The sequence below is a fragment of the Acuticoccus sp. I52.16.1 genome, assembly GCF_022865125.1.
Taxonomy (GTDB): Bacteria; Pseudomonadota; Alphaproteobacteria; order Rhizobiales; family Amorphaceae; genus Acuticoccus.
This window is the reverse complement of record NZ_CP094828.1, coordinates 514,856-572,526: the sequence shown is the minus strand read 5'-3', so window position 1 is coordinate 572,526 and position 57,671 is coordinate 514,856. Positions and strand designations below refer to the sequence as shown.

At 70.3% G+C, this 57,671-nt stretch carries 45 protein-coding genes and 1 tRNA gene (2 of these 46 running past the window's edge); 13 read left to right on the top strand and 33 right to left on the bottom strand.

Annotated elements, in window-relative coordinates:
* Nucleotides 1–690: the 5' portion of a DUF1688 family protein gene (locus MRB58_RS02615; RefSeq protein ID WP_244780128.1), read on the bottom strand. Its footprint begins 579 nt before the window's first position; 690 of the gene's 1,269 nt are visible here — the first part of the coding sequence; it begins with the start codon at nt 688–690; the stop codon falls past the left edge of the window.
* The gene (locus MRB58_RS02610; protein WP_244780126.1) at nt 683–1,933 is read right to left on the bottom strand and encodes a GTP cyclohydrolase II; all 1,251 of its coding nucleotides are present in this window, start codon (nt 1,931–1,933) and stop codon (nt 683–685) included. Before MRB58_RS02610 ends, MRB58_RS02615 begins: the two co-directional genes overlap by 8 nt.
* A gap of 170 nt (nt 1,934–2,103) precedes the next feature.
* Here MRB58_RS02610 and glk point away from each other — a divergent pair, with 170 nt between their 5' ends.
* The 3 genes from glk to MRB58_RS02595 all read left to right on the top strand — a co-directional run bounded on the left by glk (nt 2,104) and on the right by MRB58_RS02595 (nt 3,581).
* Nucleotides 2,104–3,150, top strand: a complete 1,047-nt coding sequence (gene glk, locus MRB58_RS02605; RefSeq protein ID WP_244780124.1) for a glucokinase — start codon at nt 2,104–2,106, stop codon at nt 3,148–3,150.
* A gap of 120 nt (nt 3,151–3,270) precedes the next feature.
* Nucleotides 3,271–3,345, top strand: a tRNA-Gly gene (locus tag MRB58_RS02600).
* Complete coding sequence (locus MRB58_RS02595) at nt 3,318–3,581, top strand: hypothetical protein (RefSeq protein WP_244780122.1); 264 nt, start codon at nt 3,318–3,320, stop codon at nt 3,579–3,581. The genes MRB58_RS02600 and MRB58_RS02595 overlap by 28 nt, the downstream gene beginning before the upstream one ends.
* Nucleotides 3,582–3,719: 138 nt before the next feature.
* On the opposite strand, the gene MRB58_RS02590 is transcribed toward MRB58_RS02595, so the two are convergent.
* The 8 genes from MRB58_RS02590 to MRB58_RS02555 all read right to left on the bottom strand — a co-directional run bounded on the left by MRB58_RS02590 (nt 3,720) and on the right by MRB58_RS02555 (nt 11,794).
* Nucleotides 3,720–4,778 (bottom strand): D-TA family PLP-dependent enzyme, encoded by a 1,059-nt coding sequence (locus MRB58_RS02590; RefSeq protein ID WP_244780120.1) that lies wholly within the window; start codon nt 4,776–4,778, stop codon nt 3,720–3,722.
* Complete coding sequence (locus MRB58_RS02585) at nt 4,775–6,148, bottom strand: aspartate aminotransferase family protein (RefSeq protein ID WP_244780119.1); 1,374 nt, start codon at nt 6,146–6,148, stop codon at nt 4,775–4,777. The genes MRB58_RS02590 and MRB58_RS02585 overlap by 4 nt, the downstream gene beginning before the upstream one ends.
* Before the next feature lie 37 nt (nt 6,149–6,185).
* Nucleotides 6,186–7,463 carry a TRAP transporter large permease gene (locus MRB58_RS02580; protein WP_244780117.1) on the bottom strand — a complete coding sequence of 426 codons (1,278 nt, stop codon included), beginning with the start codon at nt 7,461–7,463 and terminating at the stop codon, nt 6,186–6,188.
* Entirely contained in the window at nt 7,460–7,993 is a 534-nt protein-coding gene (locus MRB58_RS02575) for a TRAP transporter small permease (RefSeq protein WP_244780115.1), read from the bottom strand. The genes MRB58_RS02580 and MRB58_RS02575 overlap by 4 nt, the downstream gene beginning before the upstream one ends.
* A 179-nt stretch (nt 7,994–8,172) precedes the next feature.
* Complete coding sequence (gene dctP, locus MRB58_RS02570) at nt 8,173–9,261, bottom strand: TRAP transporter substrate-binding protein DctP (protein WP_244780114.1); 1,089 nt, start codon at nt 9,259–9,261, stop codon at nt 8,173–8,175.
* A 168-nt stretch (nt 9,262–9,429) separates the two neighbouring features.
* Entirely contained in the window at nt 9,430–10,203 is a 774-nt protein-coding gene (locus MRB58_RS02565) for a creatininase family protein (protein ID WP_244780112.1), read from the bottom strand.
* A gap of 4 nt (nt 10,204–10,207) precedes the next feature.
* Nucleotides 10,208–11,344 (bottom strand): amidohydrolase/deacetylase family metallohydrolase, encoded by a 1,137-nt coding sequence (locus MRB58_RS02560; protein WP_244780110.1) that lies wholly within the window; start codon nt 11,342–11,344, stop codon nt 10,208–10,210.
* Nucleotides 11,345–11,431: 87 nt separating this feature from the next.
* A complete protein-coding gene (locus MRB58_RS02555) occupies nt 11,432–11,794 on the bottom strand; it encodes a RidA family protein (protein WP_244780109.1) in 363 nt (120 codons plus the stop codon).
* 323 nt (nt 11,795–12,117) lie between these two features.
* Between MRB58_RS02555 and MRB58_RS02550 the strand changes: the two genes are divergently transcribed.
* On the top strand, nt 12,118–13,005 hold the full coding sequence (locus MRB58_RS02550) for a MurR/RpiR family transcriptional regulator (RefSeq protein ID WP_371747225.1): 888 nt from the start codon (nt 12,118–12,120) through the stop codon (nt 13,003–13,005).
* A gap of 82 nt (nt 13,006–13,087) precedes the next feature.
* Here the strand turns inward: MRB58_RS02550 and MRB58_RS02545 are convergent, their stop codons facing one another.
* Nucleotides 13,088–13,447, bottom strand: a complete 360-nt coding sequence (locus MRB58_RS02545; RefSeq protein WP_244780107.1) for a hypothetical protein — start codon at nt 13,445–13,447, stop codon at nt 13,088–13,090.
* A 252-nt stretch (nt 13,448–13,699) separates the two neighbouring features.
* Here MRB58_RS02545 and MRB58_RS02540 point away from each other — a divergent pair, with 252 nt between their 5' ends.
* Nucleotides 13,700–14,536: a universal stress protein gene (locus MRB58_RS02540; protein WP_244780105.1), complete on the top strand. Its 837-nt coding sequence runs from the start codon at nt 13,700–13,702 to the stop codon at nt 14,534–14,536.
* A gap of 63 nt (nt 14,537–14,599) precedes the next feature.
* Here the strand turns inward: MRB58_RS02540 and MRB58_RS02535 are convergent, their stop codons facing one another.
* The 12 genes from MRB58_RS02535 to MRB58_RS02480 form a co-directional block, all read right to left on the bottom strand.
* Nucleotides 14,600–15,211 (bottom strand): MliC family protein, encoded by a 612-nt coding sequence (locus MRB58_RS02535; RefSeq protein WP_244780104.1) that lies wholly within the window; start codon nt 15,209–15,211, stop codon nt 14,600–14,602.
* Between the two features lie 91 nt (nt 15,212–15,302).
* Nucleotides 15,303–15,725, bottom strand: coding sequence for a MarR family winged helix-turn-helix transcriptional regulator (locus MRB58_RS02530; RefSeq protein WP_244780103.1), 423 nt, complete (start codon nt 15,723–15,725; stop codon nt 15,303–15,305).
* On the bottom strand, nt 15,722–16,423 hold the full coding sequence (locus MRB58_RS02525; RefSeq protein WP_244780100.1) for an ABC transporter ATP-binding protein: 702 nt from the start codon (nt 16,421–16,423) through the stop codon (nt 15,722–15,724). Before MRB58_RS02525 ends, MRB58_RS02530 begins: the two co-directional genes overlap by 4 nt.
* A 5-nt stretch (nt 16,424–16,428) precedes the next feature.
* Nucleotides 16,429–17,037 carry a LysE family translocator gene (locus MRB58_RS02520; RefSeq protein ID WP_244780099.1) on the bottom strand — a complete coding sequence of 203 codons (609 nt, stop codon included), beginning with the start codon at nt 17,035–17,037 and terminating at the stop codon, nt 16,429–16,431.
* Nucleotides 17,038–17,047: 10 nt separating this feature from the next.
* Nucleotides 17,048–17,824 (bottom strand): ABC transporter ATP-binding protein, encoded by a 777-nt coding sequence (locus MRB58_RS02515; protein WP_244780097.1) that lies wholly within the window; start codon nt 17,822–17,824, stop codon nt 17,048–17,050.
* A complete protein-coding gene (locus MRB58_RS02510; protein ID WP_371747271.1) occupies nt 17,821–19,662 on the bottom strand; it encodes an ABC transporter permease in 1,842 nt (613 codons plus the stop codon). The genes MRB58_RS02515 and MRB58_RS02510 overlap by 4 nt, the downstream gene beginning before the upstream one ends.
* Nucleotides 19,663–19,917: 255 nt before the next feature.
* Nucleotides 19,918–21,147 carry an ABC transporter substrate-binding protein gene (locus MRB58_RS02505; protein WP_244780095.1) on the bottom strand — a complete coding sequence of 410 codons (1,230 nt, stop codon included), beginning with the start codon at nt 21,145–21,147 and terminating at the stop codon, nt 19,918–19,920.
* Nucleotides 21,148–21,281: 134 nt separating this feature from the next.
* On the bottom strand, nt 21,282–21,728 hold the full coding sequence (locus tag MRB58_RS02500) for a cupin domain-containing protein (RefSeq protein WP_244780093.1): 447 nt from the start codon (nt 21,726–21,728) through the stop codon (nt 21,282–21,284).
* Between the two features lie 5 nt (nt 21,729–21,733).
* A complete protein-coding gene (locus MRB58_RS02495; RefSeq protein WP_244780087.1) occupies nt 21,734–22,609 on the bottom strand; it encodes a UPF0280 family protein in 876 nt (291 codons plus the stop codon).
* A complete protein-coding gene (locus MRB58_RS02490) occupies nt 22,606–24,135 on the bottom strand; it encodes a 6-hydroxynicotinate reductase (RefSeq protein WP_244780085.1) in 1,530 nt (509 codons plus the stop codon). Before MRB58_RS02490 ends, MRB58_RS02495 begins: the two co-directional genes overlap by 4 nt.
* Nucleotides 24,132–26,867, bottom strand: coding sequence for a molybdopterin cofactor-binding domain-containing protein (locus tag MRB58_RS02485; protein ID WP_244780084.1), 2,736 nt, complete (start codon nt 26,865–26,867; stop codon nt 24,132–24,134). The genes MRB58_RS02490 and MRB58_RS02485 overlap by 4 nt, the downstream gene beginning before the upstream one ends.
* Nucleotides 26,864–27,721, bottom strand: coding sequence for a xanthine dehydrogenase family protein subunit M (locus tag MRB58_RS02480; RefSeq protein WP_244780083.1), 858 nt, complete (start codon nt 27,719–27,721; stop codon nt 26,864–26,866). The genes MRB58_RS02485 and MRB58_RS02480 overlap by 4 nt, the downstream gene beginning before the upstream one ends.
* A gap of 210 nt (nt 27,722–27,931) precedes the next feature.
* Here MRB58_RS02480 and MRB58_RS02475 point away from each other — a divergent pair, with 210 nt between their 5' ends.
* The gene (locus tag MRB58_RS02475; RefSeq protein WP_244780081.1) at nt 27,932–29,476 is read left to right on the top strand and encodes an acetolactate synthase large subunit; all 1,545 of its coding nucleotides are present in this window, start codon (nt 27,932–27,934) and stop codon (nt 29,474–29,476) included.
* Between the two features lie 351 nt (nt 29,477–29,827).
* On the opposite strand, the gene MRB58_RS02470 is transcribed toward MRB58_RS02475, so the two are convergent.
* The gene (locus MRB58_RS02470; protein ID WP_244780080.1) at nt 29,828–31,618 is read right to left on the bottom strand and encodes an aminopeptidase P family protein; all 1,791 of its coding nucleotides are present in this window, start codon (nt 31,616–31,618) and stop codon (nt 29,828–29,830) included.
* Nucleotides 31,619–31,824: 206 nt separating this feature from the next.
* Between MRB58_RS02470 and MRB58_RS02465 the strand changes: the two genes are divergently transcribed.
* Complete coding sequence (locus tag MRB58_RS02465; RefSeq protein ID WP_244780078.1) at nt 31,825–32,046, top strand: hypothetical protein; 222 nt, start codon at nt 31,825–31,827, stop codon at nt 32,044–32,046.
* 50 nt (nt 32,047–32,096) lie between these two features.
* Here the strand turns inward: MRB58_RS02465 and MRB58_RS02460 are convergent, their stop codons facing one another.
* From MRB58_RS02460 to MRB58_RS02420, 9 genes are all read right to left on the bottom strand, one after another.
* Nucleotides 32,097–32,963: a 50S ribosomal protein L11 methyltransferase gene (locus MRB58_RS02460; protein ID WP_244780077.1), complete on the bottom strand. Its 867-nt coding sequence runs from the start codon at nt 32,961–32,963 to the stop codon at nt 32,097–32,099.
* Between the two features lie 70 nt (nt 32,964–33,033).
* Nucleotides 33,034–33,645 (bottom strand): glutathione S-transferase family protein, encoded by a 612-nt coding sequence (locus tag MRB58_RS02455; protein WP_244780075.1) that lies wholly within the window; start codon nt 33,643–33,645, stop codon nt 33,034–33,036.
* Nucleotides 33,646–33,812: 167 nt separating this feature from the next.
* Nucleotides 33,813–34,298: an ATP F0F1 synthase subunit B gene (locus MRB58_RS02450; protein WP_244780074.1), complete on the bottom strand. Its 486-nt coding sequence runs from the start codon at nt 34,296–34,298 to the stop codon at nt 33,813–33,815.
* A complete protein-coding gene (locus MRB58_RS02445; protein WP_244780072.1) occupies nt 34,291–34,932 on the bottom strand; it encodes a F0F1 ATP synthase subunit B in 642 nt (213 codons plus the stop codon). Before MRB58_RS02445 ends, MRB58_RS02450 begins: the two co-directional genes overlap by 8 nt.
* A gap of 6 nt (nt 34,933–34,938) precedes the next feature.
* Nucleotides 34,939–35,166: a F0F1 ATP synthase subunit C gene (locus MRB58_RS02440; RefSeq protein ID WP_111348388.1), complete on the bottom strand. Its 228-nt coding sequence runs from the start codon at nt 35,164–35,166 to the stop codon at nt 34,939–34,941.
* Nucleotides 35,167–35,216: 50 nt separating this feature from the next.
* Nucleotides 35,217–35,984: a F0F1 ATP synthase subunit A gene (locus MRB58_RS02435; protein WP_244780070.1), complete on the bottom strand. Its 768-nt coding sequence runs from the start codon at nt 35,982–35,984 to the stop codon at nt 35,217–35,219.
* A gap of 60 nt (nt 35,985–36,044) precedes the next feature.
* Nucleotides 36,045–36,377, bottom strand: coding sequence for an AtpZ/AtpI family protein (locus MRB58_RS02430; protein ID WP_244780069.1), 333 nt, complete (start codon nt 36,375–36,377; stop codon nt 36,045–36,047).
* 315 nt (nt 36,378–36,692) lie between these two features.
* Nucleotides 36,693–37,751 (bottom strand): calcium-binding protein, encoded by a 1,059-nt coding sequence (locus MRB58_RS02425; RefSeq protein WP_244780067.1) that lies wholly within the window; start codon nt 37,749–37,751, stop codon nt 36,693–36,695.
* A gap of 824 nt (nt 37,752–38,575) precedes the next feature.
* Nucleotides 38,576–40,063, bottom strand: coding sequence for a glycoside hydrolase family 3 N-terminal domain-containing protein (locus tag MRB58_RS02420; RefSeq protein WP_244780066.1), 1,488 nt, complete (start codon nt 40,061–40,063; stop codon nt 38,576–38,578).
* An 806-nt stretch (nt 40,064–40,869) separates the two neighbouring features.
* Between MRB58_RS02420 and MRB58_RS02415 the strand changes: the two genes are divergently transcribed.
* The 6 genes from MRB58_RS02415 to guaB form a co-directional block, all read left to right on the top strand.
* Entirely contained in the window at nt 40,870–51,951 is an 11,082-nt protein-coding gene (locus MRB58_RS02415) for a cadherin domain-containing protein (RefSeq protein WP_244780064.1), read from the top strand.
* 170 nt (nt 51,952–52,121) lie between these two features.
* A complete protein-coding gene (locus MRB58_RS02410) occupies nt 52,122–52,526 on the top strand; it encodes a GFA family protein (RefSeq protein ID WP_244780063.1) in 405 nt (134 codons plus the stop codon).
* Nucleotides 52,527–52,656: 130 nt separating this feature from the next.
* Complete coding sequence (locus MRB58_RS02405; protein ID WP_244780061.1) at nt 52,657–54,249, top strand: hypothetical protein; 1,593 nt, start codon at nt 52,657–52,659, stop codon at nt 54,247–54,249.
* Between the two features lie 194 nt (nt 54,250–54,443).
* A complete protein-coding gene (locus tag MRB58_RS02400) occupies nt 54,444–55,445 on the top strand; it encodes a hypothetical protein (RefSeq protein WP_244780059.1) in 1,002 nt (333 codons plus the stop codon).
* Nucleotides 55,446–55,560: 115 nt separating this feature from the next.
* Nucleotides 55,561–57,093, top strand: a complete 1,533-nt coding sequence (locus MRB58_RS02395) for an ATP-dependent RecD-like DNA helicase (RefSeq protein WP_244780058.1) — start codon at nt 55,561–55,563, stop codon at nt 57,091–57,093.
* 121 nt (nt 57,094–57,214) lie between these two features.
* Nucleotides 57,215–57,671, top strand: the beginning of a protein-coding gene (guaB, locus tag MRB58_RS02390) for an IMP dehydrogenase (RefSeq protein WP_244780056.1). The gene runs 1,043 nt beyond the window's last position; only the first 457 of its 1,500 coding nucleotides appear in the window; its start codon is at nt 57,215–57,217; the stop codon falls past the right edge of the window.

Here is a 57,671-nt window from a genome sequence, read left to right as displayed (position 1 = left end):
CAGGCCGCCGGGGCGCGGGTCGTCCTCGGTGGCGAAGAGGTCCGGCGCGGCGCGGGTCGCGGCGGCAAGGCTCGCCAGCAGCGCGCGGCGGCCCTCGGCGCCCTCCAGCGGATTGTCGGCACTGATCTGGAAGCCGTCGGCGAACTCCTCTTCGCCGACGATCTCCAGCGCCGCCGCGTCCGCCCGCAGCGGGTCGGCGGGGACGGCGGAGAAGGCGCCCGAGGCGAACATCGCGAACGAGGCGAGCGCCAGCCCCTCGGAGCGACCGGCGACCTCGCCCGTCGCCGCCTCGCGGTAGCGCCAGGTGGGGCCGGCGCCGGCGTCCAGCAGCACCGAGACGATGGCGAGGTCGCCCATGGCGCGGGCGGCCTCCTGCGGCGTCGCCCACTCGCGCGCCGCGGCGAGGCTGGCGAACCGGTCCAGGCCCGGGCTCTCGAAATGGCGGAAACGGGCGTGCAGGGGGACGGCGAGGTCCGGGTAGCGCTCACGCGTCACCGCGGCGACGCGGTCGGCGATCGCCGGCAGGGCGGCCGCGTCGAAGCGGAAATGCTCCGACTTGCCGGCCTCGATGTGCGCGAAGAGGGCGGCGGAGCGCTCGCGCACCGCCTCTGCGGAGAGGAGGTGGCGCGCGGCCTCGATCTCCGGGCTGTCGGGCTCGGGCGTGTCGTCGATCTCGGGCCGCTCACTCATCGATGCCGCGGCCCTTCACCGTGCCGAGTTCGCGGTGGCCGGTCTCGGAGTAGTAGCCGGCCGCCTTCTTGGCCTCGATCTCGACCGACGCGTCGGCCGGGATCAGCTCGTCCGGGATCGACACCCGCTCGCCGATCTCGATGCCCGAGCCGACGATGGAATCGTACTTCATGTTGCTCATCGAGATGAAGCGGTGGATCTTCTTCACGCCCAGCCAGTGCAGGACGTCCGGCATCAGCTCCTGGAAGCGCGCGTCCTGCACCCCGGCGACGCACTCGGTCCGCTCGAAGTATTCGGCCGCGGTGTCGCCGCCCTCCTGGCGTTTCCTGGCGTTGTAGACCAGGAACTTCGTCACCTCGCCCAAGGCCCGGCCTTCCTTGCGGTTGTAGACCACCAGGCCGACGCCGCCCTGCTGCGCCTCGGCGACGCATTCCTCGATCCCGTGGATCAGATAGGGCCGGCAGGTGCAAATGTCCGAGCCGAACACGTCCGAGCCGTTGCACTCGTCGTGGACACGGCAGGTGAGGCGGTGCGCCGGGTCGGCGAGCTTGGCCGCGTCGCCGAAGATGTACACGCTGATCGAGCCGATCGGCGGCAGGAAGGCGAGGAGGTCCGGCCGGGTGACGAGTTCGGGATACATGCCACCGGTCTGCTCGAAGAGGACGCGGCGCAGGCGCGTCTCCTCGACGCCGAACCGCTCGGCGATGCCGGGAAGGTACCACACCGGCTCGATCGCCGCCTTGGTGACGGCGACGTCGCCGCTCTCCTTCATGATCGTGCCGTCGACCTTCAGCCGCCCCTTGGCGACCGCGTCGTTCAGCTCATGCATGGTGAGGTGCGCACGGGTGATCGCGATCGTCGGCCGGATATCGACCCCTTCGGCGATCAGCGGGCCGAACGCCTCGGCCGCGATATGGCCGAACGGGTCCAACGAGACGATGCGCTTGGCGTCGAACCAGGACGGGTGCGGGCCGATCGGCACCACCGGGGAGGTGTTGTGAAGGTCCGGCCGGCGGATCGGATTGAGCGCGCCGGACGTTACCGCCAGAGCGCGATAGAGCGAATAGGAGCCGCCGTGGGTGCCGATGGCATTGCGATCCCCCGCTTCGGTGACGGTGCCGACGATCGGCCCGCGGGCGATGGGATCCTCCGCTCCCCAATGGAGCGGGAAGCGCAAGGTGCGCCCGTTCCCAGGGTGCGACGTGAGGCGTATGTGGGTCTTGCGATTGATGGGGTCGCCCATAGCCGGTCTCCTGGGGCAATAAGATCCCGAAAATATGGTGTCTTCGGTCCCGATTGCCCGGTCCTTAACGGGAAGGAAGGGCGCCCTTTCGCACATCTTGTTCGACGGTGCCACACTTGGAATCGTCGCCACACCGTTGAAGGAGCGCCCGCGTGCCGCAAAATGGGGACATGAAAACACCCCGCAGAAGAGCCGGCGATCTTCGCCCCCTGTCGTTCCCGGTCCTCATCGCCGACATCGGCGGCACCAACGTGCGCCTGGCCGTCCTGCCCGAAGCCCATAGCCCCGTGCGCGACTTCCCCACGGTGCAGACCTCCGCCTTCCCCGACTTCGCCAGCGCGGCGGAGGCGACGGTGCTCGACGCGACCGCCATCATGCCGCGCTCCTGTCTGATCGCGGCCGCCGGCCCCATCACCGGTGCCCATGTCAAGCTCACCAACGCCGACTGGGAGATCGACCCGGTTGCGCTGTGCCGGCAGCTCAACCTCGACACCGTGATCACCTTCAACGACTTCGAGGCGCTGGCGCTCTCGCTCCCCTACCTCCACGGGGAGCAGCTGCTGCAAGTGGGTGCCGGCGAGACCGTGCCGCGCGCGCCGCGGGTGGTGATCGGGCCGGGGACGGGGCTGGGCGTCGCCGTCATGGTCTATGGCGACAAACGCTATACGCCGCTGGCCGGCGAGGGCGGGCACGTCTCGCTGGCGCCGGAGACCGACCGCGACTTCCAGATCTGGCCGCACATCGACCGGCTGCACGGGCGCATCAGCGGCGAGACGCTGCTGTCGGGCCGGGGGCTGGCGCGGATCTACCGGGCCATCGCCCGAGCCGACGGCAAGGACCCCTGGTGCACCGAGGGCTCGGAGGTGACGCACGCGCTCGGCTACGACGACGTGATCGCCGCGGAGGCGATCGACCTCTTCCTCACCTATCTGGGCCGGATGGCCGGCGATCTGGCGTTGGTGACGCTGGCCAAGGGCGGCGTCTATATCGGCGGCGGGATCGTGCCGCGCCTGGCCGATCGGATCGCCTCCAGCGGCTTTCGCGCCGCGTTCGAGGCGAAGGCCCCGCATGCGGCGATCATGCGCGACATCCCCACCTACCTCATCACCGAGCCGAAGCCGGCGGTGTCGGGCATGGCGAGCTTCGCGACCCTGCCGGAGCGGTTCGCGCTCGACCTGTCGGAGCGCAGGTTCGGGCCGAACGGGCTGGTGCCCTAGGTGTGCGCCGGGGAGAATCGGGGCCATGTGGAAAAGGTCGGAAATGAGGGCTTGCGCTCTCCCGGCTAATCGTCCATATGGCTGCCACGCAACGCGCTGACGCGGCGCCGTTGCTCGGATGCGGGTGTAGCTCAGGGGTAGAGCACAACCTTGCCAAGGTTGGGGTCGTGGGTTCGAATCCCATCGCCCGCTCCAAACAAATCACACCATCAAAAATCAGCCGCACGACATGCGGCCGCTCGGCATTCCTCGCCGCAGCGGCGCTCTCGCCGCGCTTTCATTCTGACCTCGCCTTCGATCTGACCGGGTTCTCCCTGTCTGCATCGGCCGGCGGAGTTGCGATGGCCACGGCGTCGTCGCGGCGTGCGGTCGGTCGCGCCTGGTTCATCGCCGCCGCCGGGTTGCGGGGTGCCTCGGCATGGGCGCGCTGATGAAGGCCTCGGTCGTTCGCCGTGGGATGCCCGGCCGGGCCGGAACGCGGCGCCGCCGGGCCTCTCCAGGGCGCGGCGGCGTTCGGGTCGTCGGCCGGCCGCCGCGGATGATGGGCGCCCCCGCGGCGGGTGGGGGCTTCAGCCCAGGCGGCCGCGGGCGGCCACGGGGACGACCTCTTTCACGGTGTCGCCGTCCACCAGATGCACAACCTCGAAGAGGTTCGACACGACGCAGACGTGGTTCGGGATCACCCGCACGCGCTCGCCGATCGCCGGCGCGGTGGGGCAGTCGGACACGTCCACGACCGCATGCTCCTCGCTGAGCGAGGTGACGATCGCATCCGGATATTCGACGAGGTAGCCGTGGCCCGGCACCGGCGCGGCGTCGGCCGCCAGCGCCTTGGAGCCGGCGTCGAGCACCACGCGGCCGGGGACAGGATGGCTGACGACGGTCGCGAGCACCGTCAGCGCACAGTCGCTGAGGTGGCCGAGGCCGAACGCCACCTGCATTCGGTCGGAGTAGATGTAGGTTCCGGGACGATGCTCGGTCGCGTTCGTCACCTCGGCGGCGTGGTAGAGGTCGGGCGAGCCACCGTTCGAGATGCGTCGCGGCGGCAGCCCGGCCGCCTTCAGCACACCGGCCGCCTCGCCCAGCTTGGCGTTGACATCCGCCGTCCGCCCGCGCGGCGGGTAGGTCATGATCCCCTCGAAGACCAGGCCGGGTGCCGCGTCGATCGCCCGTGCCAGCTCGACCAGATCCGGCAGGGACGAGACGCCGCAGCGCTTGGCGCCGGTGTCGATCTCGATCAGCACCGGCAGCGGGCGCGCGGGGTCGTCGAAGCGCGCCGCGTAGCCGGCCACCGTCACCGCGCTGTCGGCCGCGACGGACAAGGCGACGCGCGCGTGGAGCGCGGCGAGGCGCTCGAGCTTGGCCGCGCCCAGGATGTTGTAGGGGATGAAGATGTCGGTGATGCTGGCGTCCGCCATCACCTCCGCCTCACCGATCTTCTGGCAGGTGATGCCGGCCGCGCCCAGCGCCACCTGCCGCGCGGCCCACATCGGCAGCTTGTGCGTCTTGATGTGCGGGCGCAGCGTCAGGCCGTGCGTGTCGGCGTAGGCCTGCGCGCGGGCGAGGTTGGCCTCGGCGCGCGCGGTGTCGACGAGGATCGCCGGGGTGTCGACGTCGGCGATCTTCACAGGTCCGGCTCGTCTTTGAGGCGCTGCAGGGCCGCCTCGAAGGCGGTCATCGTCAAAGCCATGTCGGCATCGGTGTGGGCGGCGCTGACGAGGCCGCCCGGCCAGCCGCTGAGATCGACCCCGTTCAGCATCATCGCCATGCGCAGCCGGTCGACCAAGGTCGACGGCGCGGCCTTCAGCTCCTTCCACGGCACCGTGAAGGGGTCGAACGCGGTGGGGTCGATCGAGCGCTTCTCGACATTGAGGAAGATGTGGAAGCCCGAATAGGTCCCGTAGGCGGCGTACGGCACGCCCGTGGCCGCGAACAGGCGGTTCAGCCTCTCCCGCAGCTCGGCGGCGTAGGCGTTGGCATGCTCGCAGACGCCGCCCTTGGCGATGATGTCGAGCGCGGCGATGCCGGCGGCGGCGGTGACCGGGTTGGCGTTGAAGGTGCCGGGATGGGCGATCTTCTCGAACCCCTTCTCGGCGGCCGCCTCGAAGTCGATCCGCTCCATGATGTCGGCCCGTCCGCCGACCGCGCCACCCGGAAGTCCTCCGGCGACGATCTTGGCCATGGTGGTGAGGTCCGGGATCACGCCCGAGGCCTCCTGCGCTCCGCCGGGGGCGACGCGGAAGCCGGAGATCACCTCGTCGAAGACGAGGAGGGTGCCGGTCGCCGTCGTCGCCTCGCGCAGCGCCTCCAGCACGCCGTCGGCCACCGGCACGCGCCCGAACGAGGCGCCCGTCGGCTCGATGATGACGGCCGCGACGTCGCCGCTCGCCAGAGCCGCACGCGCGCCCTCCACGTCGTTCGGCGCGATCAGGATCACGTCGGCGGCGATCGACGGCAGGACCCCGGCGGTCGGCGAGCCGTCGAAGTGATTGGCGTAACCGCTGGTCATGTGGTCGTGCCAGCCGTGGAAGTAGGATGCGAAGCGCAGGAGCTTGGTGCGGCCGGTGTAGGCGCGCGCCAGGCGCAGCGCGAGCAGCGTCGCCTCCGTCCCGGACGCGGTGAAGCGGACCCGCTCGACGGAGGGGACCATGTCGATCACCGCCTGGCCCCAGGTGCACTCACGCGTGGTGGAGGCGGCGAACTGCGTTCCGTCGTCGACCGCCTCCTTGATGGCCGCCGTCACCCGCGGGTGGCAGTGGCCGAGGATCAGCGCGCCGTGGCCGCCGAAATAGTCCACGTACTCGTTGCCGTCGATGTCCCATTTGCGGCTCGCCTTTCCCTGATCGACGGTCACCGGGTAGGGCAGCATGTGCCGCGCGTCGTGGGTGATGCCGGACGGGAACACCGTGCGCGCCTTCTCCGCCTGTGCGGCGGAGCGGCGCGTGCGGTCGCGGAAATCGGCGATGATGGTCGAGTTGGTGGGGGCGTCGAGCGCCATGGGACGGTCTCCAGAGGGACCCGGCCGGGAAGCCGGGTTAATCGAACAGGCTCGGAATGAAGAGCACGAACGCGGGCCACAACGATACCACGACGATCACCGCGAGGTGGCTGAGGTAGAACGGCAGGGCGGTCACGATCGCGCGGTGGTAGGGGACGCCCGCGATCTGCGAGGCGGTCATCAAGGTCATCCCCACCGGCGGGGTGATGTTGGCGACATTGAGCGTGATGATCATGACGATGGCGAAGTGCAGCGGGTCGAACCCGAGCTGCACCATCGCCGGCACCAGGACGGGCGCCACGACGACCAGCGCCGGCAGAACGTCGAGTACCGTGCCGAGCAGGATGAGCAGCACGTTGACGAGGCCGATCTGCACGATCCAGTTGTCGGAGATCGCGGTGATCATGCCGGCCGCGTCGCGGGCGAGGCCGGAGCGGGTGACGAACCAGCCCAGCACAGTCGACGACGCCAGCAGGAAGAAGACCACGCCCGAGAAGCGCACCGTGGCGACGAGGCAGGCCCACACCTTGGCGAGCGTCAGCGTGCGGTAGACGAGGAAACCCAGCACCAGCGTGTACATCGCCGCGAACGCCGAGGCCTCGGTGATCGTGGTGAGCCCGCCCAGGATCCCGCCCAGGATGATGACGGGCACCAGGAGCGCCGGGATGGTCGGAATGAAGGCGCGCGCGGCGTCCTTCAGGTTCGTGTCGCCGTGGCGGGGGAATTTGTAGATCCAGGCCATGACGAACGAGGCGATCAGCAGCGCCACCGTCATCAAGACGCCCGGCAGGATGCCGGCGGCGAAGAGGTCGAGCACGGTCACGTTGTGCAGGATCGCGGCGTAGACGACCATCACCACCGACGGCGGGATGATCGGGCCGATGATCGACGAGCAGGCCGTCACCGCCGCGGCGTAGGCGGGGGTGTACCCCTCTTTCTTCATGGCGGGGATGAGGATCTTGCCGACGGCGACGGTGTCGGTGATCGCCGCGCCCGTGAGGCCGGAGAAGAACAGGCTGACGACGATGTTGACGTGGCTGAGTGCGCCGCGCACCCGCCCCAGCAGTGCGTTGTTGAACGCCACCAGACGCTCGGTGAGCCCCGCCTGGTTCATCAGCTCCGAGGTGAAGATGAAGTAGGGCACCGCCATCAGGAGGTAGCCCGAGACGCCCGAGAACATCCGCTCGGCGATGATCTGGATGAACCGCAGCCCGCCCAGCTCCCAGCTCCCGGCGAGGCCCGAGAAGGTCATCAGAAGCGCGATGGGCGTGCCGATGAAGAGGAGGACGACGAAGACGATGATCGCGGAGGTCATGGGCGGTTGTCCTTCTCGCCGGCGGCGAGTTCGCGCGCTTCGTCCATCGGGCTTTCTTCATCGAGGAGGTTGGCCCCGCACAGGACGTGGGCGAGGAGGACGGCGCCCGTCACCGGCACGCACGCGGTGACCCACTGGGCGTGGATCTGGATGGTGTCGGAGACCATGTAGATGTCGGTCGACTTGGAGAAGAACTTCCAACCGTACCAGATCAGCAGGCCCGCGAAGAGCGCGACGAGGGCGGTGTTGAGGATGTGCAGCGCCGTGACGACGGGCTGGGGAAGGATGGCGATGATCGCCGTCATCGCGATGTGCTCGCCATGCCAGAAGGCGACCGTGAGCGAGAGCATTCCGAGCCACGGAATGAAGAGCCGCGCCAGCGAGTAGGTCCAGGACAGCGCGTCCCCGGTGACGATCATGTAGAAGAAGCCGGAGAAGGATATCGCCAGCATCGCCAATATGAAGAGGACGCAGACGGTGCTGACCGCCCGGTTCAAACCGGCCGAGAGCCGGCTGCGCGAGAACGTCATAGGGGCCTTTCTGAAGGGTGTGCCGTTCCGGGGCCGGCCGCCGCGCCGCCTGCGCAGCGCACGGACGCGGGGCGAGTTCGGCGCCGCCCGTTCGCGCGTCGGGGCGAGGCCGGTCCGCGTGTGCCGCGCCGGGCGCGGCTGTCGCGCGGGCGGGAGTGCCGCCCGCGCCCTCGTCGGCGTCAGTTGCCGTAGCGTTCCATGTCGGTCTCGGTCACGTCGGCCTTGATCTCCTCGACGGTGGCGAACAGCTCGTCCACCAGCGCGGCGTCGAGACCGAAGTCGCCGACGATCCACTCCTGCCAGGCCGGACGCGCGATGTCGGCCATCTTCGTGCGCTCCTCGTCGGGCAGGACGTAGCACTCGTCGAAGTTCTCGCAGGAGGCCTGCCAGCCCTTGATCGCGGCGAGCGCCGAAATGCCGTGCGCCAGCTCGATCGCCTCACGCGCGGAGGTGATGACGGCTTCCTTGTACTCCTCGGGGAGCGACTGGAACCACTCCTCGGAGACCAGCCAGGACTGCGAGTTGTACACGTGGCCCGAGAGGGTCGTGTAATCGTTCACTTCCCAGAGCGAGAAGTTCTTGGACACACCCGGCGCGTTGAACTGGCCGTCCGCGAGGCCGGTCGAGAGCGCGGTCACCACCTCGCCCCAGGGGAGCGGGGTCGCCGAGGCGCCGAGCGCCTTCATGGTGGCGACGTGGGCCGGGTTCTCCTCGACGCGGATCTTCATGCCGGCGAGATCGTCGACCGTCTTGATCAGCTTGCCGTTGTTGGTGAAGGCGACGAAGCCGCCCCCGTCGTCGAACGTGCCGAGATAACGCAGGCCCGACTCCTCGATGGAGCCCTTCATGAAGTTGGCGAACCACGCCCCGTCGAAGAAGGCGTGTGCGACTTCGTAATTGGGGAAGAGGAAGGGCGCGGTGATGACCTGGTACTTCGGAAAGAAGGAGCTCATCGCGCCGGACGAGATGATCGTCGACTGCAACAGCGCGCCGTCCTGCGCCTGCTTGCCGGTCTCGACCTCGGAGCCCAGCTGGCCGGCGCCGAAGATCTCGACCTCGACCTCGCCCTTGGTCTTCGACTCGACGAGAGACTTGAAGTGGACGAGCGCCGGCTGGATCTCGTTGTCCATGTCCTCGGGGGCGAGGTGGGCGATCGCCATGGTGAACTCTTGCGCGGAGGCCGCGCCCGGCATCGCGAGGCCGGCGGTCAGCGCCGCGACGGCGACGGCGCCGCCCAGCCGTCCTTTGGTATCAGCCCAAAACGTCATCTGTCTCTCCTCTGCCGCGCCTAGGTTTGGCCTCGATCGGCGGTCCATGGCGCTAGATGTTTGATAGATCAGTTCAGATTAATATGATTGCTGTTCCTCAATCAAGGCCGCGGAATGCCGAATATTTGCCGGCGCGATGGTGAAAGTGTGAGCGCCGACGCCGCATGTTTATTCAGATTCCGGCACATCCTTTTGAAGATCATCGACGATTTCGACGAGGCGCGTGACGACGGCGGTGGTGATGGCGGTGCCCTTGGGCGCGTTCGCCAGCGCCGGAGCGCCGCGCACGCCGGTGCCGCCGGTCAGCGCCGACATCGGCCGCACCCAGAGAGCCGCCGCACCATTGAGCATGTCGCCCTCGGCCCACGGGAAGGTGGGGGCGTCGCCGCGCGCCGGGATCAGCGCGTCGCGCACCGCGTCCGGCTCGGCCGCCATCAGCAGCGACGTCTCGAACTCGCAGGCATGGCCGACCGCGCCGCGCCCCCCCTCCACTAGCTCGCGCAGCCGCGCGCCGGCGAGCTGCCACCACGTGGTGAAGACGATCCGGCAATCGGGGTGATCCTGCGCCAGCATCTGCGCGATCGTGCCGCCGACGGCCTGGTTGCCGCCGTGGCTGTTGAGGATCAGCACATTGCGGAAGCCGTGCCGCAGCGCGGAGCCGACGACGTCCATCACGTAGGCGGTGAACGTCGCGTGGGAGACCGTCAGCGTGCCGCCGAGGTCCATGTGATGCTCCGAGCAGCCGACCGCGACCTGTGGCAGGACGATGACGCCCGCGGGCCGTGCCGCCTCCAGCGCGGCGAGGAAGTGGTTGCCGATGAAGGCGTCCGTCCCGGTCGCGAGGTGCGGGCCGTGCTGCTCGACCGCGGCGATGGAGACGACGAGCGGGACGCCCTTGTCGGCCGCGTTCAACTCGTCGCGGGTCATCCGCTCCCAGTACATGGCGCTACTCGCCGTGCCACCAGCGGCCGGCGAGCACCACGCCCTCGGCCTTCAGCTTCTGCGTCCCGGTCTCGACGAGGCCGCGCACGTCGGCCAGCTCGAACTCGCCCTCGACGACCGAGACGATCGACGCGTCGCCGACGTTGCCGGGGCCGAAGGTGCCCAGCTCCGGCCGCTGCAGCGCCTTCGCCGGCACCGCGGTGGAGCGCTCGATCACCTCGGTCAGCGGCATGCCGAGGTGCAGGAACTTCGTCATCGTCATCAGCTGGTCGTAGGCCGGACCGTTGATGCAGAAGGCGTGCACGTCGGAAGAGATGGTGTCGGGCGGGAAGCCGGCGGCCATCATCGCCTTGGCCGTCTTCCACGAGAACGAGCCCATGCCATGACCGATGTCGAAATAGACGCCGCGGTCGCGCGCCTTGAGGACCTCGGGGCGGATCGTACCGTCGGGGTCGACGGGCGAGTTGGGGAAGGGGCGATAGCAGTGGGTCAGCACGTCGCCCTCGCGCAGCATCGCGACGACGGCCTCGTAGGAGGGCGGCGGCTCGTCGATATGGCACATCACCGGGAGGTCCATCTCCCGTGCCACGTCGAGCGCGACGATCAGCGGGTCGATCCCCGACGGGCCCGACGCGTGGCGGCCGATGCGCACCTTCACGCCGACGATGACGTCGCGGTTGGCCTCGATGACCTCGGCGGCGAGGCGCGGGGCCATCAGCCGCCAGTCGTGGCTCTCGCCCACCATCAGGCTGGTGTGGAAGCCGTAGATGCCCGCGAACGAGACGTGCAGGTAGGCGAGGATGCGCGGTTCGGCCGGCTCGATGACGTGCTTGCGGAAGCCGGCGAAGTTGCCGGGACCGGCGGACCCGGTGTCGATCATCGTCGTCACGGCGCTGTCGCGCGCGAACATCTCCGGGTCGACGCCGAGCGAGGTTCCGCCCCAGTAGACGTGGGTGTGCAGGTCGATGATGCCGGGGGTGACGATCTTGCCGGAGACGTCCCGCACCTCGGCGTTGCCGGGGGCGATATCGTCGGCGATCCGGCTGACGGCGCCGTTCGAGAAGGCGACATCGGTGACTGTGTCGATGCCTTGCGACGGGTCGATCACCCGCCCGCCCTTCAAGATGAGGTCGGGACCCATGGAGCGTGTCCTATTGCGCCTCGGTGCGAGGCCCTGGCTGCGGGGGTGTCGCCGCGCCGGACGCGCGGCGACGGGACGGCGCGCCGCTCAGAGCGGCTTGTAGGCGATCGCGTCGATCTCGACCTTGATGTCGATCATCAGCTTCTGCTCGGACGTGGTCCGGGCGGGGGGCTCGGACGGGAAGAACTCGGCGTAGGTCTTGTTGAACTCGGCGAACTCTTTGGCGTCGGTCAGGATCACGGTGGTCTTGACGACGTCGCTCATCGCGGCGCCGGCCATCGTCAGGACGGCCTGGATGTTTTTCAGCACCTGACGCGTCTGCTCGGCGATGCCGCCGGCGACGACGGCGCCGTCGGCCACCGGCACCTGGCCGGAGACGTAGATGAAGTCACCGGCGCGGACGGCGGGGGAGAGGGGGACGGCGGCGTTGCCGAAGCATTGTTTCGCCACTTCTGGGCTCCTCGCGTGGGTTATGGCGGCGGCCGGGCACGGGTGGCCGGAGCACGCACGCGGCCAGCCCCGCCGGGTCGGCCGATGGGTTGCAGCAGCGTAGAAGCGGGGTGTGGCGTCCCGCAAGACGCCATGTGTAACTTTCCTGCATTTGGCTCAGTTTTGGTCCGGATGCTTACCGTCTGGGCGGCGAGCGGCGCGCAATTCATGTTGCAAACTGACATGGGCGCGGCCACGCTGCGCCTCTTGTGTCCTCACGCTGCGCCCCGGTGCGTGGCGGCGGGCGCGCCACGCTGGCCGAGCGCCGACCGAGAGGGGGCACCTTGGACGGACCGCGCACGATCGACATGGTGGCACGCCTGCGCCACCTCGCCCAGGCTGGCAGCCCGGCCGAGATGCGCCTCGCCCAGATCGTGCTCGACCGGCCGAGCGACGCGTCCGAGGCGCCGATCCAGACCCTCGCCGCACAGGCCGGCGTGTCCGAGCCCACCGTCACCCGCTTCTGCCGCGCCCTCAACTGCGAGGGCTTGCGTGATTTCAAGCTGCGGCTGGCGCAGGTGGTGGCCGTCGGCGGGTTCACCATGTTCCCCGAGCCGGTGCAGCGCAGCCCGGACGACGAGCACATCCTCACCCTGGTGCGCGACGGCGCGACGGCGGCCATCGAGCGCACCGTCGCCGCGCTCGACATGAGCCTCGTCGCCCGCGCCGCGCTGGCGATCTCCGGCGCGCGCCATGTGGTGACGTTCGGGTCCGGCGGCCTGTCCTCGATGGGGGCGGTGGAGTTGCAGAACCGGCTCTTCCGCCTCGCCGTGCCCGTCGCCGCCCACACCGACGGACAGATGCAGCGCATGGTCGCCGCGGTGGCGCAGGAAGGGACGACGGTGGTGGCGCTGTCCAGCTCGGGCTCGGTGCGCTCGGTGGTGGAGGCGACACGCATCGCCCGCGCCTACGGGGCGACGACGATCGCCATCACCAATCCGCAGTCGGCCCTGGCGCGCGAAAGCGAGATCCTGCTGGGCTTCAGCATCCCGAGCGACGGCCAGATCACCCGCCCGAGCCCCGCGCGCTACGCCATGCTGACCGTGGTGGACGTCCTCGCCACGTCGGTCGCATCAGTGCGCGGCCCGGAGGTCCTGGAGGGCCTGCGCCGGATCCGCCAGAGCCTCAGCGCACTGGGAATGTCCGACGCCGACCGGCCGATCGGCGACTGATCCCGCGCCGCCCTTCAGGCGTCCCCCGGCGCGCTGGCGCCCGGCTGCCCGGCGGTCGTCCCGCCGTCGCGGGTGCCGCGCGCTACTCGATCGCCGGCGGCCTGCCGGTGCCGCGCGGGGCATCCATCGCCAGCAACGCGTCCTCGGACATGCGGCTCCAGAGGAAGGGCAGGCGCTCCAGCTCGCGCGTATAGTCGAGCATCGTCTGGCGCGAGAAGTCCATGAAGACGTCCATCGGTGCCATCGGGCCGGAGCTGCGCGCCAGCCGCAGCTCCAGGTCGGCGTAGCGCTGGAGCCGAAGGCTCAGGAACCGGGCGGTCTCGCGCGTCAGCTCGCTCGTGAGCTGGCAGGCGGTGCGCGTCGCGGCCTCGACCGGCTCGCTCGGCGTCATCACCGGCAGATTGGGCAGGGCGGGAGCCAAGACTTCGCCATGGTGTCGCATCGCTCTCTCTCCTCCGCGTTCGGATGCCCTTCGGGCAATGTCCTCTGGTTGAATACGCGCCGCATGCGGCAATCTGATGTAGCAGTCGTCGCGCGGCCACCAAGAAATATCGTCGTCTGCGACGCTGCGTTGATGGACATCAAAGCCGTCGTCGGACGAGGCTGTAGCATTCGGTTCGTTCGAGCCGACGGTCCGACGCGGCCCGCTCGAAACGCCGCGCGCTCGCAGCGGCGGTCCGTCTTGGAGGCTACCATGACAGCAGTGAAAACGATCCTCGTCCAGGCCGAGGATAGCGAGGCCGGCGCCTCGCTCCTGTCCGAAGTCGCGGCGCTCGCGGCCACGCACGGGGCGCACGTCGTGGCGCTCGCCGTCGCCGCGACGCCCACGCTCGCCTATGCCGGCCTGCCCGACATCCCGCCGGACGTCTACGCCGCGGACCTCGCCGACACGCGCGCCGAGGTCGAGGCCCGCGCGACCTTCGCCGGCGAGCGGCTCGCCCGGACCGGCGTCTCCTACGAGACCCGCGCCGTGGTGGTGCCGTCGGGCGAGGTGGGCAAGACCTTCGCCCGCCAGGCCCGCTACGCCGACCTCACCGTCTTCCTGCGCGACCTCGACGATTACGACTGGCACAGCCTGGTCGACGCGACCCTGTTCGACAGTGGCCGCCCGGTGCTGATCGTGCCGCCGGGCGCCTCGCTGGCCAACCTCGGCACCCGGGTCGCCGTCGCCTGGTATCCGGGGGCGGAGGCGGTGCACGCGGTGCACGACGCGCTCGACCTGCTGGTGGCGGCGAAGGACGTGCACATCGTCTGCGTCGACCCGCGCGTCGGTCCGGCCGGACACGGCGAGGAACCGGGCGCCGACCTCGCCACCATGCTCGCTCGCCACGGGTTGCCGGTCTCGGTCGACGCGATCCCGCGCCAGGACCGCTCCATCGCCACCGCGATCTTGCGCCACGCTGCGGAGATGGAGGCCGACCTCGTCGTCTCCGGCGCCTACGGCCACTCGCGCTTGACGGAGATCATCCTCGGCGGCGTCACCCGCGACCTGATGGACGATGCCGACCGCCCGCTGCTGATGTCCCACTGAGCCCACGGCGCAGAGGCCGCCGCGACTTGGCGGCCTCCCGCGAGGGCCGCTCGCCCGCCGGCGCTACTTATTCTCGGTGCAGTCGATCTCGGACCCGTCGGGATCGGCCTCGCGGTAACGGGCGGTGTCGCCCTTGAGCCAGATCCACCGCCCGTGGCTGGCGTCGTACTTCGACCCGGAGCCGGAGCGGGCGATGAAACCGATGTCCACCGTGTCGCCACGCTCGATGCGAACGGTGTCGACCGGCGTGTCGAAGAAGGCGGTGACGATCTCGTTCGCGGGGTTGTCGGCGCACGTCCAAGAGACGGTGTTGAACGGCTTTTGCAGCATGTAACGCGCGATCAGCTCCGACTCGCGTCGCTCGTAGGCGTCCGCGACGCAGGCGGAGACGTCGCCGGCCTTCCAGCAGTCGTCGCGGCCGGAGAGCCAGCCGCGTTGCTCGGCGCGCAGCTCCTTCTCGGCCGCGTCCCCGGCGTCCTTCAGCGCGTCGAGCGAAGCGGAGTAGGCGGACGCGACGCGGCGGTCCAGCGCGGCAAGGTCCGGGTTGTCGCACACCAGCGTCTCGGCCTCGCTCGAGGCGGCGGCACAGTCGAACGAGGGGCCGTCCTGGGCGCCGGCGGGGAGGCTCCCGGCGAGGGGTGCCAGCAGCAGGGCGAAAAGGGTCAATCGGTTCATGAGGGCGCTCCCGGATCGTGTCTGTCGTCCGCGCGTCGACGTCGCGGTGTTGGTGTGATGATAGGCGATCGCGGGCGGGAAGGGCAGCGCCTCAGGTCAGCTTGCGCAGGAGGCGCACGATGGTCTCGCGTTCGCGACTGGTGAGCGGCTTGAGCGTATCCTCGGTGATCTCGTGCCCGCGCTCGCGCAGCTGCGGGATCAGCGCCTCGCCGCGGGGGGACAAAGAGACGATGCGCAGCCGCCCGTCTCGCGGGTCGGGCGAGACGACGACGAGGCCCTTCGCGGTCAGCCGGTCGACGACGCCCTTGACCGTGGCGACGTCGAGCGCGGCGAGGCGGCCGAGATGGTTCTGCGAGCTGGGCCCGACCTCGGCGAGGCGGGTGAGCAGGCTGAACTGCGTCGGCGTCAGACCCTCGTTCATCCGGTCCTGGAAAATCGCGGTGTGGCGCTGGGTGGCCAACCGCATGAGGTAGCCGATCTGGTCGTCCAGAACGTAGGGCCTCTCGTCGCTCATACGGCCAGGGTCTCGCGGGCAATGGCGGGTTCTGCGTCGAGCTGGGCGAAGGTGCCGCGGAACCGGACCTCGCCCTTCTCGATGATGACGGCACGATCGGCCACCAGGCGGGCGAAATGAAGGTTTTGTTCCGACAGGAGCACCGCCAGCCCGCTCGACTTCATCTCGAGGATCACCCGCGCCATCTGCTCGACGATGAGCGGCGAGATCCCCTCGGACGGCTCGTCCAGCAAGATGAGTCGCGGGTTGCCGACGAGGGTGCGCGCGATGGTCAGCATCTGCTGCTCGCCGCCCGACAGGCGTCCGGCCGCCGTGGCGCGCCGCTCGGCCAGGTTGGGGAAGAGCTCGAAGAGGCCCTCGGCGGTCCAGGCCGGGGCGCCCGTGCGCGGCGGTCGGCGGCCGACCTCGAGGTTCTCCAGCACCGTCAGCTCGCGGAACACCCGCCGGTCCTCCGGCACGAAGCCGAGGCCGAGCCGGCAAGCGCGGTAGGGGGCCCAGCCGGTGATGGTCGTCCCGTCGAAGCGGACGGCACCGGAGCGGGGCCGGGTCAGTCCCATGACGGAGCGGATCGTGGTGGACTTGCCGGCACCGTTGCGGCCCAGCAGCGCCACCACCTCGCGCGCTCCGACGCCGAAGGACACGTCGCGCAGGATATGCGCGCCGCCGTAGAAGGTGTTGATGCGGTCGACCTCGAGCATCGCGGTCAGCGCTCCGACAAGGCGAGCTGCACGCCGAGCGCGGCGAAGGTGCCGGCGAACACCCGCCGTGCCCATCGCATGACCGCCGGGCGCTCCAGCACCGCGGTTCGCGCGGCCGCGGCGAGCGCGCCGTACACGACGAAGACGACGAAGGTCATCGCCATGAAGGTGGCGGCGAGCGGCAGCATCGCCAGCGCCGGGTCAGCCGCGCCGGCGGGGACGAACTGCGGCAGGAAGGCCAGGAAGAAGATCGACAGCTTGGGGTTCAGGACGTTGAGGAGCACCCCGTCGCGGATGGTGCGCGCCGCCGAGACGGCGTCCCGCCGCGCCAGCTCCAACCGATCGCCGGAGCGCAAGACGCTCCACGCCATGAAGAGGAGGTAGAGAACGCCGGCATATTTCACCGCCTGGAACGCCACCGCGCTGGTGTGCAGCACCGCCGCCAGCCCCACGAGGCTCGCCACCAGGTGCGGCACGATCCCCAATGTGCAGCCCGCCGCCGCCAGCACGCTGCCCCCGAAGCCGCGACCCAGACCGATCGCCACCGTGTAGAGAACGCCGGTCCCCGGCATCAGCACGACGACGAGCGACAGGACGAGGAATTCGGGGCTCATGCTGCGGACCTCACGGGGCTGCGCCGGTGGTGGGTGGGGCCATGACCGTGCCGCCGCCGAGATAGACCTCCTGCACGGTTCGGTCGGCCCGGATCTCGGCGCCCGTCCCCTCGGCGATCAGTTCGCCGCGGTTGAGGACCAGGACGCGGTGCGCGTGGGCGAAGACGACGTCCATGTCGTGCTCGGTGAACAGCACGCTGACGCCCTCGGTGGCGACGATCTCGCCCGTCAGCGCCATCAGCGCGGTGCGCTCGGCGGGTGCCATGCCGGCGGTCGGCTCGTCCATCAGGAGCACTTTGGGCCGGTGGGCGAGAGCGACGGCGAGTTCCAGGCGCTTCAGGTCGCCGTAGGCCAGTGTATTGGCGCCGCGGTCGGCGTGCCGGGCCATGCCGACGCGCTCGAGCAGGGCGTCCGCCTCGGCGCGGTAGAGGCTCGTGGCGCGGGCGAACATCGAGAGCGTGCGTTTGTGGTGCGAGATCAGCGCCATCTGCACGTTCTCGGCGACAGTCATCGACGAGAAGGTCTGCGTGATCTGGAACGTGCGGCCGACGCCGAGCCGCCACACGGTACGCGGGGCGAGTCCGCCGATGGAGCGGCCCTCCAGCGCGACGGTGCCGGCGTCGGGCTTGATGTAGCCGTTCAGCATGTTGAAACACGTCGTCTTGCCGGCGCCGTTGGGGCCGATCAGGGCCAGGAACTCGCCCGGCGCCAGCGCGAACGTGACGTCCGAGACGGCGGTGAGGCCGCCGAACCGCTTGGTGAGGCCGGTGACGGCGAGGACGCTCATGCCGGCCTCCGGAGGCGGAGCAGGCCGGCGAGGCGGCCGAGGGCGCCCGCGATCCCGTCCGGCGCGACGAGGACGATGAGGAGGATGATGGCGCCGAAGATGGCGCGCCAGTAGTCGAGCCGGGTCACCCAATCCTCGATGAGGACGAAGGCGGCGGCGCCGAAGACGGGGCCGAGCAGGGACTGCACGCCGCCCAGAAGCACCATGATAAGCCCGTCTATGGATTGGCCGATGGCGAGCGTATCGGGAAAGACGCTGCCCTTGGAGAAGACGAAGACCGCGCCCGCGACCCCCGCCAGCGTGCCGGCGAGGATGAAGCCGAGCCACTGGTGGGCGGTGAGGTCGATGCCGATCGCCTCGGCCCGCAGCGCCGAATCGCGCCCGCCGCGCAGGACGTAGCCGAACGGCGAGTGGGCGATGCGGCGGATCAGCAGGAGCCCCGCGCCGCAGACGACGAGGGCGAGGTAGAAATAGACCGCGCGGTCCGACGCCCAGCGCGCCGGCCAGACGCCGAGGATCCCGTCGTCGCCGCCGGTGACGCTCTGCCACTGGAAGGTGACGCCCCACAGGATCTGCGCCGCGGCGAGCGTCAACATGGCGAGGTAGACGCCCGACAGACGCACGCAGAACCAGCCGAACACCATCGCCCCGAGCGCGGCCGCCAGCGGGCCGAACGCCATCGCGGCCAGCATGGGGAGGTCGAGCACGCGCACCGCGAGCGCCGCGGCATAGGCGCCGAGGCCGAAATAGGCCGCGTGGCCGAAGGAGACCATGCCGCCGACGCCCATCAGGAAGTGGAGGCTGGCGGCGAAGAGCATCGCCACCAGGAGGTCGATCGCGAGGACGAGAAGGAACCCGTCGTCCACCAGCGGCAGCAGCGCCGCGGCGACGACGGCCGCGGCACACAGGGCGATGCCCGCGGGGGGCATCGCCCGCAGCGGCGCCTCCGGCACGGTGGCGCCGTGGGCCGAGGCTGGCGTGCCGAAGAGGCCGTAGGGCCGGACCACCAGGACGATGGCCATGACGAGGAAGGGCAGCACCATCGAGATCTGCGGGAAGACCAGCACGCCGAACGCATTGGCGACCGAGATGATCACCGCGGCGACGAACGCGCCGGTGACCGAGCCCATGCCGCCGATCACCACCACTACGAAGGCCTCGCCGATGATGTTGAGGTCCATCAGGAGGTTGACCGACTCGCGCGGCACCTGCAGCGCGCCGCCGAGCCCGGCGAGAAAGGAGCCGACCATGAAGGTGGAGGTGAAGAGGAGCCGTTGGTTGACGCCCAGCGCGCCGACCATCTCGCGGTCCTGCGTCGCCGCGCGCACCAGGACGCCCCAGCGGGTGCGGTGGAAGAGCAGCCAGATGAGCCCCAGCACCAGCGGGCCGATGACGATGAGGGCGAGGTCGTACTCGGGGATCGGTTCGCCGAAGATGCGCACCGCGCGGTCGAGCATCGGCGCGCGCGGGCCGAGGAGGTCTTCCGAGCCCCAGATGTGCAGCGCCGCGTCCTGCACGATGAGGACGACGCCGAACGTCGCGACGAGCTGGAACAGCTCGGGCGAATTGTAGATCCGCCGCAGGATGAGGATCTCGATCGCCGCGCCGACGACGGCGGTTCCGGCGGCCGCCAAGAGAACGCCCGTCCAGAAGCCGAAGACGCCCGGCAGCGTGGTGACCAGCGTGTACGCCATGTAGGCGCCGAGCATGTAGAGCGAGCCGTGCGCGAAGTTCACCACGCGCGTCACGCCGAAGATGATCGAGAGGCCGGAGGCGATGAGGAACAGGGAGGAGGCGTTCGCGAGCCCGGTGAGGAGCTGGGCGAAGTAGAAGCCCATCATGCGGGGGAGGTCGCTCCTTGGCTGGTGCTGCGTGCGCGCCGCCGGACCCGCGGGCGGCCGCCCCCCGGCCAGGCGGCGGCCGAGACGCCCGCCGCCGTCGCCCGGTTCGTCACCCGCCCCGTGACCGGCGTCGAGGGGCGGCCGGACGCGGGGCGCCGCGGCGCGAGGGCCGCGGCGCGAGTGCGCGGTGCGAGCGTGGGGGGCGGGGTGGCCACGGGCGGCGGTCCGGCTGCGCTTGCGGTTCGGCTGCGCTTACTGGCTGTCCGGGCGCAGCTTCAGCGCGTCGGCCTCGGAGGGCAGGTAGGCCTCGCCCGCGGCGTAGTGCCAGTCGACCATGCGCGGCTTGCCGTCGACCAGGCCGGTCTTGCCGACATAGGCGCCCATGGTGGCCTGATTGTCGACCGGGCGGTAGAGGAACGGGCCGGTGGGGCTGTCGACGCGCAGGCCTTCCATGGTTTCCAGCAGGGCGTCGGTCTGCATCGACCGGGCGGTCTCCAGCAGCGCCTTGATCGTCATCATCGAGTTGTAGCCGACGATGGATCCGGTCTTCGGCTCTTCGCCCCATTTCGCCTCGTACGCGTCGGCGAAGGCCTTGTGCTCGGGCGTGTCGACGTCGAAGCCCGGATAGCCGGTGACGATCCAGCCCTCGGGCGCCTCGCCGCCGAGCGGCTCCAGGTACTCCGGCTCACCCGACAGGAGCGAGACCACGACGCGGTCGTCGAACAGGCCGCGCAGCGAGCCCTCGCGCACGAACTTGGCGAGGTCGCCGCCGAAGGTGACGTTGTAGATGCCGTCCGGCTTGGCCTGCTCCAGCGCGCGCACGGCCGAACCGGCGTCGATCTTGAAGAGGGTCGGCCACTGCTCCTCGACGAACTCGACTTCCGGCTTCAGCTTGGTCAGCTCGCGCTTGAAGGCCTCCACCGCGTCGGTGCCGTAGGCGTAGTTGGGGGCGATCGTCACCCACTTCACGGCGTCGGTCTTGGCGGCCTGCTCGGCGAGCATGGCGGCCTGCATCGTCGTGCCGGGGCGCAGACGGTAGGTGTAGCGGTTGCCCTTGGACCAGATCAGCGCGTCCGTCAGCGGTTCGGAGGCGAGGAACAGCGTCTGGCTCTGGTTGGCGAAGTCGGACACCGCGAGGCCGATGTTGGACAGGAAGGTGCCGAAGATCATCACCACCTTGTCGCGGTTCACCAGCTCGTCGGCGATGCGGATGGCGGTCGCCGGGTCGCCGGTGTCGTCACGCGACAGGACCTCCAGCGGGCGTCCGTTGATGCCGCCGGCCGCGTTGATCTCCTCGAGGGCGAGTTCCCAGCCTTTCTTGTATGGCTCGGTGAAGGCGGCCATGCGGGTGTACGAGTTGATCTCGCCGATCTTGATCGGTGCCCCGTCCTGCGCCGCGGCGTGGGGCGCGAAGGCGGTGGGGGCGAGGGCGAGGGCGAGCGCGGCGATGCCGGCGCGAACGGTTGCGCGACGCGTGAGCATGGATGTCCTCTCGTCGGATCAGCGAAGGGGGTCTTCGCCATTGAGCGAAGTCTTAAACGGTTGACCGGGCACGACAAGCAACGTGCGCGGGGGGCTGACGCCACACGGTGATTTGCGCCGCCGCCCGGAGCGCGTCACGCGGCGGGTTCGCGGCGTGCCGCCGGCGCCCTCGGGACGTGTCCGGCGGCGGGGAGGGTCGCTTCGTCGAGGTTGGTCTGAGTGCGCTCGGGCGCGAGATGGATGTCGGTGGTGGCGAGGCGGCCGGGGCCGAGGTTGCGGAAGGTGTGCGGCACGTTCGCCGGGCCGAAGAGCACGTCGCCGGGGCCGGCGTCGACCACCATGTCGCCGATGGTGAACCGCGCGCGGCCCTCCCGCACGATGAAGATCTCGCCATAGGAGTGGACGTGCCAAGGCGGTCCGTCGCCCACCTCGCCGGTGGCGTAGAAAAGGACGGTGACGTCGGCGCCGAGCGCCGCGCCGGGGATCTCGCCACGCCAGGCACCGTCGGTCGCCACGGTCTCGGGCGACCAGCCGGGGCGGGCCCACTCGGCCGGGCGGACGATGCGCGGCGCGCCGGGCACCGGGCCTAGTCCTCGCGGTCGTCGGCGGCGGTGTCGCGGGTGATGCTCTCGCCCCACCCCAGTGAACGCGCCTGCCCCTGCAGGTAGAAGGCGACACCGCGGATCGTCCCGTCGGCCAGCATCTGCCGCGCCAGACGCGCGCCGCGGCCGATGGCGAGGGTCTTGTCCGCCTCGCTGAGGCGGCCGCACCCGGTCGTCACCAGACGCGAGCCGAGGTCGCTGTCGGGGTCCATGGTGTCGGCCGGCGCCCGCTCGATCGCCGGGTGGCCGGGGAGGTCGACCGCGTTGGCCAGCAGTGTCGCCGCGGCGTCGGCCTCGGCGGCGCTGGCGGCGAGCACGGTCACCGAATCGGCGATGCCGAGCGACAGGCTGCGGCCGGAGCGGCCGGAGGTGGCGATGCCGCCGATCCCATCGCCCGCTTTCAGCTGCACGGTGCCGAGGTGGGTGTTGTCGTGGGCGGAAATCTTGGCGTGCGCCACCTGCCCGCCGGAGAGGTGGACGGCGATGTCGCCACCGTTGTTGACGAAGGCGCGCGTCAACGGCGCCGAGGCGGTCATGGTGTCGAGGATCTCGTCGGCCACGGCGCCGGCGACGGCGGCCATCGGGGTGATGAAGGTGTCGGCCGCGTGGAGCCGGACCGCCCGCGCCATGCGCGAGGAGACGAGGCCCTCCATCTCCGTCTCGGGGTCGGCCGGGCGGCGCAGCTCGGCCAGCTCCTCGACGATCTCGGTCAGCACGGTGGCGAAGCGTCCGGCGGCGGCGGTGAAGGCGGCCTCGACCGCCGCTTCGCTGCCGTCGGCCGAGACGATCACGTCGATCGGGCCGTGTTGGAGGTGGAGGCGGCCGTCGGGAAGGAGCGCTGCGGTGGGGTCGGTCATCATGCGGCCTTTCCTCTTCTGGTGCGGGGTCGACCGTCGCCGGCCGGCACCGTGCGGAGGCCTTGAGCCTGCGCACTACGGATAACATCGGCGATGTCCCGCACCTCGTCCACATGACCGCCCAGCGCACGGTAGTCCGCCGCGGACATGGTGAACTCGATCGGCGCGACGAGTGCCGGCGTCGGCACCGAGCCGAACGCGTTCGTCGGCATCTCCATCACGTCGACCATGAACGTGATGCCACCGCCGGGCCAAAGGTACGCCGGTGCACCCCCGCATGTCACCCGCGTCAGCGCCTCGCGCACCGAACGGGTGAGGGCGATCGGATTCCGGGTGACGCCGGCGCGCAGCGAACCGCCCGCGCCGCCCATGAAAAGCACCGAGGCCACAGCCGGCTCGCAATTTTCCGCGATCCGCTCGACCACGCCGCGCAGGCTCGCCGGCAGCGGCGCCGGTCGCGGCACCAGCCCCTCGTCGAGCACGAAGTAGGCCCACTGCTCGCCGGTGGTGGAGACCATGAGGAGGGTGAGGCCGGGGCGGGCGAGCTTCGGGTCGAAGGGGCCGAGGATCGCGAGCGGGTCGGTGATGTCGGTGCCGCCCCAGTCGGTGCCGGGATCGGCGACCTGGAAGTAGCGGCCCGGCGTGGAGCGGCGGCCTTTGATCTTGATGCCGGTGGGCGCCATGTCGAGGAGCTTGCCCGACTGGTGCTCGGAGAGGACGCCGGTGATGTGGTCGTCCACCACCACCACCTCGTCGACGAGGCCGACCCACTGCCGGGCGAACATGCCGATGGTGGCCGAGCCGCAACCGACACGCATGCGCGCCTCGGTGACACCGTCGACGACGGGTGCCTCGCCCGCGGTGACGACGAGGTCGGCGCCGTCGTCCACCGTCATCTCGACCGGCTGGCGGTTGCACAGCGCCAGTAGCGCCTCGCAGGTGACGCGGCCCTCCTTCTTGGTGCCGCCGGTGAGGTGCTCGACCCCGCCCAGCGACAGCATCCTGGAGCCGTATTCGCCGGTGGTGACGTGGCCGATGGGCTCGCCCGCGACGCGCACTAAGGCGCGCTCGGGACCGATGTGGCGGTCGGTGTCGATCTTCACCTTGGCGCCGCAGTAGCTGAAGATGCCTTCGGTGACGACGGTGACCATGTCCATCCCCTCCGTCCCCGGCCCGCCGAGCGGCTGGCTGATGATGAAGGGGGCGGGCTTGTAGTCGGGATAGGTGGTGCCGGCGCCGATGGCGGTGACGAAGGTCCGGCCGGTGCCCAGCACGTCGCCGTCCCAATCGTTCGCCGCGTCGTCCGCCCCACCCTCCGCTCCGCCCCTGGGCAGGAACGGGACGAGCTTGTCGGTCCCCGCCTCGATGATGGTCAGCGGGTCGAGCCGGACGAGGGCGCCGGCGTGGTTGGCGTAGCGGTCGCACGCCCCGGTGCGCCCGTCGGCGATGTAGCACAGAACCGGGCACGCGTCGCAGCGGATCTTGTCGGGTTTGGCGGCGCCAGATGCGGCGGCGTCGGCGTCGGTCATGGGGCGCCTCTCTCGGCCTCGCGGGCGGCGCGGATAGCGGCGAGCACGCGGTCCGGCGTCGCCGGCACCGCGGTCAGGCGCGCGCCCGAGGCATGGCGGATGGCGTTGAGGATCGCCGGCGCCGTCGGGATCAGGGCATGCTCGCCGAGGCCCTTGGCGCCGTACGGGCCATGCGCGTCCGGCTCCTCCACGATGAGCGTCTCGATGGGCGGAATGTCGCCGATGGTGGGGATGAGGTAGTCGTGCAGGTTCTCGGTGCGGCCGGGGATATACTCCTCCATCAGCGCCATTCCGGCTCCCTGCGCGACGCCGCCGTGGATCTGCCCGTCGACCAGCACGGGGTTGATCGCGCGGCCCACGTCGTGCGCGGCCGTCACCTTCACCAGCGTCACCGTGCCGAGTTCCATGTCGACGTCGAGCTCCACCATATGCGCCGCATAGCCGTAGACGGCATAGGGCGCGCCCTGGCCGTCGGCGTCGAGCGGGGCGGTGGGGGGGTCGTAAGTCTCGGCCGCCTCCAGCGCGTAGAGGCCGTCCGTGGCGGCGAGGTCGATGCGCTGGCGCCGGCCCCTGTCCTCGACCACCAGACCGTCGCCGGGGATGATCCGGGCGTCGTCCCCGGCGTTGGCGAGGCGCAGGACGGCGGCGCGCAGCGTCTGCGCCGTGAGGCGGGCGGCGTTGCCGGACACGAACGTCTGACGGGAGGCGGAGGTCTTGCCGGCGTCGGGCGTCACGGCGGTGTCGGGACCGACGATCTCGACCGCCGCCAGCGGCACGCCGAGCGTCGTGGCGAAGATCTGCGCGATCACAGTGTTGGAGCCCTGGCCGATGTCGACCGCGCCCTGGTGGAGGACGATGGTGCCGTCGCAGCGGATGCCGGCGCGGATGGTCGACGGGTTGGGCATCGAGGTGTTGCCGCAGCCGTACCACCCGGCGGCGATGCCGACGCCGCGGCGCACCGGCCCGGTGCCACCCGCCTCGCCGAGGGCGCGGGACCAATGCGGCTCCAGCGCGGCGAAGCAGGCGCCGATGCCGACCCCTTGCGCGAACACCTGTCCGCACACCGTGGCGACGCCGTTGGCGAGCGCGTTGTGGCGGCGGAAGGCGAGGCGGTCCATGCCGAGCGCCAGGGCGAGATCGTCGAACAGCACCTCCTGGGCGATGGCCGATTGCGGCACGCCGAAGCCGCGGAACGCGCCGGACGGCGGGTTGTGGGTGTGGATCGCGCGGCTCCTGGCGCGGTAGTGCGCGATCGCGTAGGGGCCGGAGGCGTGCACCGGCACGCGGTTGGCGACGGTGGGGCCCCAGCTGGCATAGGCGCCGGTGTCGAACGTGCCGACGAAGTCGAAGCCGCAGATGGTGCCGTCCGCCGCGGCGCCGATGCGGCAGACGATGTCGGACGGGTGGCGCTTGGTGGTCGCCTGCATCGATTCGGTGCGCGTGTAGGCGGCGCGGACCGGCCGGCCGGTCCCGAGCGCGGCGATCGCCAGGAAGGGCTGGATGGAGAGGTCCAGCTTGGAGCCGAACCCGCCGCCGCACGCGGTCGGTACGATGCGCACCGCCTCCGGCGCGAGGCCGAGGATCTCGGCCAGGCCGTCACGGTCCATGACCGGCGCCTGCGTCGAGGCGTGGACCTCGACGCGGCCGTCCACCACCGCGGCGTAGCCCGCTTCCGGCTCGATATAGGCGTGCTCCACGAAGGGGGAACGGAACCGCCCGTGGGCGACGACGGCGGCGCGCGCGAGTGCCGCCTCGGCGTCGCCGCGGCGCACCAGCCCTTCGCACATCAGGTTGCCATGGCGGGCGGGGTGCAGGATCGGCGCACCGGGGGCTTCGGCCGCGTCGGGCGAGCAAGCGTCCACGAGCCGCTCGAAAGTGACGGGCACCTCCGCCAGGTCGAGGGCCGCGACGGCGTCCGCCTCGCCCACGACCGCGGCGACGGCCTCGCCCCGGTAGCGCGCCTCGACCACGGCGAAGACGGGCTGGTCGGCGAACGGTGGGATGACCCCGAAGCGGTTGAGACCGGGGACGTCGGCCGCGGTCAGCACCGCCACGATGCCGGGGCGGGCGGCGAACGCGGCGAGATCGCCCCGGTCGCCCAGGATGATCCGCGCGCGCGGGAACGGCGAGCGGACCACACGCAGCGCCAGGGCACCGGGGGGGGCGACGTCGTCGCCGAAGCGCTCGGTCCCGTCGACCTTGGCCCGTCCGTCGACGCGGGCGACCCCGGCGCCGACGCCGTCGGCCTCGGGCGGCGCGCGCACCACGTCGAGGACGGCATCGACGATGGCGCGGTAGCCGGTGCAGCGGCACAGCACGCCGGCGAGCGCGTCCTCCACCTCGTTGGGCGTGGGGGTGGCGGTGCGCTGTAGCAGTGCGGCCGCGCTCACCAGCATGCCGGGGGTGCAGATCCCGCATTGCGCCGCATTGTTGCGGTGGAAGGCGTCGGCGAGGCGCCGCACCTCCGGTGTCTCGCGCAGGCCCGCCAAGGAGGTGACGACACGCCCCTCCGCCTCCTGCGCGTGGACGAGGCAGGCGCACACGGGCGCGGCGTCGAGCAGCACGGTGCAGGCGCCGCAGTCTCCCGCGTTGCAGCCGACCTTCACATCGAGCGCGCCCAGGCGCCGCAGCGCGTCGGAGAGCCGTTCGCCCGCGCGCGGGTCGAAGGCGACGGCCGCGCCGTTCAGCGTCAGCGTCGGCGTGTCGGCGGGGTGGGGGCGGGCGAAGTTCATGACGCGCGCCCCGGCCGGGATCCCGGCATGGCGGCGGCCGCGGCCAGCGTGCGGCGCACCAGCACCAGCGCCGCCTCCCGGCGGTAGGCGGCGCCGGCGCGCACGTCGTCGATGGGTGCCAGCGGGGCGAGGTGGGCCGCGACGGGTACGGCCGGCGCATCGTCCACCGTGACCCCGAGGAGTGCGGCTTCGAGCGCGGCGAGACGCACCGCGACCGGTGAGCAGGCCCCCACGGCCACTCGGGCGGCGGTGATGCGACCGGCTTCGGCGGCGATCACCACGGCGACCATCGCGATGGAGATGACGAGGTAGCGCCGCGCGCCCAGCTTGGCGAAGGCACCGACCGCCCCCGCCGGTTGCGCCGGCACGACGACGGCGGTGACGATCTCGCCCGGCGCCAGAGCGGTCCGCCGCGGTCCGAGGAGAAATTCGCCGAGCGGCAGCGTGCGCGAGCCGTCCGGGCCGGCGATCTCCACCGCGGCGTCGAGCGCCAGGAGGGCCGGCACGCCGTCGGCGGCGGGGGACGCGTTGCACAGGTTGCCGGCGAGCGTCGCGCGGTTCTGGATCTGGATGGAGCCGACCTGGCGTGCGGCGGCCTTCAGCGCGTCGAACGCGGCCGGCATCTCGGTCCCGGCGAGCTGCGACCAGGTGACGCCGGCGCCGATGCGCCAGCCCGCGTCCCCCGCCTCGATTGTCGCCATGCCGGGGATGCGCTTGATGTCCACCACCGGCCCGGCGAGGCGGGGGCCGGCGGCGGCCGCAAAGAGGTCGGTTCCGCCGGCGAGGACGCGCGCCGAGCCCGAGCCTAAGGCGGCCAATGCGTCGTCCAGCAGCAGGGGGCTCGGAGGGGCCATGGCGTATCCGCGCTCGTTGGTATGCGAACGGTATCGCGCCTGTCGCCATTGTCAATTCTTTGGGCGTGCCTGCAATTTGTGCTGGGCCGGGTCTTTCGGTTCGCCATTGCCAAAGGCTGCGGGGATTGGAAGGATCGTGCCACCGCGCCGCGCTCGGGTGCGGCCGTGTCCGCGATTCGCGGGGCGGCGATCCTCAACCATGGAGTGGATATGAACGGGGCGGAAAGCCTGGTGCGCACCCTGTCGGCCGGCGGCGTCGACGTCTGTTTCGCCAATCCCGGCACCTCTGAGATGCAGTTCGTGGATGCGCTCGACCGCACGCGGCTGATGCGCTGCGTGCTCGGCCTCTTCGAGGGTGTCGTCACCGGGGCGGCGGACGGTTATGGCCGCATGGCGGGCAAGCCCGCTGCGACGCTCCTGCACCTCGCGCCGGGGATGGCGAACGCCTCGGCCAACCTGCACAACGCCAAGAAGGCGCGGACCCCGATCCTCAACCTCGTCGGCGACCACGCGCTGCGCCATCAGGCCTACGACGCGCCGCTCTCGGCCGACGTCGAGGCCGCGGCGCTGCCCTTCTCGGATTTCGTGCGCATGACCCGGTCGGCGGCCGACATCGGCGCGGACGGGGCGGAGGCGCTGGCCGCGGCCATGAGCGCGCCGGGCAAGATCGCGACGTTGATCTGCCCGTCCGACACCGGCTGGGACGAGGGGGGCGTGGTGGCCGAACCGCGCAAGCCGCAGGGACCGGCGCCGATCGACGCGGTCGCGCTGGATGCGGCGGTCGAGGCGCTGGGCCGCGGGCACGAGACGATGATCCTCGTCGGCGGCTCGGTGCTGGAGGACGTGGCGCTGACCGCGCTGGTGGCCGGCATCGCCGAGCGGACGGGCTGCCGGGTGGCGGTGCCGGCGGCGAACCGCAGGCTGGAGCGCGGGCGCGGCCGGGCCAACTTCGCCAAGGTCCCCTTCGCGGTGGACCTCGCGGTGGAGATGCTGGCGGACGTGCGCACGCTGGTGATGATCGAGGCGCGCCAGCCGGTGGCCTTCTTCGCCTATCCGGGCAAGCCTTCGGTGCTGCTGCCGGACGCCTGCACCCGGCTCACCCTGGCGGACCTTCACGAGGACGGCCCCGACGCGGTGCGTGCGCTCGCCGACCGGGTCGGCGCCAGGCCCGCGCGGATCGCCGACGCGCCGCGCGCCACGGCGCCGCAGGCGGTGCCGATCTCCTACCAGGCGCTGGAGATGGCGATCGCGGCCGCGCTGCCGGAGGACGCCATCGTGGTGGATGAGGGGCTGACGGCGGGCCGGGGCATCTACGACGCGACGTTCGGTGCACCACCGATGAGCTGGATCGCGATCACGGGCGGCTCGATCGGCATCGGCCCGCCGATGGCGGCGGGCGCGGCGATCGCCTGCCCCGACCGGCCGGTGGTGTCGCTGCAGGCGGACGGATCGGCGATGTACACGATCCAGGGCCTGTGGACGCAGGCGCGCGAGAACGCGAACGTCACCACGGTGATCTTCGCCAACGGCACCTACGAGATCCTGAAGCACGAGCTCACGCGCGTCGGCGCCAATCCGGGCCGCAGCGCGCTCGACATGCTGGAGATCAACCGCCCGTCGCTCGACTTCGTGTCGCTGGCCAAGGGGATGGGCGTGCCGGGCGTACGGGTCGAGGACGCGGCGACGCTGTGCCAGGCGATCCGCGACTCGGTGAAGGAGCCGGGCCCGAAGCTGATCGAAGCGATCCTCGCCTGACGAGGGACGGCGCGCCCACCCCGGCACGCCGTCTCTCTCTCTCTCTCTCTCTCTCTCTCTAACCTGTGCGCTCCCTTCGAGGGCTGTGGCGGGGTCAAGCGCCCGCCCGGAGCCACGCGCAGCGCAGCGAGCATGGCGAGGACGGGTGCTTGACGCCGTCGCGGGCCTCGTGAGGCTCGAGCCAGCTGTTCAGCTCAGGTGGCTTCTTCAGCCAGCTGAACTGAACGGCTGCCCGTCGGCGAGACGGAGGGAGCGCGAGGGGGGAACCCCCCTCGCTCGGAGGGTCCGCACGCACCGCCGCCCAAGTGTGGTCTCCCGAGTCGGTCCCATCGTTCGGCTCCCGCTCGCGGGTCAGGCGACCGGCCGGGTGCGGACCTCGAGCCAGTCGCGTTCCGCGGGGGCGAGGGCGTCGACCAGGGCGCCGCGGACGCGCGCGTGATAGGCGTCGAGCCAACCGATCTCGCCCGCCGTCATGTGGGTGGTGACGATGGGTCGGGTGTCGATCGGGGCGAGGGTCAGCGTCTCGAACCAGTGCATCGGGAAGACGCCGCCCGGGGGCACGCGGGCCTCACGCACGAGGCAGACGTTCTCGATCCGGATGCCGAAGGCGCCGGTGTGGTAGTCCCCCGGCTCGTTGGACAGGATCATGCCCGGCTCGAGGGCAGTCGTGCCGCGGCGGGAGATGGAGGCCGGACCCTCGTGCACGGCGAGGGCGGCGCCGATGCCGTGGCCGGTGCCGTGCTTGAAGTCGTGGCCGGCGCGCCAGAGCGCCATGCGCGCGAGGGGATCGAGTTCGGAGCCCAGCGCGCCTTCGGGGAATCGCTGCCGGGCGACGGCGATGTGCCCCTTCAGAACGCGCGTATACTGGATCCGGAAGTCGTCGGGACCCGGATCGCCGCCGGCGACGAAGGTGCGGGTGATGTCGGTGGTGCCGTCCTCGAACTGTCCGCCGCAGTCGATCAGGACGGGCTCGCCGGCAGCGATGACGCGGTCGGTCGTCTCGTCCACGCGGTAGTGGACGATGGCGCCGTGCGGGCCGGAGCCGGAGATGGTGTCGAACGAGATGTCGGTCGCGCCGGCCTCGCGGCGGAAGTCTTCCAGTTGCCGGACGAGGTCGATCTCGGTGGCGCCGACGGCGTGGGCCTCGCACCAGGCGAGGAAGCGCACCATGGCGACGCCGTCGCGCAGGTGGGCGGCGCGCATCCCGGCGATCTCGGCGGGGTTCTTGATTGCCTTGAGGCGCTGGACGGGGTCGTTGCCCGGCGCCGGCGTTCCGGCACTCTCTATCGTGGAGAGCACGGCGTCGGACGTGCGGGCGGGGTCGGCCGCGACGGTCTTGCCGGCACTGAGGGTGGCGAGGCGGGCAAGGAGATCGTCGGCGCCGGCAATGGTGGCGTGTCCGGCTAGGTCTGCGACGATTTCATCGGGCACCTTCTCGGGATCGACGAAGACGGTGACCTCGCCCTCCTTGGGGACGAAGGCGCGGGCGAGGACCAGCGGCGTGTGGGCGACGTCGGCGCCGCGCCAGTTGAGCAGCCAGGAGACCGAGTCGCTGTCGGCGATGAAGAGGGCGTCCGCGTCCATGGCGGCCCGCACGTCGGCGATCTTCTGCGTCATGGTGCGGCCGGCGAGGTGGGCGGGGTGGGCGCGCACCTGGCCGCGAGGCGGGGCGGGGCGCGCCGGCCACACGGCGTCGACGGGATTGTGGTCGAGCTTCACCAGGGTCAGCCCTTCGGCCTGCTTGGCGATTCGCTCCAGATCGTTGCGGCTGTGGAGGTGCGGGTCCACGCCGAGCGTGATGCCGGCGAGGTGCTCGCGCGCCCAGGCCTTCGCGGCGGCGGGGTCGCTGGCGATGTGGAAGGATGGCGGAACCTGGGCCGAGGCTTGCAGCGTGTAGCGGCCATCCGTCACGAACATGGCAGCATCCCGCAAAACGTAAGCCCTGCCGGCGGAGCCAGTAAAACCGCTGATGAACTGCAACCGCTCTTCGGAGGCCGGCAGATACTCGCTCTGATAGGCGTCCTCGTGCGGGACGACCACCCCGTCGACTCCCAGAGAGTCAAAGCTATCCCTTAGAGTTGCAAGGCGTTTTTCGATATCTTCGGGGGGCGTGGCGGCGGCGTCGAAGGTTTGGAAAGGCATGGCGGATGGGGGCCTGAGGATAAGCTGAGGAGTGTGAATTCAGGGATGGGCGCAGGGTGTCATGCGTGTTGCGTTGCACCAGGCGGAGCCTGCCATGCAGGTCTGTGCATTGAGATCAGGGGCGATTCTCGTACCTTCCTCGGTGTCGATCGCTGCATGAGAAGTTCTCGCAAGTTGTTGCAGCGCACAAACCAGGGATACATGACATGGCCATCACCGCCACCCAAGACTTTGCCGCGGACCGTTCGGCGTCTTCGAAGGGTTTCTTTGCTCGTCTCGGCGAGAAGGTCATGCAGTCGCGCAAGCGTCAGGCGGACCGCGCGGTGGCTGCATACCTTCTGAGCCTCGACAATGCCACGCTCGCCAAGCTGGGTTACGAGCGCGAAGAGATCATCAAGCGCGACCCGCGCGGCTACCCCTTCGTCTAATCGCGTCGCTGAGGGCGCGGCGCCCCGCCGGCCGGCGCGACGACCCGTGGTCATCGCAGCGGCCGACGTAGGGTGAGCGTCGCCCAGTCCTCGATGATGATCTGATCGGTCACCACCAGCCCACGGGCCCGGTAGGCGGCCTTGACCGGACGGACATGCGCCGTCCGCAGACCGGAGAGAATGAGCGTACGGCCTGTGGCCAGGGCCAGCTCGTTCGCCATCGCGATCAACGGTCGCGCCAGAATGTTCGCGATCACCGTCTCGGCGCTCGCGAACGGCCCCGCTCGCACCACAACCGGGACAGGTCTTTGCGTACGGTTGGCGGCGACGTTGCGGCGTGCCACCTCCACGGAGACCGGATCGATATCGCCAGCCGCGACCGACCGCGCACCCAAGCGGTCGGCCGCGATGGCGAGCACGCCGGTCCCCGTCCCCACATCCGCCACGGTCGTCAGCGGCTGCCGCTTGGCGAGCCGCTCGAGCGCGATGAGGCAGCCGCGCGTCGACGCATGGTGCGCGGTGCCGAAGGCGCGACCGGCGTCGATCTCGATACGCCAGCGCGTCGGTAGCATCCGCGCGCGATCATGCGAGCCGAACACCACGAAGCGCCCGGCATGGATCGGGTGCAATGCCTTCTGACTCTCGGCCACCCAGTCGCGCTCGGCGACCGGGTCTTCCTCGAACTCGGGAAGATCCGGCAGCAGCTCGCGCGCCTCGGCGAGCCAGCGCGCGCGACCCTCCGCGTCACGCTCCACGAACATCACGTCGATCAGCCACGGCCCGTCCTGCTCCGGGCGGTAGGCCGACAGGATCGGCTCGCCCTCGTCCACCAGGACGTCGAGCGTCGCGATCATGCGCTCGGTGATGGTTTCGTATTGATCGCCGACCCCGAGGGTCGCGAAAGCGCGCGTGACCATGGACTCTCCCTTTGCCCCTCCTTCTCGCGCCGTTCGCGGCCGACCACAAGGCGGCGTGGGCGTCCCGCGCTCAGTCCAGCGGCGTGGCGACGAAGGCCGGCGTCGCCTCGGCCCGCGCACTGAAAGCGGCGAGGCGCGGGTAGTCCGCCGGCGCGATCAGCCCGGCCAGAATGAACTGCGTGAACCGCCAGACGACGGCGACGGTGATGTCCGGATCGAGCATCCGCTCGCCGCCGAGCCAGGCGGCGGGGTCGACGAGCGGCTCCAGGGCGTCGTAGGCGGCGCGTAGCTGGCCGTCGACACGCCGGATCCAGGGATCGTGCCGCTTATCCTCCGGACGCTGCTGGTGCTCGTAGACGAGCTGGACGGTCTTCTCGCCGGCGGCGAGGGCGAGGGCGGTGACCCGCAGTGCGGTGACGCGTGCGGCCGGATCGCCGGGCTGCAGAGACCGCCCCGGCGGCGCCAGTTCCTCGAGGTGCTGCAGAATGAGTGTCGATTCCATCAGCATCGCGCCGTCGGCGGTGATTAGCGTCGGCGCCTTGACCACCGGGTTGATCGCGCCGAACGCCTCGAAATCGCGGAAGACCGAGAGCGGGACGTGCTCGAACGGCAGTTCGAGGAGCGTCAGCGCGATCGCGACGCGGCGCACGTAGGGCGAGTCCAACATTCCGTAGAGCTTCATCCGGGACCTCCTGGCGCTCGTGACGGGCGATGGGGATACAGATCCACGCCCGCGAAAGAGGCGCGCGGTGCATGGGGGAGGGGAAGGCGCAGCCCCGGCCGGCGCGCGGCACAAAAAAAAGCGGCCGCCGGGGCGACCGCTTCCATGGGCTGGGCGGCGAGGTGCCGTCAGTTCAGCCGGGTGCGAACCGTGTCGATCGATTCGTTGACGAGGCGGTCCGCCGTCGACCCCGAAACACGGGCCTTCAGGATATCCGTCGCGGCGGCGATCGCCAGCTCGGCGGCGCGGCCGCGGATCTCGGCGGTCGCCTGCTGCTCGGCCTGCGCGATCTTGTTCTCGGCCGCCTTGGTCCGCCGCTCGACGAGGTCGCGCAGCTTCTCGTTGGCTTCCTCCGTCAGGCGACGCGCCTCCTTGCGCGCCTCCTCGACGATGGTGGCCGCCTCGGCCTCCGCGTCGCGACGCCGCCGCTGATATTCCGCCAGGAGCGCCTGAGCCTCCTCGCGGTTCTTGCGGGCCTCGTCCAGTTCGTTGCGGATGCGTTGGGTGCGGGCGTCGAGCGCCTGCGCGATCATCCGCGGCCCCCCCACGGCGATGACCACGCCGATGAAGAGGAGCAGCGAGACGAACGCCCAAAAGGTATCGGTATTAAGCACGGGGACCCTCCGCTTGGGCCACGGCCTTGTCGGCGTCGTCGCCGGAGATGGAAACACCCGAGAGCTTCTGGACGATGGCCTGGGCGGCGTCCGAGGCGATGGTGCTCACCTCGGCGAGGGCGGCGTCGCGGCGAGCCGCGATTTCGGCCTCGGCCTCGGCGATGCGCTTGTTCAGCGCCTCTTCGGTCTCCGCCTGCTGGCGTGCCTGCTCGGCCTTGATCTCTTCGCGCCGCTCGTGGGCGATGGCGTAGGCCCGCTGGCGGGCCTCCGTCAGCTCGCGCTCATACGCCGCGATGACCTCGTCCGTCTCGCGCGAGAGCCGGGAGGCTTCGCCCAAGTCGCTCGCGATCCGGTCCCGCCGGTCCTCCAGGATCCCGCCGACCTTGGGCATGATGACCCGGTTGACGAAGAAGTAGAGGATGCCGAACGAGATCGCGAGCCAGAAGAGGTGCGACGGGAAGGCGTCGAAGTCGAACGGCGGGAACACGCTGTCGCCACCGCCGTGGAGCGGTTCGACGACCGCGCCATCGGGGTGCGTGATGTGCGTCCCCGTCGTCCCGGTATCGACGAGATCACCGGCGTTGACGCCCGCCTCCGGGCCGACTTTGACCTCGGCCAGTTCGAACTTCGACATTGACGCTTAAACCGCGAAAAGCAGCAGCAGCGCGATCAGCAGCGAGAAGATGCCGAGCGCTTCCGTCACCGCGAAGCCGAAGATCAGGCGGCCGAACTGGCCGTCGGCGGCGGACGGGTTGCGCAGGGCGCCGGCAAGGTAGTTGGCGAACATGTTGCCGAGGCCCATCGCGGTTCCGGCGAGACCGAAACAGGCGATGCCGGCACCAAGATAACGGGCAGCTTCCGCGTCCATGGGGGGCTCCTTGTCGTGCGCTAAAATTCAGTTTGCAGCGCGGGTTAGGGTCAGTGGTTGGGATGAACGGCGTCGTTGAGGTAGATGCAGGTCAACACCGCGAAGACGTAGGCCTGCAAACCCGCCACCAGGAATTCGAGCGCGGTGATCGCCACCGCCATTCCCAGCGGCAGGATCGCGCCGATGACGCCGACCGTGCCCATCGCGCTCATGGAAATCACGAACGCGGCGAACACCTTCAGCATGATGTGGCCGGCCAGCATGTTGGCGAACAAGCGAACCGACAGCGAAATGGGGCGCGACAGGAACGAGATCACCTCGATCGCCGACACCAGGGGGATGATGTAGCCCGGCACGCCGGACGGGACGAACACCCCGAAGAAGGCCAGGCCGTGCTGGCGAATGCCCGCGATCACCACCGTCAGGATCACCACCATCGCCAGGGCGAAGGTCACGATCAGCTGGCTGGTCACCGTGTAGAAATACGGGAACATGCCGATGAGGTTGGCGATCAGGACGAACATGAACAGCGAGAACACCAGCGGGAAGAACTTCATCCCCCCGGCGCCCGCGGACGAGCGCAGCATGCTGCCGGCGAACTCGTAGCTCATTTCGGCGATGTTCTGCCAGCGACCGGGGACCAGCGCGCGGCGCCCCGTCGGCAGCAGCATGAGGGCGATCGTCAGCGCGACGGTCACCATCATGTAGAGTGAGACGTTCGTGAACGAGAGATCTACGCCGCCGACCTCGATGTCGAACAGCGGATGCACTTCGAACTGGTGAATGGGGTCGAGCCCGCCGCCTTCAGCCGTTGCCACGTGAAGAGAAGTCCCGGTTGGCCCGCCGTTCTGGCGGAAGTGTACTTTCAAGCGAGCGATTCATCGCTCGCCGGGTGGTCTCTTGCCCGGCTCAGGCGTTTGAATCAAGCCCGCCGAACGTAAAACGTTGAGGACACCTGCCGCAAATCCGAGCAGGAGGAACACGACCATGAAAAGTGGCAGCGTTCCGGCGACCCAATCGAGCCCCCAGCCGATGGCCAGTCCGACGATGACGGCGCTCACGAACTCCGTGGATAAGCGGAAGGCGACGGCGTAGCTGTTGCTGGCGTCGGTCCGCTTGCGCTCGCGCGCGGCCTCGGCCTCTTCGGCCGCTTCGTGGGCGTCGAGGTGCCGGCGAAGCTTCGTCCTGCGGGCCTCGTACTCGTCGCTCATCGCGTGTGGCCTCCTGTTGTGGGCGCGGGCCTTCCACCGGCACGCGGGGTGACCGTGGGCCGGAGAGAGAGGCCGCGTTCCGGGCACCATCGGCGTGGCGATGCGAGCCCCCGCGGCAAATAGCGGCATCCTGCGGCACGCCAAGTGGCGAGGCCCGCCGGGACGAGACGCGCGGCCCGGCAAAGGGTGCCCCATGGCCCACGGAGTGGTGCCACAAACGAAGACGGCGCCCGCGTTGGCGAGCGCCGTCTTGCCGAACCGTGGGTCCGAATCGAAGAGAGGGGACGCGCGTGGCGCGTCGCCCGCCGCCGTCGATTACACGGGGACGTCGTAGTTGCAGATCTCGACGTAGGTGAGGTCTTCCGACGTGATGCCCGGCGCGAAGAAGTACTCTTCGTACTGGCCCTCGGTGCCCTGCTCGTACGTGATCTGAACCAGACCGGTCGACTCGTTGACCAGCGACAGCACCGGATCGATGTTGAAGTAGCCCTCGAGCTTGATCGTGTCGTAGGAGGCCGGCTCCAGGGTCTGGAGCTCCGCGGGGTTGTCGAACTGATAGTCGGAGATCAGGTCGTAGTCGATCTCGCCCTGCTCGAGCACGAACGTGTCGGCACCGTTGCCGCCGACGTAACGGTCACGGCCGTCGCCACCGTCGATGGTGTCGTCGCCGTTGCCGCCGAAGAGCTTGTCGTTGCCGTCGTTGCCCCAGAGCTTGTCGTTGTCGGCCGCGCCCCACATGGAGTCGTTGCCTTCGCCGCCCCAGGCCTTGTCGTCGCCGGCGCCCAGGACCACGGTGTCGTTGCCGTCATCGGCCCACACCTTGTCCTTGCTGCTGCCGGTGGTGACGACGTCACCGCCTTCGCCGGCGTAGACCCAGGTCTTCTCAAGACCGAAGACGTTGGCGAGCATGATGGTGTCGGACTGCGCCGTGGCGATCAGCTCGAGCTGCTCCATGTTGGTGGCGATGGAGCCATCGCTCATCACCATCGAGGAGCCGAGCAGGTTCACGAAGGGGCTGTCGCTCTCGGAGGGGATGCCCGTCCCGTAGACCTGAAGGCCCTTCTGAAGCTCTGAGCGGTCGATGTAGACGTAGTCGCCGCACTCCTCGTCGCCCTCACCGGCGTCGATGAGATCCTTACCGCCGAAGCTGTAGATCTCGTCGTCGCCGCTGCCGCCGACCATGGTGTCGTTGCCGAGGTCGAACGAACCGGACTCGTTGGAGTCGTAGATGTAGTCGTCGCCGTCGTCGCCGAGCATCAGGTCGTTGCCGGCCTGCCCCTGCAGCGTGTCGCTGTCACCGAAGCCGCGGATGAAATCCGCAAATGAGGTGCCGTCGAGAAAATCCGGCCCACTGTTTCCAAGTCTGATTGCCATCCGGCGTCCCTTCTCAATCCGATCGCGCGTTGCGTTGACCGTTCCTTCGTCGGGCCGTGGCCGTCCCCACGTCTTCGCCACGCGAACGCGGCATTGCCGCAATGCGCAGCGAGCGCCCGGCCGAATTTTCGGTCTTCCTCGTTCTGGAAGACCGCGTTGGTTCAGTCAAGCATTCAGTTCTTCAGAGATGAATTAGATCCTGGTCCTTGGTTCGATTGTTGCTCGATTTCGCGGACAGGTTGTGGGGAGTTGGGGGAATGTTGCTTCCTTGTCACAAGCTTTACATAAATTCGTCGTTGTCGTGCCGGTGACGCGGGTTTGATCTGGCGAGATCCCATTCTCGCCGCGTTTTGCGTCCTGCGATTGTGGCGCGAGTTGCCGCGATGCAGCGATGAAAATCGCAATTTCGCTGGAAAAATCGGGCAATTCCCAGCGAGTCGGATGGAAAAATCTCTGCTCGCTGTCGAGGCGGGTGGCGCGCCCGACAAGGGAGCCGGCCGGGATGGTACGGGGGTGCCGGTGGGGGGCCGGGCGTGATCTGCGTGCCCGAGTTGTTAACATTTTGCTGCGCGTACCGCGCGTTAACTATGGTATCGGGTTGTGTCACCCGAAGTCGCGCACAATTGAGCGACGATGCGCGATAGAGGCCGTGGATGAGCCGTTCCGGCCCCGCCGAAGCCGGATGATGTGCTCTTGCGCGTTTGCGTGAGCGCGGGCACCGGCCACGTGATTCCACTTGCATTGAAGCGTCGCGATGCGTTCCACGGCCCGGCCGACCGGGCGGGGGGATCGGCGATTCGCCGCGACCTTGCGCGACGTCGATCTTACGGGTGCGGCAGCGCGACGTGCTCGATTGGGCGATGCGAGGTGCGCTCCGGGGCACGCACGAAGGGCCGCGCCGCATCGGGCAGCCGGGCTTTCATGCCGCGCACGCGCGCGAAACTCTCGTCGATCCGAGCCGCGAGGGCGGGGTCGCGGGCGGCCCAGGCGAGGCGCTTGTGCAGGCGGGTGACGAGGTCGTCGCTGCCGGCAGCGCCGCCGGCATAGACCAGGATATCATTGCCGGCCTCGATCGCCCGGCGCGCGATTCGGATGGGTGAGCCGAGCCGGGTGATCGCCCCCATCTCCATATCGTCGGAGATGACGACACCGTCGAAGCCGAGGCGCTGGCGCAGGAGGCCCTCGATCAGCTGCGGCGAGAGGGAGGCGGGCACCCCCTCGGCGCAGTATTGCGCGAGATGAACGTGCGCGACCATCACCATGTCGGCCATCCCTTCGGCGAGGAGCGTGGCGTAGGGGGCGAGCTCGGCCTCGCTCCAGGAGCGGGAGATGTCGACGAAGCCCTCGTGCGTGTCGCCGCGCGAGGAGCCGTGGCCGGGGAAATGCTTCAGCGATGTGAGGAGCCCGGCGCGCCGGTGCGCGGCGACGAAGGCGGCGGCGTAGGCGGCCACCTCGTCCGGCGTCCCGGAGAAGGCCCGGCCGAGCTTGGAGATGATGGGATTGTCGCTCCGGTTGCCGAGGTCGACCACCGGGGCGAGGTTCACGTTGAAGCCCCAGTCGGCCAGCCCGTCGGCGAGGCGGCGGTAGATTCGCCGCGCGGCGGGCTCGCCCTCGGCGGCGACGCGCTTGGCGGACGGGGTGGCGACGAAGCCCACCTTGTCGGTCAGGCGCTGCACCTGGCCGCCTTCCTGGTCGACCGCGATCAGCACCGGCAGGCCCGGCGGCGCCGAGGCGCGGAACAGCCGGGTCAGCCGTTTCAGCGCCGCCTCGCTCTTCACGTTCTGGCGAAAGATCAGCACCCCGCCGAGGCGCCCGGCCTCGATGTGGCGGGCGATCCGTTGCGGGCCCGGCTGGTCGACGTCGTCGCCCTGGAAGCCGACCATCAGCATCTGACCGATGCGCACGTCGAGCGGGGCGCCCTCCGGATGCGTCAGCAGCGCGGCGAGGCGGCGGCGCGCCGGTCCCTGGGGCTTGGCTCGGGGCGCCGGTGTCACGGCGTCGCGGTCTTCGTCCACGGGGCCGGCGAGGTCGTCGAAGCGGGCGGGGCGGCCGGCCTGGGGGGCGAGCGCGGCGGCGGCACCTTGCACGGCGGCCTGGGCCATCGGCGGCGCCGCGTCGCCGGGGGTGATGGGGCGGCCGGCGGCCGACGTGCCGGGCCGCGCGGGGTCGGCGCCCGACGTGCCGGCCGGATCGGTTTCGCTCGCACCGAGGTCCGCCGGGGCCCGCTTCTGCGCCGCCGTCGGCGCGATCGCCGCGACGGCGGCCGCCATGACGATGGCGGCACAGCAGGCCTGAAGGGTCCGTCGGTACATCGATCACTCGCGGTTTCGGGCGACGCGCCCAGGTTCGGCGCATCGTAGGATGTGATGCCCGAAGTGGACCCTCTCGTTCCACCCTACAGGCGCAAGAACGCAAGCTATCGTTAACCTCCGGCTGGAGTTGGTGGCCATGCGTGACCTCGGCGCCACGGGCGGACCTTTCAAAGAGGCAAATGTGGCGCGGGGGCGGACCGGGCGCGGCGCGTGCGGCGCGATTGCGTGCCCCGCGCGGCAAACGGCGCGGCGCCCGCGTTGCTTCCTTCCCCCTCCCGCGCCGGCGACCTCGCCGATCGCACGCCCGCGAACCGGCGTTTCGCGCAGGGCGGTAGTAATTATCAAAATTACCGGAGTCTGCATGCGATCAGGCCAAGATCGACTCTTTTATTGGACGCGCAACTCTAAGACGATTGACTCATATTCGGACTCACACGTAGCTACGGCCATGAAATCGAGTCAATTTGCTGAGTCAATCACTCTGTAAATAGAGGAAATATGGTCGAACTACTCGAAAAACTCTCGAAATAGAGAGATTCCAATATCGAATCGTTCTATTCGATATTGTCACGCATGAACCAATCGCCGTCACCCGCCATGCCGTCTCGGGCGCATGGCAACGGGAACTTGTGCGCGACTGCGTATTTGATGCGGAGATCCAAGATCTCCGCCGCCTTTGCTCTGATCTGACGTCGTTCTTTGGCCCTGGGTTACCGGAGAGGCCGAGACGTGTGCGGGCAGCCGCATAGCATTCAGGAGTCCGCCCCGGGGCTCCCACGACACCCAAGACCTTGGAGTGGACCCACTTGGCCGCCGAAAATTCCGTCCCCGACACCAATACGCCCGCCGCAGACGACAGCCTGACCGGTGGCAGCGCCGGCACGCTCGCCTCCATCGCCGCGACGAACGCCGCTCCCACCGTCGCCGTGGAGGGCCAGGATCCCGAATGGGTCGCGACTCACACGATCTCCGGCATCAGCGGGGCGCGCGGCGTGGCGTTCGTCGATGTCGACGGCGACGGCGATCTCGACGTCGTCGCCACCAGCTACACCGACGGCACCGTGGTGCTGGCCGAAAACGTCGGCGGCGCTTTCGCCGAGCCGGTGGCGATCGTCTCCGGGATCGGCAGCCCCTACGAGCTCGCGGCGGGCGACGTGAACGGGGACGGTCTCGCGGACGTGGTGGTCGCGGGCTACTCGGGCGACACGGTGGGCCTTTATACGGCCAACCCCGACGGGTCCTATTCGCAGGCCTTCAGCGTCACGGTCGACAACCCGCGCCAGGTGCAGCTCGCCGATCTCGACGGGGACGGCGACCTCGACGTCGTCGCCGCCGGATATAACGACGACACCGTCGTCACCATCGAGAATACCGGCGGCGGGACGTTCGCGGCACCGCAGATCGTGGGCAGCCTCGACGGGGCGAGCGACGTCGTCGCCGTCGACCTCGACGGAGACGGCAACCTCGATCTCGTCGGCGTCGGATACGTCGCGCAGCACGTCGTCGCCTATTACGGCAACGGTGACGGGACCTTCGGCGAGGCCGTCGACCTGCTGGGCGAGGTGCGCAGCGCGCGTGCGGTCGCCCTCGGCGACGTCGACGGTGACGGCGACCTCGACCTCGTCGTCACGAGCTACACGGCCGACGCGGTGACGCTGTTCGAGAACAACGGCGATGCCACGTTCGACGCCGGCACCGTCATCGCCACTCCCGACGGGGCGCAGGCAATCGCGCTCGCGGACGTGGACGGCGACGGCGACCTCGACGTGGTGACCAACGCCTACCTCGGCCAACAGGTCATCGTGAACGAGAATCAGGGCGACGGGACCTTCGCCGCGGGCGAGGTCATCGTCGGCACCGAGGCGGCGAACCGGCCGTGGGACCTGATCGTCACCGAAATCGGCGGCGTTCCGTCCGTCGTCGTCTCCGGCACCAGCACCAACGACGTCAACATCGTGCAGCGGGCGTCCGGCACGCTCGGGGTCAACGCGGACCGGGCGTCGGTGCTGACCGGCCTCGTCTTCGCCGACGCGGACGCGGCGGGCGCCGTGACCGTCACGCTGGCGGTCACGGCCGGGACGCTCGCCGCGTCCTCCGACGCGACGGTCGCCGTGGCGGGCGACGGTACGGGGACGCTGACGCTGACCGGCACCGTCGCCGACCTCGACGCCTATGTGGCCGGCGGCAACGTCAGCGCCACCATCCCGTCGGGCGCGTCCACCCACCTCGGCGTCACCATCGACGACGGCTCGGGCGAGGCGAACGCGGTGCAGTCGGCGCTGGTCCTCCTCGATGTGAACGTGGCGCCGGCCGAGGTCGCGCTCTCCAACACGGTCATCGCCGAATCGGCCCGCAGCGGCGCCACGGTCGGCGTCCTCTCGGCCACCGACGCGGACGGCGACGACATCACCTTCACGCTCGCCAGCGGGGAGGGCGACAACAACCGGTTCGACCTGAGGGAAGGCGACGACGGGTCGGTCGGCGTGGTGCTGCGCTCGCCACTCGACCACGAGTCGTCGGACGGTGTCTACGATCTCGTCGTCACCGCGACCGACGCCAACGGCAACGCCACCACCGAGACCATCTCGATCACCGTCGAGGACGACCCGTTCAAGCTGTCCTCCGTGCCGACCGGCAAGGACTATACGGCGATCACCGAGAACGCGCCGGTCGGCACGCAGATCGGCTTCGTCTACCAGTTCGACACGAGCTTCGTGCCCGAGACGGTGGAACTGACCGACGATGCCGGCGGCCTGTTCTCCGTCACCCTCGGCGACGCGGGCGGCACACCCTACTACTTCCTGACGGTCAACGGCGCGCTCGACCACGAGGCGAGCGACCTCCACGAAGTGACCATCAAGGCGACCGACGCCGGCGGCGTCTCCCACGAGAAGACCTTCCAGGTCCACGTCCTCGACGCACCGGAGGCGACCGACGAGGGGCTCACCGCCCGCGGCACGATCACCATCGACGCCGACACCGCGCTCGCCGGGACGAACGGCGGCGTCGACTGGACGACCTACCTCGACGCGGTGTTCGCCAACGTCGTCGCCGGGCTGCCGGGCTTCCTGCCGGCGGGCAGCGGCTGGTCGCCGGACACTCCGTCCTCCGAGTTCCTCTATGCCAACACCAGCGACGGCTCGATGATCTCGCTGAAGGGCTCGGACCTCGTCTACAACTGGACCGATCCGATCAGCGGCGAGGACGCCCACGTCGTCTCGGGCATCATCAACGAGATGGCGTTCGGCAACGGCGTGACGGGGGCCGACCCGGCGCTCACCGATCCGGAAGTCACGATCACCGGCCTCGACCTCGTCAACGATTCCGCTCTCTTGAACCGCATCTACGGCGAGACGCAGCTCGTCGCGCAGGCCTGGATGTACGGCCTCCACGGCTCCAGCCCCGGCGACATCGAGTTCGTCAAGGCGACGCTCGCCGCCTACGCCCAGGACTTCCGCGGCTCGGCCGGTGACGACACCTACGCCGGCACCGTCTTCGACGATACCGTCACCGGCAACGGCGGCGACGACACGATCGACGGCGGCGCGGGCGACGACATCGCCGTCTACACCGGCGACAAGGCCGAATATTCGGTGGTCGACAACGCCGACGGCACCTTCACCGTGACCGACCTCGTCGCCGATCGGGACGGATCCGACACGCTCACGAGTGTCGAGACGTTGCAGTTCGCCGACGGCACGTTGACGATCGGCGGCGACCCGGTGTCGATCGAGATCGCCAGCGAAGGCCCGGCCTTCCTGCCCAGCGAGGCGCTGGCCGACGCACCGCGCGGCATCGTCGGCATCAAGAGCGCCGACCTCGACGGCGACGGCGACATCGACCTCCTCGGTCACACCAGCCTCGGCACGGAGCCGGGGATCTACTGGTTCGCGAACGACGGGGCGGGGAACTACACCCTCGTCGGCCTCGCCGGCGGGCGCAGCTTCCGCTTCGAGGTGGGCGACGTCGACGGGGACGGGCTGATCGACGTGATCGGCAACGACTACGACGCGTCGACGACGGTCTGGTTCAAGAACAACGGCGACGGCACCTTCGCCGATGGGCAGACGGCGGCCTCGGCCACGTCCAACAGCTACCTCGTCGTCGACGTCGACGGCGACGGCCGCGCCGACGTGGTGACCGTGCCGACGGGGCAGGGCACCGTCGTCCTCGGCACGCAGAACCCCGACGGCACCTTCACCGAGACCACCCTCGACGACAGCTTCGCCTACACCATCGGCCTCGCCGCCGGCGACATCGACGGCGACGGCGACGTCGACATCATGACGACGGGGCAGACCGCGGCCGGAGACAACCTCTTCCGCGTCTACACCGCCGACGGTGACGGCACCTTCACGACCGCGCAGACGATCGACCTCCAGGCGACCGCCGGCGGCACCAACAACCCCGAGACGATCAAGCTCGCGGACATGGACGGGGACGGCGCCCTCGACGCCGTCGCCGTCAGCGCCAACGACTCGGCGATCTACCTGATGAAGGGCAACGGCGACGGGACCTTCGCCGACCCGGTGATCGTCGCCGAGGGCGACACCAGCCCCACCGACGTCGAGATCGTCGACATCGACGGCGACGGCCGGCTCGACCTCGTCGCGCCCTCGACGACGGAGACCGAGGAAGGGGGAGGCACGCTCTCCTGGTTCGAGCAGCAGGAGGACGGCTCGTTCGTCGAGCACATCCTCGCGGACACCACCCACTCGACCCACTCCAACTTCAACGAGATCGAGGTGGTCGACGTCGACGGTGACGGCGTCCTCGACCTCGTCAACGGCGGCAACACCACCAACGCCGCCGGCGACGGCAGCGACTATATGCGCATCTCGCGCGGGCTGCCTTCGATCTCCGTCGACGAGAACGCGCCCAGCGCGGTCACCGGGCTCACCTTCGGCCGTGTCGGCGAGGGGGCGGTGCGCGTCACCCTCGCGGTCGATCGCGGCGGACTTGCGGCGGTCTCCGCGGCGGGCGTCACCGTCGAGGGGAGCGGGGCCAGCCTGACGCTGACCGGCGAGGTGGCGGACATCAACGCCTTCGTCGCGTCCGGGAACGTCACCTTCCAGACCGATCAATACGACGAGACGACCGCGGTCCTCGGCGTCACCATCGACGACCAGGACGTCACCGACCCGCAGGTCGCGACCTCGCAGGTGGCGCTCACCGTGGTGCCGGAGGAGGACGCCGCCCCCACCGACGTCGCGATCGACAACGCGGCCATTGCCGAGGACGCGCCGGTCGACACCGTGATCGGCACGCTCTCGGCGACGGATCCGGAGGGGCAGACGATCACCTTCGCGCTCGTCTCCGACGCGGGAGGGCTGGTGGCGCTCGACGGCGACCAGCTCGTCCTGAAGGGCGCGCTCGACTTCGAAAGCGCCAGCAGCGTGGACATCGTCGTGCGCGCCACCGACGTCGGCGGCGAATACACCGACGAGACGATCACCCTCACGGTCGGCGACGTGAACGAGGCGCCGACCACGGTGGCGCTCTCGGGCGACAGCGTGGTCGAGAATGCGGCCGCGGGCACCGTCGTCGGCACGCTGACCACTACCGACCCCGACACGGGCGACACCTTCACCTACACGATCGCCGACGACACCGGCGCGTTCCAGATCGTCGGCGCCGAGCTGCAGGTGAAGGACCTCGGCGAGGTCCTCAACCACGACGTGACCATCGTCGCCACCGACCAGGACGGCCTGTCGACCGAGAAGAGCTTCAAGATCCGCACCACCGACGCGGACGGGAACCCGCTCGGTTCCGAGGGCACCATCGTCATCGACGCGTCGACCGCCTCCGCCGGTGTCGATATCGAGGCGATGATCCGGGGCGAGTTCATCGCCGATGCCACCGGCGGCGGCTTCCCCGTCTTCGACAACGGAACCGCGTTCGACGGCTCGGAGATGCTGATCGGTTACGGCACCGACGCGAGCTCCAAGTACGTCCTCGCCCAGGGCGAGCTGGAGTATTACTTCGGCACCCACACCGTCGCCGGCACCATCGAGACGATCGAGTACGGAACGCGCGGCGAGGGCAGCTACGACGCGAACGGTGCCTTCGTCGGCGGCGACGTCACGCTGCGCATCACCGGCCTGAACCTTTCCAATCCGATCCCCACCAACGCCCAGGAAGAGCAGGAGATCGAGGCGAACGGCGCGGTCCACAACTTCGCGCTCGCCTACATGTACGGCGCCAGCGCCGACCAGACCCGGCTCGACACCTACGCCGACGCGCTGGACGACTACAGCCAGCACATCATCGGCTCGGCCTTCGACGACACGCTGGCGGGCAGCGCCTTCAACGACACCATCGAAGGCGGCGACGGGGCAGACGTCATCGCCGGGGGCGGGGGCAACGACGAGATCGTCGGCGGCGCCGGCGGCGACGCGGTCGACGGCGGGGACGGGTCGGACACGTTCATCGTCGAGGGGGCTCGGGCGGACTACGGCGTGTACCTCTACACCACGGCCTATATCGTCTCCCTGGCGACGTCCGCCACCGATGCGCTCGTCAACGTCGAGACCATCCGCTTCGACGACGTGATCATCGACGTCGCGACCGGGGAGGAGACGCCGATCGTCGACAACCAGGCGCCGACGGAGCTGGCGCTGTCGGGCGATATGACGCTGGCCGAGGACGCCGCGCTCGGCACCGTCGTCGGCACCCTCTCGGCCACCGATCCGGATGGAGACGAGATTGGCTACACCATCTCCGGCGCCAGCATGTTCTCGATCGACGGGACCGATCTCGTGCTCGCCGCAGCGCTCGACTACGAGACCGCGACGAGCCACTCGGTGACCGTCGTCGCGACCGACAGCGAGGGCAACACCACCGAGGAGACGTTCACCATCGCGGTGAGCGACGTCGACGATACCGTCAACGGCGCGCCGACGGACCTTGCCCTTTCCGGCACCGCCGTCGACGAGAACGTGGCCCTCGGCAGCGTCGTCGGGACCCTGTCGGCGAGCGATCCGGAGGGCGACGCCGTCACCTTCGCGGTCGTCGGCGACAGCCCGTTCGAGGTCGCCGGGACGCAGCTGCGCGTCGCCGCCGCGCTCGACTTCGAGAGCGCGTCCGAGCACGAGGTGACGATCCGCGCCACCGACAGCGCCGGCAACATCACCGACGAGACCTTCACCGTCGCGGTGGGCGACGTCGACGAAGCGCCGACGGATCTCGCGCTTTCGGGCGATCACGCGGTGCCGGAGGATGCCGTTCTCGGCATCGTCGTCGGCAGCCTCAGCGCCACGGATCCGGAAGGCGGCGCGCTGACCTACAGCCTGACCGACGATGCCGGCGGCCGCTTCGCGCTCAGCGCCGACGGCACCCAGGTCGTCCTCGCCGGCGCCCTCGATGCCGAGACGGCCTCCCACCATTCCATCACCGTCATGGCGCAGGACGCCGGCGGCCACACCACAACCGAAACCTTCGACATCGCCGTCGAAGACAGGTCGGAGCCAGACCAAGACATGATCACGATCGATGCCAGCCACGCGGCGGCGATGGACTTCGAAGGGTTCCTGACCACGGGGTTCGTCAGCGGCGCGACGGGAAGCGGTTTCCCGACCTTCGACAACTCCGCCTCGTTCGAGGGCGAGGAGATGTTCATGTCGCTGGGGACCGGCGCGGACGCCCCCTATTTCCTCGCCCACGGTCAACTCGCCTACAACTTCGGCACCCACACCGTGCACGGCGAGATCGAGACCATCGAGTTCGGAACGGTGGGCGAGGGGACCTACGACGCCGACGGCTACTTCGTCGGCGGTGACGTCGCGCTGAAGATCACCGGGCTCGACTTCGAGAACGGGCTGGAGCCGGAGGCGGAGGTCGAGGCGACGGGCGAGGTCCACAACTTCGCGGCCGCCTACATGGCCGGCGCCAACGCCGATCCGGCCCGCATCGCGCTCTTCCTCGAGCAGCTCGACCAGTACGCGCAGCATTATATCGGCTCGTCCGGCGTGGACGTCTTCGCCGGCTCGGGCAATGCCGACAGCATCGAGGGCGGCGCCGGCAACGACAGCCTGGAGGGCCAGGGCGGCGACGACACGATCGTCGGCGGCGCCGGGCAGGACACCGCCGTCTTCACCGGCGAGCGCAGCGACTATCAGGTCGTCCTGAATGGCGACGGCTCGACCACCGTCACCGACACCACCTCCGGACGCGACGGCGTCGACACGTTGACCGGCGTCGAGTTCCTCGCCTTCGCCGACGGCACGGTCGCCAACGAGCCGGACGACACCGGGCCGCAGAACAGCGCGCCGGTGGACCTGGCGCTGTCGCGCCGCGTCGTCGCCGAGAATGCCGCGCTCGGCACCGTGGTGGGCGCCCTGTCGGCGACCGACCCGGACGGCGACGCGATCACCTACGCGGTCTCCGGCCCGAGCCCGTTCGCGGTCGACGGCACCGACCTGGTCGTCGCCGCCGCGCTCGACTTCGAGACCGCCGAGAGCCACGCCGTGACGGTCGTCGCGACCGACGCGGAGGGCAACAGCTCGCAGGAGACCTTCACCGTCACGGTGACGGACATCGACGAGACGGTGAACCGGGCGCCGACGAACCTCGCCCTCTCGGGCGGCCTGTCGCTCGCCGAGGACGCCGCGCTCGGCACCGTGGTGGGCGCCCTGTCGGCGACCGACCCGGACGGCGACGCGATCACCTACGCGGTCTCCGGCCCGAGCCCGTTCGCGGTCGACGGCACCGACCTGGTCCTCGCCGCCGCGCTCGACTTCGAGACCGCGACGAGCCACGCGGTGACGGTCGTCGCCACCGACAGCGCGGGCAAGAGCACGCAGAAGACCTTCACCATCGCGGTGGGCGACATCGACGAGAGCACCAACGGCGCTCCGACCGACGTCGCGCTGTCGAACCTCGTCGTCGCCGAGACGGCGGCCGAGGGGACGGTCGTCGGCACCTTGTCGTCCAGCGATCCGGACGGGGACGCGGTCGGCTACGCGGTCGTCGGCGACAGCCCGTTCGCCGTTGCCGGGACGCAGCTGCGCGTCGCCGCCGCGCTCGACTTCGAGAGCGCGTCCGAGCACGAGGTGACGATCCGTGCCACCGATAGCGCCGGCAACACCACCGACGAGACGTTCACCGTCGCGGTGGGCGACGTCGATGAGGCGCCGACGGATCTCTCGCTCTCGGGCGACCGCTCTCTGGCCGAAGACGCCGCGATCGGTACCCTGGTCGGCACGCTCGGCGCCACGGATCCGGAAGGCGGCGCGCTGACCTACAGCCTCACCGACGATGCCGGCGGTCTCTTCGCGCTCAGCGCCGACGGCACGCGGGTCGTTCTCGCCGGCGCGCTCGATGCCGAGACGGCCGCCAGCCACGCCATCACCGTCACGGCGCGCGACGCCGGCGGCAACACCACAACGGAAACCTTCGACATCGCCGTCGAAGACGTACCGGAGCCAGACAACGACATGATCACGATCGACGCCAGCCACGCCGCGGAGATGGACTTCGACGACTTCCTGACGGAAGGCTTCTTCGAGGCCGTCACCGCCACCGGGTTCCCCACCTTCGACGGCTCCTCCGCGTTCGAGGGCGAGGAGATCTGGATGGCGATGGGCGACGACGCCTCCGCCCCCTACTTCCTCGCGCACGGCGAACTCACCTACTACTTCGGCGCCCATACGGTGTACGGCGAGATCAACACGATCGAGTTCGGCACGGTCGGCGAGGGCGAGTTCGACGCCGACGGCTACTTCGTCGGCGGTGACGTGACGCTGAAGATCACCGGGCTCGACCTCGCCAACGCGCGGGGCCCCGAGGACGAGGTGGAGGCGACCGGCGAGGTCCACAACTTCGTCTCCGCCTACATGGGCGGCCAGGACGCCGACCCGGACCGCCTGGCGATGTTCCTCGAGGACCTCGACCAGTACGCCCAGCATTATATCGGCTCGGCGGGCGTCGACGTGTTCGCCGCGTCGGATCTCGACGACAGCATCGAGGGCGGCGCCGGCGACGACATGCTGACCGGCCTGGGCGGTGACGACACCATCGCGGGCGGTGCCGGCGAGGATACGGCCGTCTTCAGCGGCAACCGTAGCCAGTACCAGATCTCGACCGACGCCCACGGCGTCACCACGGTGATCGACGGCAACGCCGGCCGCGACGGCACCGACACGCTGACCAGCGTCGAGTTCCTCGCCTTCGCCGATGGCACGATCGCCAACGAGGAAGACACCGGCGGCGACACCGGCGGCGACACCGGTGGCGACACGGGTGGTGACACGGGCGGCGACACCGGCGGTGACACGGGCGGCGACACCGGTGGTGACACCGGCGGCGACACCGGTGGTGACACGGGCGGCGACACGGGCGGCGATACCGGCGGCGAACCCGAGAACGGCGCGCCGACCGACCTGGAACTCTCCCGCAGCGCGATCGCCGAGGATGCGCAGATCGGCGCCGTCGTCGGCACGCTCTCGGCCATCGATCCGGACGGCGACGCGATCACCTACACGATCTCCGGCGACAGCGTCTTCGAGATCGACGGAACCGACCTGGTCCTCGCCGAGACGCTCGACTTCGAGACCGCGGTGCGCCACTCCGTGACCGTCGTCGCCACCGACAGCGCCGGCAACTCGGTCGAGGAAACCTTCACCGTGCGCGTCACCGACGTCGACGAAGGGGAGGACGAGGACGAGGGCGACGGCGACGGCGAGCCCACCAACCGCGCGCCCCGCAACCTGGCGCTCTCCGGCTCCATGTCGCTCGCCGAGGATGCCACGCTCGGCACCGTGGTCGGCGTCCTGTCGGCGACCGATCCGGACGGGGACGCGATCACCTACACCATCGCCGGCGACAGCGCCTTCGAGGTCGAGGGGAGCGACCTCGTCCTCGCCGCTGCGCTCGATTTCGAGACCGCTCAGAGCCAGTCGGTGACGGTGGTCGCGACCGACAGCGAGGGCAACAGCACCCGGCAGACCTTCGCCATCGCGGTGACGGACGTGGACGAGACGCCGGTCGCGCAGCTCATCCTCGGCACGGACGGCGACGATACGCTTTCCGACGGGACCGGCGACGACAGCCTGCGCGGCATGGCCGGGGACGACCGGCTGGTCGCGACCGGCGGCGACGACGTGGTCCGCGGCGGCAGTGGCGACGACATCGCCTTCGGCGGTGCGGGCGGCGATACCCTTCTCGGCGAGGACGGCAACGACACGCTGCGCGGCGAGGACGGCGACGACCTCCTCGTCGGCCATCTCGGCGACGACGTCCTCAACGGCGGCGCGGGCGACGACATGATCGCCGGCGGTGGCGGCGACGACACCGTCCGCGGCGGCGCGGGCGAGGACACCCTGCGTGCCGGCGAGGGCGACGACCTCCTCCTCGGCGACGAGGGGAACGACGTCGCCCGCGGCGGCCTGGGCGACGACACCGCGATGGGCGGCGCGGGGGCCGACACGCTGCTGGGCGAGGCCGGCGACGACCAGCTGGAGGGCGAGGACGGCGACGACCTTCTGGCCGGCCAGCTCGGCGACGACCAGCTCTTCGGCGGTGCCGGTGACGACACGGTGGCCGGCGGTGACGGCGAGGACAGCCTGTTCGGCGGCGCGGGGGCGGACCTCCTGCGCGGCGGCGAGGGCGACGACGTCCTCGACGGAGGGGCCGGGAACGACATCCTCGCCACCGGCGAGGGCAGCGACATCCTCCTCTTCGGCGACGGGTTCGGCGCGGACGTCATCGTCGACTTCACGCTGGGCGAGGATCTGATCGACCTCGGCGACGTTACCGGCATCGCCGCGTTCGAGGACCTCACCATCACCGAGACGGCGCAGAGCGATGCGCTGGTGGTCATCGGCGCCGACGAGATCACCTTCGAGGGCATCCTCGCCAGCGACCTGACGGCGGCGAGCTTCCTCTTCTGAGCCCCGTCGCCTCGGCAGACCTCGCCGGGGCGACGTTCGCCGATCGAAGGCGCCCGGCCAATCGGTCGCGGCGCCTTCTCGCGTCGCGGCCGGTGGGTCGGACGGGGGGCGCGCTATGATGGCCCCGGCGTGGCCCGCAGCGGGCCGCGGGTGGGGATCGAAGGTGCGGCATGGATCGTTTCGCCGGGGGCTGCCTGTGCGGTGATGTGAGGATCGTGGCGGCGGGGCGTCCGTACCGCGTCGGACTGTGCCACTGCCTCGACTGCCGCAAGCACCACGGCGCGCTGTTCCACGCCTCGGCCGTGTTCGCGCGCGAGGCGGTCACGGTCGAGGGGAGGCCGGCCGAGTATGAGGGGCGCTGGTTCTGCCCGCGCTGCGGCTCACCGGTGTTCTCGCGCAGCGGCGACGAGGTGGAGGTGCACCTCGGTACGCTCGACGAGCCGGGCCGCCTGCGCCCGACCTACGAGCTGTGGACCGTGCGCCGCGAGGCCTGGCTCCCCCCGTTCCCGCAAGTGCGCTCTTACGAACGCGACCGCGCCCCCGGCGACCGGTCCGAGCCCGCGCCCGACGAATAGGTCGAGCGTGCGTCGCAGGCTCCATATGATAGAGGTTGAAACCTCTCGCGCCGGCTCGCGCCGGGGTTGACCGGGATGTGCCGCCGCCTCCAAAGTCGCGGCCTTGGATCGGGAAACCATGGGGGGCGGCATGCGCCTCTTCGTCCGAGCCGTCGCCTTGGCCGTCGTCGCGGGCGTGCTGTCGTGGGCGTCCGGCGCAGCCGCGTTCGACACGGCGGACTGCCGCCGCGTGCGCACCGAAGTCGACAATCTCGCCCTCGCCGTGCAGCTCGCCGCGGCCACCTCGTCGGGAGACGAGCGCCGGTGCCTGGTGCGGATCGCGCTCCTGCGCCTCGGCCGGATGACCGAGGCGGACTATGCCGACGACGCCCGCGCCCGCGGCATCGTCCGGATCGACGCGTCGCCGTACGACACCAGCGCCCGCCCGCTGCCGGACGTCTACCTTTCCGGCCTCGCGCAGGAGCTGCGCGCCAGTCCTTCGACGATGCACGATAGGCTCTTCGCGCGCGCCTTCGTCCGGCAGATGGCGAGGATGGCGGACACCGCGTCGACCACCATGGCGGCGGCGCTGCCGATCGCGGTCCCGGCAGGCGGCTCCGCCGCCAAGGGCGACATGCGTCCCGCTCCCGCGGGTCCGGCCGGCGGCACGGCGCGAGGCGGCAGCGCCCCGACCCCCGGCGTCCCGACCCCCGGCGTCCTGACATTTGGCGTCCCGACCCTCGGCGGGCCGGCTCCCGGCGTCCGAACCCCCGGCGCTCCGACCCCCGGCGGGCCGGCTCCCGTGGTCGGCGGGCCCGGCGCCGCGGTGCCGCCGCAGCTGCAACGCGCCTTCGCCGACCCGGCTCTGTTCCCGGCCGGTCCGGCGCCGGCCCTGGTGCCGACGAAGCTTCCCCGCATCAACCCCATCGCGCCGCACACCCGCCGGGCCCGCCCCGCCGCCGCCGCGCCGCCCGGCTGCACCGGCGCCGGCGCCGTGGACGATGCCGACGTCCGCCGCAACCGCGCCGTGATCGCCGGCGCCGGGCTTTGCACCTCGCGCATCACGCTCGTCGAGGGCGCGGTGAGGTGGACGTTCGTCGCGGTGGAGAACCCGCGCCATCCGGGCGGCCCGGTCTGGTACCTGCCGCACGATGACGAAGCCGAGGCGTTCGACGCCGCCGTTCACGCCGTGGCGCGCTATGGCGGGCGGATGGTGAGCGTCGCGGGCGAGGAGACGCGCCTCTTCGCCGGCATCGACCCCAACCGCGCCTTCGCCCGTACCGCCGCGGATGCGCGCCCCTGCGCCATCGCGGCACCGATGCCCACCTACACCGCCTTCGTCATGGACCTCTTCGCCGGCCGTCGGCACATCTTCTCGGCCCACAACAACACCGACGGAGGCAGCGTCACGGCCGAGGTCTGGACCACCAAGGAGAAGGGCTACCCCATCGCCGAGCCGCCCTTCGGCGATCCGGACAACCTCATCTACATCGCCGGCGCCGAGCCGATCCGCGCCGACCCCGATGCGTCGGCCGTCCGCCGCATGCTCAACGAGGCCGGCTTCAGCGTGGTTCACGAGCATGTGACGCGCGCCAACAGCGATTGCTCGTTCTCGAACCACGTCGTCCTGAACGACACTCGGCCCTACTTCAACGTGGAAGCCCAGCATGGGGCGACGGTCCAGCGCGAGATGGTCGACCGGCTGCTCGCGACGCTCGGCTACCGCCCCGTCGCGGCGGACTGACCGCGACCCACCGCGCCGGCGCCAGGCGTGGCGGACGGCGCGCGACACGCGCGACAGCGTTGGCGGACGGCGCGCGACACGCGCGACAAGGGGCCGGGTTTCGGTGTAGTCTCCACCGCAGCAGCATCCGTTCGAGCGGACGGCCCGAGGTGCGAGCGTCCGCGACGAGCCCCACGTCGAGTATGGAGTAGGGCATGGGTTTGATCCTCGCATTGCTCGCGGCGCTGACGTTCGCGCCGGTGAGCGACGGCGCCACGCTACGAACCCCGATCGCCGCGACGCTGACGCAGGCGAGCGCGGCGCAGTGCCGGCGAATCGGCGAGCCGCCGCGCGGCAACAGCGGCTACGTCTTCGGCATGTCCGACCGGCAGGTCGACGCGCTCTCCTTCCAGGAGGCGGCGCGGTGCCTTTCCGCGGTGTGGCATCCCGATGCCGCCGCCGGCGCGCTGCGCGTGGTGCAGAAGTACGCCGTCACCCCGGCCGACGCGCTGTCGGCCGCCGAGTGGATGGGCCTTTGCGGCGACGGCGGGTCGGCCTGCGCGCTCCTCCAGTGCGAGGTGGCGGTCGACGGCAAGCGCCGTGTCGCCTGCCTCGACCGGCTGAAGGACAGGGGCGGGGAGCGCATGGCCGTGCGCCATCGCGCCGCCGTCGCCAAGCTGCGCCTCGATCCGGACACCTACGCCACCCTCATCGACATGCGCCTCGCCTTCACCCGTCTCGCCGACGCCGGCTACTATCCCGCGCTCGCCGAGCTGGCGCTGGTCGAATACCGCCTCACCAACCTCGATTCGGCCTACCAGACGGCCCTGCGCGGCGCGACCTACCGCCTGCCCGAGGCCGAAGCCCTGGCCGCCTTCCTCAAGGTCGAGGGGTTCGGCGACACCTGGGACCTCACCACCGCGCTGGACCTCGCGCGGGACGCGGGCGGCCATGGAGAGGGCGTCCTGCGGACGGACATCTCCACCTTTTTCACCGCCGAGCACTGGCTGATGCTGCAGACGGCGATGATCGCGCGCGGCCTCCATCCGGGCCCCGCCGGCGCCCCCTTCCGCGAGAGCTGGTACGAGGCGCTGGACGAATACGCCGCCGCCCACGCGCTGCCCCCCGGGATCACCCTGGGCACGCTCGACGCGCTGGGCATCCTCCGGGCGGTCAGCCTCACGGGCCACGTGAAGCCGACCATCCGGCGCGACTAGGCCGGCACGGCGTGTGGGACGGCGCGCCTTTCGCGCCGCGGCCCCGTCGCGCCCCCCGCCGGGCCCATGATACGGTGGTGCCCTATTGGCCCGAATCGGCGGGGTGGGAGGACGGATGACGGGCGAGACGACGGCGGATTTCGCCTGCCCCCACGAAGAGTTCGCCGCCGATCAGGCGACCGCGTGGTCGCGCGTCGCGGCGCTGCTGGCCGCGCGCGGGGTCGACATCGCCCGCGGCGTCACCGAGGCGCCGGAGCGCACCTCCGGCGTCGTCGCCGTGGTCGGCAAGGCGGGCTCCGGCAAGACGCACGTCCTCGCGCGGCTCGTGAAAGACCTCGAGGCGGCGGGGTGCGAGATCGCCGCGCCCGACGACAACAAGAAGCGCAAGGCGAGCGACCGCAGCCTCGCCATCGTCACCCCCACCAACAAGGCCGCCAGCGTGCTGCGCCAGCGCGGCGTCCCGGCGGTCACGCTGCACCGGCTCCTCTACCGCCCGGTGTTCGACGAAGTGTATCAGGCGCTGGTCGACTGGATCTCCGGCGAGACCGAGGTCAAGCCCGAGGGCTACACCGACGAGATGCTGGAGCGCGCCGCCAAGTTCTACGAGACCAACAAGTCCGTCGTCGGCGCGCTGGCGATGGCCGGTCTCCGGGGAAGCGACTTCATCTCCGGCTGGACGCGGCGCGACGAGACGATGGACATCGGCTTCGTCGACGAGGCGTCGATGCTGTCGGAAGCCCAGCTGAGCGATCTCAAGGAGCTGTTTCCGACGCTCATCCTCTTCGGCGACCCGGCCCAGCTCGCCCCCGTGAAGGGGGGCGACATGGTGTTCGACAAGTTGCCCGAGGGCGAAGTCGTGCGCCTGGAGCGGGTCCACCGCCAGGAAGCGGGCAGCCCCATCCTCGACCTCGCCCACGCGCTCGGCGACCCCGACCTCTCCTTCCCCGCGTTCGAGGCGATGGTGGAGGACGCCGCCCGGCGCGACGACAGGATCGTCGTCACCCCGCGCGTCGACTCCGACCTGATGGCTCGCTCGCCGGTCCTCGTCTGGCGCAATGCGACGCGCATCCGCCTCATCACCGCATTCCGCGCCGCCTACGGAGCGAGCGAGGACGAGCTGATGCCCGGCGAGCCGCTGCTGTGCGACGGAATCGAACTCCCCGCCAAGCAGCAGAACCGCCGGTTCGAGCTGGAGGCGCGCGGGCTGATCCGCGGTGCGCAGGTGATCTTCCGCGGGCCGGGCAAGAAGCCGGGCCTGTCGCGCATGCATGTGGTCGGGGCGGACGAGCCGAACATCGTCTGCGCCTCGATCGTGAAGATCGAGCGGACAGGCGAGGAGGAGCCCTGGTTCCCCTTCGTGGCGCGCATGGGGGCGACCTTCCTGCACGGGGCGGCGCTGACGATCCACAAGGCGCAGGGCTCGCAGTGGCCGGACGTCCAGGTGTTCGCGCCCGACCTCAAGGCCGCCGCGCGGGCCGGCATCGTCGACGGAGGCATCCCGCTGTGGAAGCGGCTGACCTATGTGGCGCTGACCCGCGCGCAGGAGCGCTTCCACTGGGTCGTCTTCGCGCGCCTCTCCCGACCGACCGGGCCATTGCCGGTCGACGACCTCGGCGCCACCAAGGTCGACGCCCAGGAAGCTGCATAGCTCCCAACCGTGCATGACGGGGCGCACCGCGTTGATGTTCACCGCAAGACCCGCTATGGGGCCGGACGGCGGACCCGACCGCCGGCCCCGCGCGACGGTGCCGCGGGAAGGGGGACGATAGATGGCCGAGTTTGTGAGCCTCGCGACGATCGAGGCGCTCACGTTCGACGATGTTCTGCTCATGCCGGGCCTGAGCGAGGTCCTGCCGAACGAGACCCGCGTGGCGACCCATGTCACCCGCGAACTGCCGCTGAACATTCCAATTCTCTCCTCGGCGATGGACACGGTCACCGAGGCCGAACTCGCCATCGCCATGGCCCAGGCCGGCGGCATGGGCACCATTCACCGCAACATGACCCCGGCCGAGCAGGCCGCCGCGGTCCGTCGGGTGAAGAAGTTCGAAAGCGGCATGATCGTCGACCCCCTGGTGATCGGCCCCGAGGCGACCCTGGGCGATGCTCTGGCGCTGATGGACATGCACAAGATCTCCGGCATCCCGGTGGTGGAGAACGGCGGCCTCGGCGGGCACATCCGCGGCCGCCTGATCGGCGTCCTGACCAACCGTGACGTGCGCTTCG

Coding starts and splice junctions, on each gene's coding strand:
- MRB58_RS02420 (WP_244780066.1), bottom strand. CDS start 40,063: ATGTACCGACGGACCCTTCAGGCCTGCTGTGCCGCCATCGTCATGGCG.
- glk (WP_244780124.1), top strand. CDS start 2,104: ATGAAAACACCCCGCAGAAGAGCCGGCGATCTTCGCCCCCTGTCGTTC.
- MRB58_RS02575 (WP_244780115.1), bottom strand. CDS start 7,993: ATGACGTTCTCGCGCAGCCGGCTCTCGGCCGGTTTGAACCGGGCGGTC.
- MRB58_RS02400 (WP_244780059.1), top strand. CDS start 54,444: ATGGGTTTGATCCTCGCATTGCTCGCGGCGCTGACGTTCGCGCCGGTG.
- MRB58_RS02485 (WP_244780084.1), bottom strand. CDS start 26,867: ATGAACTTCGCCCGCCCCCACCCCGCCGACACGCCGACGCTGACGCTG.
- dctP (WP_244780114.1), bottom strand. CDS start 9,261: ATGACGTTTTGGGCTGATACCAAAGGACGGCTGGGCGGCGCCGTCGCC.
- MRB58_RS02495 (WP_244780087.1), bottom strand. CDS start 22,609: ATGATGACCGACCCCACCGCAGCGCTCCTTCCCGACGGCCGCCTCCAC.
- MRB58_RS02405 (WP_244780061.1), top strand. CDS start 52,657: ATGCGCCTCTTCGTCCGAGCCGTCGCCTTGGCCGTCGTCGCGGGCGTG.
- MRB58_RS02545 (WP_244780107.1), bottom strand. CDS start 13,447: ATGCGACACCATGGCGAAGTCTTGGCTCCCGCCCTGCCCAATCTGCCG.
- MRB58_RS02475 (WP_244780081.1), top strand. CDS start 27,932: ATGAACGGGGCGGAAAGCCTGGTGCGCACCCTGTCGGCCGGCGGCGTC.
- MRB58_RS02425 (WP_244780067.1), bottom strand. CDS start 37,751: ATGGCAATCAGACTTGGAAACAGTGGGCCGGATTTTCTCGACGGCACC.
- MRB58_RS02610 (WP_244780126.1), bottom strand. CDS start 1,933: ATGGGCGACCCCATCAATCGCAAGACCCACATACGCCTCACGTCGCAC.
- MRB58_RS02430 (WP_244780069.1), bottom strand. CDS start 36,377: ATGAGCGACGAGTACGAGGCCCGCAGGACGAAGCTTCGCCGGCACCTC.
- MRB58_RS02480 (WP_244780083.1), bottom strand. CDS start 27,721: ATGGCCCCTCCGAGCCCCCTGCTGCTGGACGACGCATTGGCCGCCTTA.
- MRB58_RS02410 (WP_244780063.1), top strand. CDS start 52,122: ATGGATCGTTTCGCCGGGGGCTGCCTGTGCGGTGATGTGAGGATCGTG.
- MRB58_RS02505 (WP_244780095.1), bottom strand. CDS start 21,147: ATGCTCACGCGTCGCGCAACCGTTCGCGCCGGCATCGCCGCGCTCGCC.
- MRB58_RS02565 (WP_244780112.1), bottom strand. CDS start 10,203: ATGTACTGGGAGCGGATGACCCGCGACGAGTTGAACGCGGCCGACAAG.
- MRB58_RS02515 (WP_244780097.1), bottom strand. CDS start 17,824: ATGAGCGTCCTCGCCGTCACCGGCCTCACCAAGCGGTTCGGCGGCCTC.
- MRB58_RS02530 (WP_244780103.1), bottom strand. CDS start 15,725: ATGAGCGACGAGAGGCCCTACGTTCTGGACGACCAGATCGGCTACCTC.
- MRB58_RS02580 (WP_244780117.1), bottom strand. CDS start 7,463: ATGACCTCCGCGATCATCGTCTTCGTCGTCCTCCTCTTCATCGGCACG.
- MRB58_RS02560 (WP_244780110.1), bottom strand. CDS start 11,344: ATGGGTCCCGACCTCATCTTGAAGGGCGGGCGGGTGATCGACCCGTCG.
- MRB58_RS02455 (WP_244780075.1), bottom strand. CDS start 33,645: ATGAAGCTCTACGGAATGTTGGACTCGCCCTACGTGCGCCGCGTCGCG.
- MRB58_RS02395 (WP_244780058.1), top strand. CDS start 55,561: ATGACGGGCGAGACGACGGCGGATTTCGCCTGCCCCCACGAAGAGTTC.
- MRB58_RS02585 (WP_244780119.1), bottom strand. CDS start 6,148: ATGGCGCTCGACGCCCCCACCAACTCGACCATCATCGCCGATTTCCGC.
- MRB58_RS02520 (WP_244780099.1), bottom strand. CDS start 17,037: ATGAGCCCCGAATTCCTCGTCCTGTCGCTCGTCGTCGTGCTGATGCCG.
- MRB58_RS02465 (WP_244780078.1), top strand. CDS start 31,825: ATGGCCATCACCGCCACCCAAGACTTTGCCGCGGACCGTTCGGCGTCT.
- MRB58_RS02440 (WP_111348388.1), bottom strand. CDS start 35,166: ATGGACGCGGAAGCTGCCCGTTATCTTGGTGCCGGCATCGCCTGTTTC.
- MRB58_RS02525 (WP_244780100.1), bottom strand. CDS start 16,423: ATGCTCGAGGTCGACCGCATCAACACCTTCTACGGCGGCGCGCATATC.
- MRB58_RS02510 (WP_371747271.1), bottom strand. CDS start 19,662: ATGGGCTTCTACTTCGCCCAGCTCCTCACCGGGCTCGCGAACGCCTCC.
- MRB58_RS02535 (WP_244780104.1), bottom strand. CDS start 15,211: ATGAACCGATTGACCCTTTTCGCCCTGCTGCTGGCACCCCTCGCCGGG.
- MRB58_RS02470 (WP_244780080.1), bottom strand. CDS start 31,618: ATGCCTTTCCAAACCTTCGACGCCGCCGCCACGCCCCCCGAAGATATC.
- MRB58_RS02445 (WP_244780072.1), bottom strand. CDS start 34,932: ATGTCGAAGTTCGAACTGGCCGAGGTCAAAGTCGGCCCGGAGGCGGGC.
- MRB58_RS02490 (WP_244780085.1), bottom strand. CDS start 24,135: ATGACCGACGCCGACGCCGCCGCATCTGGCGCCGCCAAACCCGACAAG.
- MRB58_RS02460 (WP_244780077.1), bottom strand. CDS start 32,963: ATGGTCACGCGCGCTTTCGCGACCCTCGGGGTCGGCGATCAATACGAA.
- MRB58_RS02540 (WP_244780105.1), top strand. CDS start 13,700: ATGACAGCAGTGAAAACGATCCTCGTCCAGGCCGAGGATAGCGAGGCC.